At 69.0% G+C, this 57,671-nt stretch carries 43 protein-coding genes and 7 pseudogenes (1 of these 50 running past the window's edge); 26 read left to right on the top strand and 24 right to left on the bottom strand.

From position 1 onward, the window contains the following. On the bottom strand, positions 1-367 hold the 5' end (the start) of the coding sequence (locus ACFU9P_RS00250) for an SDR family oxidoreductase (protein WP_384076526.1). 497 nt of this gene lie to the left of the window's left edge; the window shows 367 of its 864 coding nt (coding positions 1-367); the start codon lies at positions 365-367; its stop codon lies beyond the left edge, outside the window. Between the two features lie 677 nt (positions 368-1,044). Between ACFU9P_RS00250 and ACFU9P_RS00245 the strand changes: the two genes are divergently transcribed. After that, complete coding sequence (locus ACFU9P_RS00245; RefSeq protein WP_384076524.1) at positions 1,045-1,209, top strand: hypothetical protein; 165 nt, start codon at positions 1,045-1,047, stop codon at positions 1,207-1,209. 906 nt (positions 1,210-2,115) lie between these two features. Here ACFU9P_RS00245 and ACFU9P_RS00240 read toward each other — a convergent pair. The 4 genes from ACFU9P_RS00240 to ACFU9P_RS00225 all read right to left on the bottom strand — a co-directional run bounded on the left by ACFU9P_RS00240 (position 2,116) and on the right by ACFU9P_RS00225 (position 5,301). Next, complete coding sequence (locus ACFU9P_RS00240) at positions 2,116-2,343, bottom strand: hypothetical protein (protein ID WP_384076521.1); 228 nt, start codon at positions 2,341-2,343, stop codon at positions 2,116-2,118. Between the two features lie 8 nt (positions 2,344-2,351). Next, the gene (locus tag ACFU9P_RS00235; protein ID WP_384076519.1) at positions 2,352-2,582 is read right to left on the bottom strand and encodes a hypothetical protein; all 231 of its coding nucleotides are present in this window, start codon (positions 2,580-2,582) and stop codon (positions 2,352-2,354) included. 1,067 nt (positions 2,583-3,649) lie between these two features. Then, entirely contained in the window at positions 3,650-3,934 is a 285-nt protein-coding gene (locus tag ACFU9P_RS00230; protein WP_384076516.1) for a hypothetical protein, read from the bottom strand. An 893-nt stretch (positions 3,935-4,827) separates the two neighbouring features. Further along, complete coding sequence (locus tag ACFU9P_RS00225; RefSeq protein WP_384076514.1) at positions 4,828-5,301, bottom strand: hypothetical protein; 474 nt, start codon at positions 5,299-5,301, stop codon at positions 4,828-4,830. Positions 5,302-6,330: 1,029 nt separating this feature from the next. Between ACFU9P_RS00225 and ACFU9P_RS00220 the strand changes: the two genes are divergently transcribed. Beyond that, positions 6,331-6,564, top strand: a complete 234-nt coding sequence (locus ACFU9P_RS00220; RefSeq protein WP_384076511.1) for a hypothetical protein — start codon at positions 6,331-6,333, stop codon at positions 6,562-6,564. 787 nt (positions 6,565-7,351) lie between these two features. On the opposite strand, the gene ACFU9P_RS00215 is transcribed toward ACFU9P_RS00220, so the two are convergent. Next, the gene (locus tag ACFU9P_RS00215) at positions 7,352-8,239 is read right to left on the bottom strand and encodes a septum formation family protein (RefSeq protein WP_384076508.1); all 888 of its coding nucleotides are present in this window, start codon (positions 8,237-8,239) and stop codon (positions 7,352-7,354) included. Between the two features lie 861 nt (positions 8,240-9,100). Between ACFU9P_RS00215 and ACFU9P_RS00210 the strand changes: the two genes are divergently transcribed. The 3 genes from ACFU9P_RS00210 to ACFU9P_RS00200 all read left to right on the top strand — a co-directional run bounded on the left by ACFU9P_RS00210 (position 9,101) and on the right by ACFU9P_RS00200 (position 10,310). After that, a complete protein-coding gene (locus tag ACFU9P_RS00210; protein ID WP_384076505.1) occupies positions 9,101-9,415 on the top strand; it encodes a hypothetical protein in 315 nt (104 codons plus the stop codon). 38 nt (positions 9,416-9,453) lie between these two features. Beyond that, positions 9,454-9,864: a hypothetical protein gene (locus ACFU9P_RS00205; protein WP_384076503.1), complete on the top strand. Its 411-nt coding sequence runs from the start codon at positions 9,454-9,456 to the stop codon at positions 9,862-9,864. Positions 9,865-9,971: 107 nt separating this feature from the next. Further along, positions 9,972-10,310: a hypothetical protein gene (locus ACFU9P_RS00200; protein ID WP_384076501.1), complete on the top strand. Its 339-nt coding sequence runs from the start codon at positions 9,972-9,974 to the stop codon at positions 10,308-10,310. Here the strand turns inward: ACFU9P_RS00200 and ACFU9P_RS00195 are convergent. The 3 genes from ACFU9P_RS00195 to ACFU9P_RS00185 all read right to left on the bottom strand — a co-directional run bounded on the left by ACFU9P_RS00195 (position 10,301) and on the right by ACFU9P_RS00185 (position 12,432). Next, the gene (locus tag ACFU9P_RS00195; RefSeq protein ID WP_384076497.1) at positions 10,301-10,825 is read right to left on the bottom strand and encodes a hypothetical protein; all 525 of its coding nucleotides are present in this window, start codon (positions 10,823-10,825) and stop codon (positions 10,301-10,303) included. The genes ACFU9P_RS00200 and ACFU9P_RS00195 overlap by 10 nt on opposite strands. Before the next feature lie 258 nt (positions 10,826-11,083). Next, positions 11,084-11,578: a hypothetical protein gene (locus tag ACFU9P_RS00190; RefSeq protein WP_384076494.1), complete on the bottom strand. Its 495-nt coding sequence runs from the start codon at positions 11,576-11,578 to the stop codon at positions 11,084-11,086. A 434-nt stretch (positions 11,579-12,012) separates the two neighbouring features. Further along, entirely contained in the window at positions 12,013-12,432 is a 420-nt protein-coding gene (locus tag ACFU9P_RS00185; protein ID WP_384076492.1) for a DUF6193 family natural product biosynthesis protein, read from the bottom strand. A gap of 4 nt (positions 12,433-12,436) precedes the next feature. Here ACFU9P_RS00185 and ACFU9P_RS00180 point away from each other — a divergent pair, with 4 nt between their 5' ends. Then, complete coding sequence (locus ACFU9P_RS00180) at positions 12,437-13,531, top strand: hypothetical protein (RefSeq protein ID WP_384076489.1); 1,095 nt, start codon at positions 12,437-12,439, stop codon at positions 13,529-13,531. 567 nt (positions 13,532-14,098) lie between these two features. Here ACFU9P_RS00180 and ACFU9P_RS00175 read toward each other — a convergent pair. Next, positions 14,099-17,458 (bottom strand): ALF repeat-containing protein, encoded by a 3,360-nt coding sequence (locus ACFU9P_RS00175; protein ID WP_384076486.1) that lies wholly within the window; start codon positions 17,456-17,458, stop codon positions 14,099-14,101. Positions 17,459-18,029: 571 nt separating this feature from the next. Between ACFU9P_RS00175 and ACFU9P_RS00170 the strand changes: the two genes are divergently transcribed. The 7 genes from ACFU9P_RS00170 (at position 18,030) to ACFU9P_RS00140 (ending at position 26,510) form a co-directional block, all read left to right on the top strand. Continuing rightward, positions 18,030-18,575, top strand: coding sequence for a hypothetical protein (locus ACFU9P_RS00170; RefSeq protein WP_376380903.1), 546 nt, complete (start codon positions 18,030-18,032; stop codon positions 18,573-18,575). A 48-nt stretch (positions 18,576-18,623) separates the two neighbouring features. Next, positions 18,624-20,822 carry a trypsin-like serine protease gene (locus ACFU9P_RS00165; RefSeq protein ID WP_384076484.1) on the top strand — a complete coding sequence of 733 codons (2,199 nt, stop codon included), beginning with the start codon at positions 18,624-18,626 and terminating at the stop codon, positions 20,820-20,822. Between the two features lie 773 nt (positions 20,823-21,595). After that, a complete protein-coding gene (locus tag ACFU9P_RS00160; protein WP_384076481.1) occupies positions 21,596-23,146 on the top strand; it encodes a DNA/RNA non-specific endonuclease in 1,551 nt (516 codons plus the stop codon). A 31-nt stretch (positions 23,147-23,177) separates the two neighbouring features. After that, positions 23,178-24,224: a hypothetical protein gene (locus ACFU9P_RS00155; RefSeq protein ID WP_384076477.1), complete on the top strand. Its 1,047-nt coding sequence runs from the start codon at positions 23,178-23,180 to the stop codon at positions 24,222-24,224. 171 nt (positions 24,225-24,395) lie between these two features. Beyond that, positions 24,396-24,758: a transposase gene (locus ACFU9P_RS00150; protein ID WP_384076474.1), complete on the top strand. Its 363-nt coding sequence runs from the start codon at positions 24,396-24,398 to the stop codon at positions 24,756-24,758. Further along, complete coding sequence (locus tag ACFU9P_RS00145) at positions 24,694-24,831, top strand: hypothetical protein (RefSeq protein WP_384077932.1); 138 nt, start codon at positions 24,694-24,696, stop codon at positions 24,829-24,831. Before ACFU9P_RS00150 ends, ACFU9P_RS00145 begins: the two co-directional genes overlap by 65 nt. A 683-nt stretch (positions 24,832-25,514) precedes the next feature. Next, positions 25,515-26,510: a hypothetical protein gene (locus ACFU9P_RS00140; RefSeq protein ID WP_376380888.1), complete on the top strand. Its 996-nt coding sequence runs from the start codon at positions 25,515-25,517 to the stop codon at positions 26,508-26,510. A gap of 69 nt (positions 26,511-26,579) precedes the next feature. Here the strand turns inward: ACFU9P_RS00140 and ACFU9P_RS00135 are convergent. Next, positions 26,580-27,211, bottom strand: a pseudogene (locus ACFU9P_RS00135) (chitinase); the annotation flags it as partial. On the opposite strand from ACFU9P_RS00135, the pseudogene ACFU9P_RS00130 reads away from it, so the two are divergent. Continuing rightward, positions 27,131-27,707: pseudogene (locus ACFU9P_RS00130) on the top strand (IS5 family transposase); the annotation flags it as partial. The pseudogenes ACFU9P_RS00135 and ACFU9P_RS00130 overlap by 81 nt on opposite strands. Before the next feature lie 26 nt (positions 27,708-27,733). On the opposite strand, the gene ACFU9P_RS00125 reads toward ACFU9P_RS00130, so the two are convergent. From ACFU9P_RS00125 to ACFU9P_RS00115, 3 genes and pseudogenes are all read right to left on the bottom strand, one after another. After that, on the bottom strand, positions 27,734-27,955 hold the full coding sequence (locus tag ACFU9P_RS00125) for a hypothetical protein (RefSeq protein WP_384076471.1): 222 nt from the start codon (positions 27,953-27,955) through the stop codon (positions 27,734-27,736). A 67-nt stretch (positions 27,956-28,022) separates the two neighbouring features. Then, positions 28,023-28,601: pseudogene (locus ACFU9P_RS00120) on the bottom strand (transposase family protein). A 12-nt stretch (positions 28,602-28,613) separates the two neighbouring features. Continuing rightward, entirely contained in the window at positions 28,614-29,069 is a 456-nt protein-coding gene (locus ACFU9P_RS00115) for an SUKH-3 domain-containing protein (protein WP_384076468.1), read from the bottom strand. A gap of 174 nt (positions 29,070-29,243) precedes the next feature. On the opposite strand from ACFU9P_RS00115, the pseudogene ACFU9P_RS00110 reads away from it, so the two are divergent. From ACFU9P_RS00110 to ACFU9P_RS00100, 3 genes and pseudogenes are all read left to right on the top strand, one after another. Next, positions 29,244-29,792: pseudogene (locus ACFU9P_RS00110) on the top strand (DUF317 domain-containing protein); the annotation flags it as partial. A 44-nt stretch (positions 29,793-29,836) separates the two neighbouring features. After that, positions 29,837-30,067 (top strand): hypothetical protein, encoded by a 231-nt coding sequence (locus ACFU9P_RS00105; protein ID WP_384076466.1) that lies wholly within the window; start codon positions 29,837-29,839, stop codon positions 30,065-30,067. A 292-nt stretch (positions 30,068-30,359) separates the two neighbouring features. Next, positions 30,360-34,178, top strand: a complete 3,819-nt coding sequence (locus ACFU9P_RS00100) for a DNRLRE domain-containing protein (RefSeq protein ID WP_384076463.1) — start codon at positions 30,360-30,362, stop codon at positions 34,176-34,178. A gap of 57 nt (positions 34,179-34,235) precedes the next feature. On the opposite strand, the gene ACFU9P_RS00095 is transcribed toward ACFU9P_RS00100, so the two are convergent. From ACFU9P_RS00095 to ACFU9P_RS00080, 4 genes and pseudogenes are all read right to left on the bottom strand, one after another. Continuing rightward, positions 34,236-34,865: a hypothetical protein gene (locus tag ACFU9P_RS00095; RefSeq protein WP_384076460.1), complete on the bottom strand. Its 630-nt coding sequence runs from the start codon at positions 34,863-34,865 to the stop codon at positions 34,236-34,238. Between the two features lie 270 nt (positions 34,866-35,135). After that, a pseudogene (locus ACFU9P_RS00090) lies at positions 35,136-35,521 on the bottom strand (DNA alkylation repair protein); the annotation flags it as partial. After that, a pseudogene (locus ACFU9P_RS00085) lies at positions 35,497-35,613 on the bottom strand (IS5/IS1182 family transposase); the annotation flags it as partial. The pseudogenes ACFU9P_RS00085 and ACFU9P_RS00090, both read right to left, overlap by 25 nt. Before the next feature lie 411 nt (positions 35,614-36,024). Beyond that, the gene (locus tag ACFU9P_RS00080) at positions 36,025-38,196 is read right to left on the bottom strand and encodes a tetratricopeptide repeat protein (protein WP_384076458.1); all 2,172 of its coding nucleotides are present in this window, start codon (positions 38,194-38,196) and stop codon (positions 36,025-36,027) included. 792 nt (positions 38,197-38,988) lie between these two features. Between ACFU9P_RS00080 and ACFU9P_RS00075 the strand changes: the two genes are divergently transcribed. The 4 genes and pseudogenes from ACFU9P_RS00075 to ACFU9P_RS00060 all read left to right on the top strand — a co-directional run. After that, entirely contained in the window at positions 38,989-41,148 is a 2,160-nt protein-coding gene (locus ACFU9P_RS00075; RefSeq protein WP_384076455.1) for a trypsin-like peptidase domain-containing protein, read from the top strand. Next, positions 41,148-42,098 carry an AAA family ATPase gene (locus ACFU9P_RS00070; RefSeq protein ID WP_376380873.1) on the top strand — a complete coding sequence of 317 codons (951 nt, stop codon included), beginning with the start codon at positions 41,148-41,150 and terminating at the stop codon, positions 42,096-42,098. The genes ACFU9P_RS00075 and ACFU9P_RS00070 overlap by 1 nt, the downstream gene beginning before the upstream one ends. Before the next feature lie 2 nt (positions 42,099-42,100). Beyond that, a complete protein-coding gene (locus tag ACFU9P_RS00065) occupies positions 42,101-45,523 on the top strand; it encodes an SAV_2336 N-terminal domain-related protein (protein WP_384076452.1) in 3,423 nt (1,140 codons plus the stop codon). Positions 45,524-45,561: 38 nt separating this feature from the next. Next, positions 45,562-45,666, top strand: a pseudogene (locus ACFU9P_RS00060) (IS630 family transposase); the annotation flags it as partial. 235 nt (positions 45,667-45,901) lie between these two features. On the opposite strand, the gene ACFU9P_RS00055 reads toward ACFU9P_RS00060, so the two are convergent. Continuing rightward, positions 45,902-46,846, bottom strand: coding sequence for an aldo/keto reductase (locus tag ACFU9P_RS00055; RefSeq protein WP_384076449.1), 945 nt, complete (start codon positions 46,844-46,846; stop codon positions 45,902-45,904). A gap of 77 nt (positions 46,847-46,923) precedes the next feature. On the opposite strand from ACFU9P_RS00055, the gene ACFU9P_RS00050 reads away from it, so the two are divergent. Then, positions 46,924-47,544, top strand: coding sequence for a TetR/AcrR family transcriptional regulator (locus tag ACFU9P_RS00050; protein WP_384076447.1), 621 nt, complete (start codon positions 46,924-46,926; stop codon positions 47,542-47,544). A 131-nt stretch (positions 47,545-47,675) separates the two neighbouring features. Here ACFU9P_RS00050 and ACFU9P_RS00045 read toward each other — a convergent pair whose 3' ends face one another. Beyond that, positions 47,676-48,128, bottom strand: coding sequence for a hypothetical protein (locus tag ACFU9P_RS00045; protein WP_384076444.1), 453 nt, complete (start codon positions 48,126-48,128; stop codon positions 47,676-47,678). A 617-nt stretch (positions 48,129-48,745) separates the two neighbouring features. Between ACFU9P_RS00045 and ACFU9P_RS00040 the strand changes: the two genes are divergently transcribed. After that, positions 48,746-48,886, top strand: coding sequence for a hypothetical protein (locus ACFU9P_RS00040; protein WP_384076441.1), 141 nt, complete (start codon positions 48,746-48,748; stop codon positions 48,884-48,886). 367 nt (positions 48,887-49,253) lie between these two features. On the opposite strand, the gene ACFU9P_RS00035 is transcribed toward ACFU9P_RS00040, so the two are convergent. After that, entirely contained in the window at positions 49,254-49,772 is a 519-nt protein-coding gene (locus ACFU9P_RS00035) for a hypothetical protein (protein ID WP_384076438.1), read from the bottom strand. A gap of 425 nt (positions 49,773-50,197) precedes the next feature. On the opposite strand from ACFU9P_RS00035, the gene ACFU9P_RS00030 reads away from it, so the two are divergent. Then, complete coding sequence (locus tag ACFU9P_RS00030) at positions 50,198-50,692, top strand: MarR family winged helix-turn-helix transcriptional regulator (protein ID WP_384076435.1); 495 nt, start codon at positions 50,198-50,200, stop codon at positions 50,690-50,692. Beyond that, positions 50,689-51,222 (top strand): MarR family transcriptional regulator, encoded by a 534-nt coding sequence (locus tag ACFU9P_RS00025; RefSeq protein WP_384076432.1) that lies wholly within the window; start codon positions 50,689-50,691, stop codon positions 51,220-51,222. Before ACFU9P_RS00030 ends, ACFU9P_RS00025 begins: the two co-directional genes overlap by 4 nt. 631 nt (positions 51,223-51,853) lie before the next feature. Here ACFU9P_RS00025 and ACFU9P_RS00020 read toward each other — a convergent pair. Next, positions 51,854-52,066, bottom strand: a complete 213-nt coding sequence (locus ACFU9P_RS00020; protein WP_384076430.1) for a hypothetical protein — start codon at positions 52,064-52,066, stop codon at positions 51,854-51,856. A 562-nt stretch (positions 52,067-52,628) separates the two neighbouring features. Between ACFU9P_RS00020 and ACFU9P_RS00015 the strand changes: the two genes are divergently transcribed. Continuing rightward, positions 52,629-53,216 carry a hypothetical protein gene (locus tag ACFU9P_RS00015; RefSeq protein WP_384076427.1) on the top strand — a complete coding sequence of 196 codons (588 nt, stop codon included), beginning with the start codon at positions 52,629-52,631 and terminating at the stop codon, positions 53,214-53,216. 573 nt (positions 53,217-53,789) lie between these two features. On the opposite strand, the gene ACFU9P_RS00010 is transcribed toward ACFU9P_RS00015, so the two are convergent. Together ACFU9P_RS00010 and ACFU9P_RS00005 are read right to left on the bottom strand one after the other, a co-directional pair. Continuing rightward, complete coding sequence (locus tag ACFU9P_RS00010; protein ID WP_384076424.1) at positions 53,790-54,023, bottom strand: hypothetical protein; 234 nt, start codon at positions 54,021-54,023, stop codon at positions 53,790-53,792. A gap of 33 nt (positions 54,024-54,056) precedes the next feature. Further along, positions 54,057-56,579, bottom strand: coding sequence for a Helicase associated domain protein (locus ACFU9P_RS00005; RefSeq protein WP_384076421.1), 2,523 nt, complete (start codon positions 56,577-56,579; stop codon positions 54,057-54,059). Positions 56,580-57,671: the final 1,092 nt, after the last annotated feature.

Here is a 57,671-nt window from a genome sequence, read left to right as displayed (position 1 = left end):
TCTGCTTGGTGATCCCCTGAGTGAGGAGCAGCGGTCCGGTGACGTTGACCTCGAACTGGTGCCGGATGTTCGGTGCGGGAATGTCAATTACTGAACCACCTTCGCCGACTCCTGCGTTGTTCACGAGGATCTCCACACCCCAGTTGAGAGCTTTGCGACGATCACCCTCGTTGGTGACATCGAGCTTCTCGACCTGCAGGCTCACCCCTCGCTCGGCCGCCTGCCGCTTCAGCATCTGGACCTGGGCGTAGATCTCCACCGCGGCGATCACGGCGAAACCCTTTTCCGCCAAGCGCATGGCGGCTTCATACCCGAAGCCAGTACCCGCTCCTGTGATGAGGACCTTCTTGAGTACCGGTCTCGTCATGTTGATGCGCTTCCCTTCGTGTTGCTGGTTCCAACGGTCATAGAGGCCCTGGCCGCCGAGTGAGCTCGACGTGGAACAGACTGTGGCATGCCAGCATGCTGTCCGTCATATGTGAGCACGCCTTCTCTGAAAGGCCGCACGCTGGGCCGCTGAACTCGAAGATGCTGAGACCACGACCGATTCTCGGCGTCGCGCAGCACCGTGATATTCCAATTCCCGATTGCCATCGAGGTGGGCGTCGCAAAAAAATGGGTGATGCTCCGTGATCGTTGGCCAGTGCCATCGGTCATGGTCTAATGGCGGTCGCTTTCTGTGAAGTCCAGCAGTTAACCTGAATTCTCACGGCGCTCCCTGTCCCAGAGTCAATCCGGGAGCTTCTTTCTGCACCTCTGTTGCGTCCAACTGAGTATTCCGCGGCGGCGTCGCGGAGAGCGCTGTGATGATGGAGTCCGTGTTCCAGGAGGCCCCTACCGTGCTCTGCACCGGGTCTGTGCCGCTCGCCCACCTCTCCCTCGAACTGGGCCGTCTCTACGTGGAAGACTTCGAGGCGGGCCCCGAACGACTCCGCGAGCACTTCGCCGAGGTACGCGCCTGGGCTGACGCGGCGAACGTCTGCGCCGCCCGGCGGGCCGCCGCGTATCAGCACCTGCTTCCTCGTCGACGACTACCTCACCCGCTTGTCCACCCCGGCCGAACTCGTCCCCCTTGTCCTCGACGAGACCCGGCGCGCGAGCCTGACCATCGACTACCTTGTCCGGGAGTCGGCCTGCGCGGCCACTCGCCGCCCGGCCTGCGAGGGCGGTCCTGTACCGCCTCGTCGAGTCACTGCCACCCAGCAGTGACGGCCGCCGCCAGCCCGTCCACCGCACGGGCTGGCTCGCCAACGGCCTGCGCAGCCCGGACCGGCACAGCGCCATGGCCGATCCCGTCGGCTGGCAGCTGCCCGAGGAGACCGCAGCGCCGCGGCCACTCAATTCTTCCTGGACGTTGAACTGTTCAGCGACAACCGGGACGGACGTCGCACCTGGTCCTGTGCCTTCCTCGCCGCTGTCTGGCAACTTGCCGGCCTCGGAGTGCTGCGCCACCTCGGCGGCCCCATGCCTGCCCCGTGCCTGTGGGACGGCGGCGCCCTGCCGTCCGACTGGGAGCGCATGTCCGCCCTGCTCCGGCTCCGGCAGCTTCTCCGCGAACGCGGCGGCCTCCTGCATCACGGCGCATCCCTGGACCACTTCCGCTGTGGCGCGCCTGCGGCATCTGAGCGTGATGTACGGATGCCGTCGGGGTCCGGCCCGCACACCACAGCTGCTCGGCCGGCCAGGCCGGGGCCCGGCCGGTGGGCGCCTTCTCGTTCCATCCACTGCGTGAGGGCTGTCAGGCCGTGTTGGAAGCGCCTGCCGCGGCTTCCGCGGTTCGGGAGGCGGCAGTCTTCGTTGCCACCAGCTTCCGCTTCGTCCATGGGATGCGGTGCGGGTCGGACCGTTGCCGCATCCCATGGACGCCTGGTCAGTCGAAGAGTCCTTCGACGACCTCTTCGGCGGCCTCGCCGCCGATCTCTTCGGCCGTCTCTTCCGCGATCTCCTCGATGATTTCCCCGAAGATGTCGTCCATATGTTGAATCCTCTCTTGTCGGCGTGGCTGACCCCGCGGCACGCGTGAGGTGGCTGCGGGGTCATGGGCATCCGTTCAACGTGCTGTTCCTGGAAGCGAGTTCCCAAAAGATCTTCCTTGTTCGGCGGCAATCGTCAGCTTCAGCTCGCCGTCGGCTTCGACAGGTGCCACACGCCTGTGTACTGACTACCGTCCGTACGCAGATCCACGCCGGCGAGGGCTGCCGGTGGAGAGCCGGGAAGGGGAAAGGCGGCGACCACCTGCGGCCATGTGACGGTGACGTCTTCCGTGTTGGTGAGGTAGGCGACGGGGCCGCCGGACCGGTCCACGGCCCAGAACCGTCCGCGCCGGTCGGTGCTGGCGCCCACCCGGTCTTTCAGCGGGGCCAGTTCGCTGGTGCCCCCGCGGTCGGCGGGACCGCGCCGGGGAAGTAGGTGATCTCCAGTTTGGCGGCTGTCTCGTTCTGGCTGACGAGGTAGTCGTCGGCGAGTTCCGCGTAGCCGGAGGGCACTGTGATCATGTGTTGTGTGGTGCGGTCGTGGACGCCGGCCTTGGCGCCGGGTTTCCCGGTGGGGCCGCAGGACCAGTAGATCCAGCGATCCACCACCTGGATCTCCTTGGGTATGCAAGGGGCGCCCACGGACACCGCGGGGCCGATTTCCTTCCTCGACGGGACAGTGTGGGTACCCAGTGGTTCTTGGGAAACCGGACGACGTCGCCTTCTCCGGTGCTGACCAGCCGCAGGTACTCCCCGGTGCACTGCAAATCCTCCAAGGCGTTTCCGTCCGCCGGGTGCCACCCGAGGTCGCCGACGTTCTGCGGGGGCGTGGCGTTCAGTGTGCCCCTTGCGGTCAGCGACAGGGCGAAGCCGGAAAGGTAGGTGGTGGCGCGGGAGACACCGAGCGGTACGTGCAGTGTGCCGACGAGCAGGTGTCCCTGGTCGACCGCGACACCGCCGACGTCGTACACCGTCTGCCGGGGCAGGGGTACGTGTACGGCGACGGCCGGGGTCGCGTCGGTGCCGAGCGTAATGCGCCGGACCGCCCAGTCGTCGGGGTCCGAGCCGCCCGCGACGCAGACGGCGCCGTCCGCACCTGTGATGAGCTTGTCGGATTTCGGCAGCAGGGTGCGGGCCGCGCCGCCGGCGGCAGGCTGGGCCAGGATCTCGCCGTCGCCACCGGGATAGACCGCCCAGTCGCCCAGCAACGTCAAATTGGGGTTCGGGGCGCGTCCGGGTGGTCGCGGTCGACGAGGTAGCTGTGATCGTCGGCGGAGGAGTACAGAACCGTGGTGGCGCTGAGCGACTCCAGTTGCGTCGTGGAGGCGCCATGGTCGGGAAGTCCAGCAGTGCCTGGATGCCGTACGTGCCCCCGAAGTTGACGGCGGCTCCCCGGTGGGCCACCAGCGCGCTGGTCACGGTTCCCGGCAGGGTGCCCGGGACGCCGGACACCAGCCGGTCGACCTGCCGGCCGCCGGCTGTGGGGTCTCCAGCAGGTGCAGTGTCCATGTGCCGGCTGTTTTCCGCAGCGTCGTCAGGCGGTTCTCGGTGAACACCGTTGTGGCGGTGTCGCCGGCCGGCAGGTCGAACGGTACGGCTGTGCCGGTGTCGTAGTTCCGGATCCGGTAGGTGCGGGTGGTGCCGACCCGCTCCAGGCCGAGGCATCCGTTGACGCCCTACATGTCGTCGAGATGGAGGGGCTTGGGCAGGCCGTTCACGTACGTACCGTCGCGCCGCTCCCATGTGAATTGCGCCGGTGTGCCATTCCCGGTTCCGAAGGACAGAAAGCCGGAATCGTCGGCGCTGATCGGGGCCGCCGACTTCGTCAGCGGCCCCGAGTCTCCCTTGAGGGTGGCCGACGGCATTCCCGCGCTGTACGCGACCGCGGCCCCTGCCTCCGCCGACGGCACCAGCCTCGCCCCGACCGCCAGGACCGTCACGACCGAGGCCGCCCCTGACATGGTCCTTCGCCATCCACGCTGACGTCTTTCGCGCGTCATGGGCCCCGCCCCTGATCCGTTGATCCCTTGAACACGACGTGTGTTCGCTGAACACCGTGGATGGCGTTCAGCGGCTCTGCCGATCTGTCCGAGGCGTGATCCCGGCGGAACGCTGTACGGGGACGGCGTGGCGTCCTGACCGTCCGACGGTCCCGTCGGACCGCACCAACGCACCATGCACCGCATCTCGCTGATGATGGGATTCCGCGGAGAGAGCGATGGGATGAGGCCCGAGGAGTGGCCTTCTACCGGACGGGGGCGATCCGGCTCTGCGGCAAGGGCCGTGGGCAGATGGCCTGGTGGTGTTCTGGGGGCAGCGGCTGGGGGCATGCCGTCCTTGGACGCTGACGGCGAGCCCGTGCTCGACGCTGTCGCTTGGCTGCCCGTTGCACCCTGTCAGCCTTGTCCGTCACCACCAACGAGATCGCCGAGCTGCCTTTGGCTCCGAGCTGTCGTTGACTCTGGTCGGTTTGCCCTTCGCTGCTACGCCGTCCCGGGGTTCTCGTGCTGTCGAAGTCATGCTGTCGGCTGAAGGCGCGCGGAGTTTCCCGCATCCACCTCACATCGTCGGCGCAGACCATTCCGTCCGGCAGCGCCGACGTCCGATCGAGTCCTGGCCGCCCTCTCGGCTGCCGCCGACTCGCGCCGCGGCCACGTCTCTTTGCGCACGTCCTCGTCGACGCCGGGCCACACCGGCATCTGCTTGACCAGCCCGCGCAGGCACGTGCCGGGCGTCCCGCCGCTGCCGGGCAAGACGTGATTGTGGAAGGCGGCGCACGCCGGCCTTCCTGGTCCACACAGGCGAGGCGGTTGCCGCGCCGGCCCCGCGTGCGGCCGGGATCTGACGGCTCGTCTTAGGGGGCCGGGTCAGTACGCGCGGGCGGAGGCGCGAGCACCATGGGCCACTCCTCCTCGGACCTGAGCAGGTCGTCGACCGAGACGTCGGGGCCGGCGGTGAAGACGGCGGTCGGTTCGGCCAGGCGCGCGGACAGCGCGGGGTCGGCCGCGGTCCGGGCGGACAGGACCATCACGGCCTGCGGATCGACGGCCGACCGGTCGGGGAAGCCGGCGGGGTCCACGCTCACCTGCCGCAACGGGACGGGGTAGACGGCGATGGAGACGGTCAGCAGCCCGGCGTCGAGCGACCGTTCGGCCCAGCCGTCGGTGCGGACGAGATAGAACGCCCCGTCGCCTTCGTAGCAGTACGCGCCGAGTCCGGCGACGGCACGCTCTGCGGGCGTGCCGTCGGGATCGACGACGAGGACGGCGAACACCGTGTCCGGCGCGTCGGGATCGAGGCCGGAACGGACGTACAGGCGGGCGGTCATGGGGCAATGCCTCCGGAGCGGATCGGTACGGGCAGGGCTTCGCTACAGCATGCCCTGCGACCGCTCCGACGGCGGGTCCGCCCCGGTGCGGCGTCAGCGCGGGCCGATCGCAGCCCCGGCCACCGACCCGCTGCCTGGCCCACCTCACGTACGCCCGTCGGAACACCCACACGCACTGGCCGATAAAGTGCGTCATCGGGCCCCAGGCGCCGCGCGGTCCCTTGCAGTCCGCCGTCCAGCCCCGACCGCTCTGCAGGCCGCGGCTGGACGGCGGACTACGCATCGCCTCGGTGAGCACGTCGACCATGATGTTTCGCTCGCTGCTACAGCTGCGCAGCAGGCGCATGTCGTCCTCGTGGACGAAGAACTTCCCGCCCCGGCTTCTTGCTCTGCTTCTGAGCGGGCCGGGGAAGCGTGCCCCTTGCGGAGCATGCCGAGCAGGATCGGCTCGGCCTTCCGGCACAGCTCGAATTCGAACATCTCGCACGAAAGCCCCTCGAACCCGCTGCAGGCCAGCGCGTCGATCCGCGCGGCGTCACGCTCGATCCGCGCCCTGCGTTCCCCGCCCAGCACCGCGTCAACGGTCTCGACGATCTTTGCTTGCATGCTCATGACATAAGCCTCCTCGTCATTGTCGGCCCCCGACCTCCAACGACTGTGCAGTCGCGCGCGAGAGGTTGTGGAGCAGACCGCTTGTTGTACGAGACTCGTGTGCAAGGGAAGTTGGCGAACGTGACACACCAGCTCAAAGATCTTTTCGCGAGGCCCAAAAACAATCTGCCGGTCCGCGATTGCTCCAGGACCCGCAGCCGAAAATGCGCACTCGGCAATTGACTGGGCGAGCGCAGGCCCTCACCCTCAAACAAGGAGCCGTGCACCGGCGACCAGCAGGCCGCTCACGCCCAGTCCATGCCCAGCTTCCGTAGTGCGTCCAACTGCCCTGTCGCGCGAGCGGCGGTTGCCGGGGCGGGTGACAGAGTCTCAGCTGGCTGTACACCCGACGGGGCCGGGGCCGCCACCGGCGATCCCGTGCTGCCGCTGCTGACCGAACTCATCAAGCAGTTCATGCCGTCCGCCCTGCGGGCCGAGCAGGACGCGGCCCTCGCGCGCGCCGCCGCTCCGCAGGTGAACGCGGAGTGGGCGGCGTATTGCGCGGCCCGCCGGGAAGCCGCCACCCTCACGGCACAGATCGAGGCCCGACGGTACGCACGGACGAGGACTGCCTCCAGGCGCGCCGGGCCGGGATCTGCAATCCGCAGCTGATCGTGGATGCCTGCGAGGACGACATCGACGACGCGATCGACCTGTACGGCGTCGGTCTGGTCTCGAAGTTCTGGGGTCTGGCCGGGAACCGCAACATCCTCCTGGGGCCCGGTGGGCCGGTCACCCGAGCCCAGAGGCGTCCGCCTGGCACGCGTCACGCTGCGGGCCGCACGAGGAGCGTCGAAGCAGCAGCTGGCCGGCCCGAAGAAGACACAGCGGCGACGGGCCCCGCGGCGCGGGGGCGGCCGGGCTCCGGTCGCCTTCGGGGCTGCGCTGGAGCAGCCGGCGACGGGAACGGGCCTGGGATCTGCCCGCGGCCGCCAGGAGCCTGACCGACCGGTGGGACTCGATCCCGCCCGAGCTGGTCGGCTGGGTAGAGCCTGCCCTCTTCGACCCCGAGTCCGGCTCCTTCGAACTGCGTCCGGTCTCCCCGGCGGCGTACGCCACCCAGATCCGCCTCCACCAGACCGACCTGATCCGCAGGATCAACGCCGCCCTCGGCTCCAGCGCGGTCCGTACCCTCCGCGTTCCGCCCCCGGGACCGGCCACCCCGGCCGCCGCCGACAGCGGCACTCCGGTGCGGCCGGCGGCGCCCGGTGCCCAGGCGCCCGTACGTACCGGGAAACCGTGTCCCCCGGCTGCCTGCGTGCCCTCGAAGCCCACCAGGCAGTCCATACCAAGCGGCAGGTGGACCCCGCCATCGCGGCCGCGGCTGGACGATAAAGGTCAAGTTCAGGAAGCGGGGCCGGGTCCTTGACGGACATGGCCCCGCAAATCTGACGGGGCGTCAGCCCGCCCAGACCTGGGCGTCGTCGGCCGGGACGGTGGTGGCCAGGCCCAGTTCCTTGCGGGCGGCGACCGACTTGTTCGGGTCGATGCCGGTGAACGCCGGGTCGTAGGCGGTGTAGAACGCGTCGGCGTCGGCGGCGTTCGCGGCCTTCTTCCAGTTCCCCGCCGCCTTCGTCAGCGTCGCGCGAAGCTTGCCGACCTCGGTGCCCTCGATGCCGTCCAGGCCCTTGACATGTGCCTCAAGGGCAGCCGCGACGGTCTTGGCCTGCGCCTTGTAGCCGGCCAGGTCGTCCTCAACGGTGTCCTTCTCGGGCTGGGTCGCCCACAGGGCCTCGTAGACCGCGTTCGAACCCTTGAGATACGTGTTCTGCTCGGGCTTGAGGGACTTCGCGGTGTCCAGCGAGCCGCTGAACGTGCCCTTCTCCGCGGTGTAGGTGCAGCTCACCGCGCGGTCGCCCGTCGCCCAGCTCTCCTTGGTCGGGGTGTAGTAGAAGAGGGCGACGCCCTTTGGGAGCGCCCAGGTGTCCGGGGCGTACTTCTGCGCCTCGGCCGGGCAGCGGTTGTCCGCGATCGTCGAGATCCCGTCCTCGCCGGGGTACTCCTTGCCCTTGTCGATCGCGAACTCGGCGACGACCTGGCCCTCGTGTGCCTCGTCGCAGGGCACGATCTCGACGGTGTACGCCGTTCCCTCGGCCTTGCCGGTCGGGTTGTAGCAGTCGCCGGTGTCCAGCGAGAACACCGAGCGCTGGCGAGCCACCTTCTTCGCGCCGTCCTTGGCGCTGTCGACGGCGTCGGAGACGCCCGAGCATCCCACCGCGCCGATCGCGAGCAGGATGGCAACGCCGGATATGCCGCGAAGGGAACGGTACGGGGCACGGATTGTCATAACGTGTATATCCTCTTATCTGATCTTTATGAGGGTCGCGCGCATCGTATGCCGTTCCTGTGGCCCGGTTACGCGAAGGCCCTCACTTCATCGCGGCGTCTCTGACTCGCGACGGGCCGCGAAGGTTGTATCCGGGCTGCTCACAGGGGGAGTCGGCAGGGCCCCGTGACACCGCTGTGAACCCGGGCGCCGTTGAGCGTGGAGGGACATGAGCAAGGGCGGGCGTACCGCTAAGGACAGGCGGCCCTCCGAGCCAAATGCGGCACGCCCACCGTCAGATCGTGACCCCGACCACCTGCTGCGTGACCAACGTGAAGCTCGTACTGGGTCGCATGGAGGGGAAGTCGCCCGTCCAACTGGACAGGCAGTGCCCTTGGTACGGTGCCAGAAGCTGCTCGGACCCCAGGTCCAGGCAGTACCGCCAGTGGGTTTGTGCGGGTGTGTGCTTCAGAGTCTCACCGGGGACGTGTGGCGAAAGGGTGGGCGAGGTGATCTGGTGTGGCGGCGTGTCCTTCCTCAGTGGCGCCCGAGTCGGCCGGATGAGCGCGTTGAGGGCGGCAGTGGGCGTCATGCTGTCCCGCTGCCATCCCTTCGGTGCAGTGGGTTTCAACCGCGGTGCGTCCTCGGGAGCAAGAACCTGGCTCCGGCAATCAATGACCGGGATGAGCCCGAGATCGCAGCCCTCGCCAGTCAGAGCCGGCAAGCTCTGCACGAGACGGAGCGCTGCTCAGCGCGAACACCCCATGAAATGGACGGCCTTCGGTCAGAAGGTCGCCACAGCCACCCAGGATGCCCTTTCGGAGAACATGACGCGGCCAGCGTCCATGACCTTCTGAAACCCGAAGCCCTCATCATGGGCCAGTGACCACATGGATGCGCTGCCACTGGGGCGAGGAAGACGTCTGGTTCTACTTCGAGGCCGACGCCGAAGGCTGGGTGACCCGGCAGGTCGAACTCCAAGGGCCAGAGCTGACACCGATCGCAGCCGCCTCCCTCGACGAATGGCGGCAGGCCCACGAAGCAGGTCGCCTCGACGAATACGACAGCAGGTTCGGGATCACAGCCGAGCTGCCTGTCTCAGAATGGGAAGGCCACACCCCCGAGCAACTGACCTCCGAGGCGTTCGAGGAGGTCTGGGGGCCTGCCCGTCGGCATATCGCATCTCGGACCCGCTGACCTCTCGGCCTGCGGAGGCTTCTTGGCATCATCTCGACATGACCCCGACCCTTCCCCGCACCGTCCGAGCCGTCGACACCGCTCAGCTCCTGGATCTGACCCAGGAGGCCGCCATGCACGGCTTCAGCCAGCGGCTCCCGGTCGAGTGGCTCCAAGATCACCTCGCCGCCGAGGCGACGCACTACCTGCTCCCCACGCTCGTGCAGCGGCTGAGGCACCGTCCCGAGGTGCCGCTGCAGTGGAGGTGCCAGCTGCTGACCGTCAGGACCGGCGAACAGATCTGGGGCCTGCTCGACATCCTTCCCGACACCTTCGACAGGATCCCGGAGACCTTGGACACGGCGTCCAAGAACGACATCGTCAGCCGAATAGAGCATGCCGTGACCGTGCGCGAGTGGGTGGAGCAGACGGCTGCTGATACCGGTCCTGAAGAAATGCCACGGCCCTGAGATATGGGGCACCCGGACCTGGGCTGAGACAGCGAGGCCGCCGCACCCAGGAATACCTGCGGGACAGGCCGGTTTGCAGGGCGCTACAGTCCGACCGAAGAGAGGGAATGATGGCACTGAACAAGAAGGGGTCGCGGCGCATAGCTATTGACGGGACCGAGTACCGCTGGCGGATCCGGAGGAAGCCCTCCTACGCGCAGGGACTCTGCTGGACACCGATGACCTACGCGGTCGAGGCGGCCAACGGCAGCCAGCCGGGGACGACCTTGATCATCATCAGCGGCCAGGCCCATCCCAGTAACTGGGTGGGCGTCGAGGTACAGCCCGTTCTTCCGGCTCACGTTGTTGCCGGCATTCGAGAAGCCCGGGAGCAGGGCTGGGATCCAACTCGGGTTGGTTCTCCTTTTCGGCTCGACCGATCCGCGGGATTCATCGCTCAGCCATGAGACAAATCGGAGAAGCACGGCGGGTTTCCGTCGAGCTGCCGCAGGGACTCCAGGCGTGGTTCGCCGAGCACGAGGAACGCTTGCGGCTTTGCGGGATCACAGGTGACCTCCAGCAGTCGCCCGCGGATGGCCGAACCAAGACCAGAACCTGGATGACGCTCGAAAGGGATGACCACATCGCCGTGCTCATCGTCTGGAGCAGCGGTGAGGCCCAACTTGAGTACGGGGACGTCGCAACTGGCCAGGTCCGACAAGAGCATTGAGCCTCTTCCGGCCTGACGGGTGGTTGGGTCGGCGCCCCGGTGGCGGGCATGAGGAAAACTCCTGGTAGACGGGTTCGCGACCAAGATCACCAGTCCGCCATGAGCTCTCGTGCTTGTCACCCGTCTGCCATCGATCTGTCCAGCCGCACCCTGCAGCGTCTGGCCGGTCTGCTCGCGCTTCATCGGCGCCGGATCGGCTACCGCTGGCGCCTCCTCAGCTGTGGCAGACAGGCCCTGCTCGTCCTCGCGCACCTGCGCGGCGTATCAGGGTGCGAGCGCCGCCATCCGCGTTCCGTTTCGGGTCAGGAACCTGCGCGGCCGGCGTCGGTGTCACAACCGGGATCATGCCAAGATCCGCAGCCTCGGCGAACGCGCCATAGTGCCCCGAAGAACTGGCGGGTCCTGCGGAAGTTCCGTTGCAGCACCACCCGGATCACCACGGTCGTACGAGCCGTCGTCACCCTCGAACTCGCCATCTGATCAGAATGAAGAGCGCTCAAACCGGTGAGGTCAGGTCACCGAGATTCGCCACTTGCCGTGTTCGGACACGGTGACGTATCCGTGCCGCGGAAGGCGCAGGGTGCCCTTCTGGCTGACAGCGGAGGTGAAGCGGATCAGCTGCTTCCCGCCGTTGGCCGGCGTGTAGATGATGGTGCCGGGGGAGTCGATGAAGTCGTAATGCACAACCGGCGCGTATTCGAAGTACGGCTTGGGGCTGAAGTAGCCGAAGGTCTGGGTTCCCTTTCCCTGGGCTGTTTTGGTCGGGAGCTGAGGCAACGCGTCGCTGTCCACGATGCGCACCTTCCAGCGGCCCAGGCCACTGGCGGCATCGCTGCCCACCATGACTCGCCGGATGGCGAGGGCGTCGCAGTCGGCCGGCAGGACGATGTACGACGGCCCGGTCCGGCCGATGGTGACGAGCGTGTCATGGGCCCGCTGATGACAGGGGCCCTTGCGCACGGTCGACAGGCTGAAGCTCGTGGTGAAGCCGGCGCGGAACTCCAAGAGGACCGGCTTTCCGTCCCCCGCACCCGGTATCTCGACGATTCGGCTGCGTCAGCCGGACCATCTGGCGGACGTGGTGCTGCCCACGTTCCCTCCCCTGTTCCGGTCGCAAAACGCTCGGGAGTCATGGTCGCACGCAGGCCCGGGCTCCGGCTCCGCTCCAGCCCGACGCGGGCCAACTGCCGCTCAGGAGAAGAACCTGGCATTGCCGACGCCGGGGCGGCCTCCGCCTTTGGAAGACCGGCGTTCGTGCGGGACGGGTTACCGACCGAGAAGGCCAAGGGGCTTCGCATCCTCGTCCCTGTTGAACCATCCGTCAGGTTGGAAGAGGCTCATTGCGATCTCCACAGCTTCCAGGATCTCCTCGGCGCCATCGAGAGCATCCACGAATGGATTCAGACAAAGGGCGGGTGGTTCCCGGACGGGTGATCCGATCAGCCCAGCTGCTGATTGCGTAGTTCATCGGCTGTGCCGGCGACAGCCGGACCGCAGTCGGCCGGCAGACCGTCCTTCACCAAGGCGATCGCGTGCCCAGCCGTGTCTACCTCGCCAATCACTGTCCCCCGGGAGGGACCGCAGACGCGATAGCGTCCGTCGCTCAGTGGATCGACGAACGGCACGTCCCATGAGTACGGGAACCCGGTGCAGGTCGTGAAGTGAAGTGACCAGTGGCTGGTGAACGGATACAACTGTCTCAGCCCCGGTTCGGCCGACGCTATCTCGGCAAGCGCCAGCGTTTGGCGGGCGAGGTTGAGCTGATGCGCTTCCTGGCGCAAATTCTCCAAGAGAAGTCGCCACTGCACGGTGACTGCCTCGGCCTGACCGCGTTCATGCGCTTCGGCCAGCTCGCTCACCTCAATGAAGGGGGCATCATCCTGGAGGCGGACGTACGACCCCGTCCTCCACCTGTTCGTCCCGAAACGCCGACGCTGGAGCGCCGAGCGCGCAGGCCACTGGCTCGGCTACCTCGCCACGCACCTGAGGAAGCAGAAGACGGACGCGCAGAAGCCTGACGCACACGTCATCGGCGCACAGGACATCGAGTGGTGGCAGCTGGGCACGACCATGAGCCTGCCCGCGCGCATGGTCGTCTCCGGGGCCCTGTGCGGGCTCGTGTTGGGGACGGCGGTCGCACTCGTCCAACTCCTCGTGGGCGACCCGGCGGTGGCGCTCCTCAGCACGGTCCTGAACGTGCCAGGAATCGGCCTGACCTTCGGGCTCATGCACGGATTCGCGTCGAAAATCGAGGCCAGCGGCGCGTTCAGGCCGTCCCGCATGCAGATCGCGGTACGCGGCGAGTCAAGGGGGGCGAGGTCGAGGAGAGTACGGGAGAGGCTCCTCCCCAGAGTCGGCGGCGGGCTGGCCGGCGGACTGGTCTTCGGGGTCATCTTCGGTGGCGGATCGGCGGTTTACTCAATGCTCCTGTCCTACCCCTGGCCCTTGGCCGCCCTGGTCTTCGGGGAGTGGCTCGTGGTCGGGCCCCTGCTCGGACTGGCGGCCGGGATCGTCCTCGCGCTGGCGGTCTGGCTCGAGACGGACGCCAAGCCGCAGGAATCAGTCAGCGCGACGGACCTGTTGCGCACGAACCGCACCATCGTGCTCGTCCAATCGGCCGCGGTGGGGCTTGTCCTCGGGCTCGGATACGGAACCGTCGTCACGCATTTCAACGGCTTCACCCTCGGCCTTTCGGCCGGGATCGGGGCCGGACTCGCGGCCGCGGCCGGGGTTGGCACACTGACCGCGTGGGGCCGCTGGGTGGTCCTGGTCCGCCTCTGGCTGCCCCTGTCGCGACGCCTCCCCTGGAGGGTGAACGCCTTCCTGGACGACGCCCGCGTTCGAGGCGTACTGCGCCAGGCCGGCGCGGTCTACCAGTTCCGCCACGCGAGGCTGCGGGACAACCTCGCCGAGGTCCACCCGCAACACGAACAGCCGACGGAAGGCGGAAGCCCGTGAGCGCCGGGCGCGGCACGGCCCGCGGCGGCAAGCGGACGTGCGGCACCTGAGCGGCGGCCCTGGGCGTCACCGGAGCGATGACGGCCACGCCGGGCATCGTGGCAACATAGGGCACCCTGCCCGCCTTCGCCAGTGACCACACCGCCCCGTCAGCACCACATGCCCGCAACCTCGTCACCAAGCAACCCACTTGCGCAAACCGGCCCCGGTCGGGTGCGGGAGCGTACGCGGCCCCGCACCCGCCGTACTGCCTCACCGCAGCGGCGCGCTCGAGCGCGATCGAGAGAGCGAATCAACGCGTGAGAGACCTGGCAGGCTGGACCTGTGCCCCGACTCCTGGCCTACGCCACCCAACTCCGCCTCATCATCGCGCGGATCGTCGGATACGGACGACCGCTCCGGAGACGAACCACTGGAGGAGGGCGGCGGCGAGGTGGACTCCGGACCTCGCAGCTTCCAGGGATTCGGGAACTGTGCCGGCTGGCAGGAGGCCCTGTTGCCGCGGTTCCATGCGGCCCCGGCGCACCGGGCCGGGGCCGCAGTCACCAGGTCGGCCCGGGGCGGTGGTCAGAAGATGGATGACAGGCCGCTGGTGATCGAGGACACGAGTTCCTTGCCTTCCTCTGCGACCTTGTTGACCACGGGGGCAACCTTCCTGGCGACCGGGGTCACCCACCGGGACTGGCCGAGTGTGACCAGGCTGAGGGCGGGGCCGATGGCGGAGTCGATGAACGCGCCGCTGGTGAAGCCGTGTTCGATGCCGGTGAACAGGGCGCTCAGCGCGCCGGAGCCCAACGACACGGCGCCGAAGAACGCGGCGACCGGGGCCAGTGGGGGGAAGACGAGGCTGGCGAGACCGAGGCCGGCGGCGAGGAATCCCGATCCGATGCTGACGTAGTTGAAGGCGTCGGCCCACCAGCCGGCATCCGACCACCAGTCTTCCTGCCCGGCGTTGCTGCCGTTCTGGTTGACGTCGTCGTGGGTTTCGCTGTCGGCCGGGTTGGTCCCGTTGCTCCGGTCCTGCTTCGCCTTCTCGGCTGCCGCGCGGGCGGCTTCCGCTATCTCGGCCCGACGCTTCTGGGTGGCGATGGCGCGGGCCTGGCTGGCCGCCGCCGCCGCTGTCTGCGCGTCCTGGCCGGCCTCCAGGGCGGATGCACGGGCGCTGGCGGCGGAAGCCTGGGCACTGTAGGAGGAGTTGAGGGCCGAGCGGGCAGAGTCGATGGCCTTGTTCGCCGAGTAGTTCGCCGAGCGTGCGGCGCCGCGTGCGGTCGCCGCCGCCGTCTTGGCCTGGTTCGCTGACGCCTGTGCGGCTGTGGCGGACGCGTCCGCGGCATCGGCGTTCTGCTTCGCTTGCGCGGAGTAGTCGTCGGCCTTCTGCGCCGAGGCCAGTGCCTTGTCCGCCCACTGCTGCGCCTCCACCGCGGCCTGGCGTGCCTCGGCCCCCGCCTTCGAGGCCAGTGCGGCGCTCTCCTGCGCCTTCTGGGCGATCTTGGCCGCTGCCGCGATCGCTCCACGGATCGCCGCAATGTGGGTGGCGGAGTCGTGGTCGAGCTGGGCGGACGCGTGCTGCACGACTTGGACGAAGTTCCTGCGCATCCACGTCGGGCCCTCCAGGGCCACCTCCGCGTACGCCTTGGTGTACTCGCCTCCGGTGGTCACCAGCTCCGCGGTGGTGACGGCGTCGTCCTCCCGTACGGCGGCGGGGTAGGTACGGTCGAAGAAGTCCTGCAACGCCTCGGGGGTGTTCGCGTCGAGAGCGTCGTTGGCCGCCTTGGTGACGGCCCTGCCGGGCTTCTGGCCGAGGATGCGGGCTATCTGTACCTTGTTGTCGTCCTGCGAGGCCCGGATCACGCCTGAGGTGATGAAGTCGCCGACCGCCGTTGCACTGGAGCTCTCCAGAGCGGCCTGTGCGGCCTCCGCGATGGTGGGGCTGGATATCTGGGCGATGTAGAGAACGGTCTCACGGTCGTCCTGGTGCTGGGCGATGGCCCGGTCGAGGTCGACCCAGGAGAGCAGGTCGTCGTCGCTGCCGGCCAGTGCGAACTGGGCGGCTTCCCGCGTCCACGCGCCCTTGGCGGCGAGCAGACCGGTGGCGGCCCTGCGGCCCAGCGTGGCGGCCAGCGGCAGGTCGCCGGCCTCCCACAGAGCTTGCTCGGCCGCGGTGATCAGATCCTTGACGGCCTGCTGGGTCTGCGCTTCCTGGGCGCGCTTGTTCTCGTACTCGGCCTTGTCCTCCGTCTCGATCTGGGCCAGCAGCCGGGCCTCGTCCAGGCCCTGCAGCTTCTCCTGCTGCAGGCGCGCCAGTTCCGCGTCCCGTGCAGCCTGTTCCACCGTGAGGGCGTTCTCCACGGCCTTGGTGGCGGTGTTGGCCGCCTTCACCGACTCGGCGGCGTGGGCGGTCGACCTGTTCGCGTAGTCGATGGCCTGGCCCGCGTACTTCACGGCCTCGTCGGCGGCGTCGGCCGCCTTCTCCGCGTGGTCGGCGGCGGAGTTGGCGGCGTCGCGTGCGGTGCGCGCGGCGGTGGCCGCCGTGTTCGCCAGGGCCTGGGCGGTGGAGGCGGCGTTGGTGGCGCGGTTGGCGGCGGTGGTCGCGATGTCGGCCTGGCGCTTGGCCTCCGCGGCCTGCGCCTGGGCGATTCCGGCCGAGGCCGCGGCCTGCGCGGAGGCGCTGGCGGCGGCAGCGGCGTTGCGGGCGGCGGCAGCGGCCGAGGAGCCGGCACTGGCGGCCTGTGCGGAGGCGGTCGCCGCGTAGTCGGCGGCCTTGGCAGCCGACCGGGCCTTCGCCGCGGCGTTGCGAGCGGCGACCGCGGCGTTCTTGGCGGCCTCGGTCTTGGACGCGTCCTTGGAGGCGGCGATGGCGGCGTTGTAGGCGCGTGACGCGGCGCCTCCGGCGTTCGAGGCGGCCTGGGAGGCGGCGGTGGCCGCCCAGGACGCGCGGCGGGAGGCGGACACCGCGGCGTTGGAGGCGTTGATGGCGGTGCGTGCCGCGTTTGCCGCGCCCTTCGCGGCGTCGGCGGCCTTGCGGGCGGCCGCCCCGGACTTCTGTACGTCGTCCTTGGCGGCCTCCGCCTCGGCTGCGGCCTTCTGCGCCGCTTCCTTGGCCTTCGTCGCGGCGGTCTGGGCCCGCTCGGACGCCTCGACGGCCAGGTCGGTCTCGGCCTGGGCGCGATTGCCCTCCCGCTCGACGACCGCGACGAGTTCCTCGATCGTCGCCGACTCCTGGTCACGGGCGCGTGCGATGTGCTGGCCGGTGTCGAGGAACCACTGGACGCCCGACGCCGTGCCGCTCAGAGCGCGGTCCGCGTACTTCCGCACCTCGGGCCCGGCCTTGAACAGCATGGTGGCGATCTGGACCCTCGCATCCTCCAGGCGGGCGGTGAACTGACCCTCTGTGAGAAAGTTTTCCAGCGCCTTCTGCGTGCCCGCGTCCAGGGCGGCGGAGGCCTCCCGCTGGACCGCCTTGCCGCCGGTGGCCGAGACGGTGGCGCTCGCCACACGCAGGTCTTCCAGGAGAGCGGACTTGAAGCCGTCCTTGAGGAAGGCGGCGATGGTGCTGTCGCCGTTGTCGAGAGCGGCGACGGCCTCGCGGCGCAGGCCCTTGCCCGAGCGGGCGAGGTAGCTGACGATCGCGACGCGGTTGTCCTCCACGGTCGCCTTCGGCAGCGTCCCGGTGAGGAAGGCCTGAATGTCGGCATCGGTGCCGAAGAGCACGTCGGCGGCTGCTGCTTTGGTGGCCTTGCCACCCGTCATCCATGCCTTGACCACCTTCGCCCGGTCGGTGTCCGGCAGCGCGAGCGGATCGGTCGCCGTGGCCTTCGCGGTGGCCGCACGGGACACGGGCGCCAAGGCCAGGGGCGAGGCGGCGGCGGCCGTGACTGCCGCGAGTGAGCCGAGGAGCCGTCTCCGACTCCAGAACATTGTCTGCATAGGGATGTTGTCCTCGTGGTCTCTGGTGATGAGGAAGATCAGCGATCACTGACGCGGCAGGCTCCCCGCGCGCCCGGGCCGTCGTGTGCGGCGCCGGCGAAGCGCGACCGCAGCCTGCGCAATGAACGTAACCATAACAACGCACCTTCATGCGGAAATCAATTGAACGCAGTGGAAAGAAACCCGGAGCGGGTTGCGCTTGCAGTGGTTCGCGCAATTGTCAACAGAATTAATCCGAGGCTTCGTTATCGTTTCTTTATAATGGCCGTGCAACCTTTCGGGGACGTGATGAGCGTCACGTCCGGTTGTCGACTGCCGTCCTTTTTATGGGTGTTGGAGGAGTGGACAGAACCGGAAGATCAAGGTGACATGACAATGACGGAGCGGGTTCCCCGCCTTGAGGAGGGTCTTTTTATCCGCAGGGTGGGGAAGCGAAAAACGTGGGAGGGTGGAAGTCGTTGGCCCCTCATCAAAAGGGCCGGAGAGTACCGTCCTTGGTTTCTGACGCCCTCATTCCGGTCTTGAACCACGTTACGGACATAGATTCAGAAGCAACGAATTTAGGAATGCGATGAAGGCACACACCACAATCGCGGCGAAGCCGCGGCGGAAGAGCTTCCTGGCCCGCACGCTGGGCGCGGCGGTCGTCGGCGTCCTGGCGTGGGCCGCGGTGGCTGCCGGCGCTGCCGGCGGGTCCCATCCCGGGGCCGGTACGACGGTGAGCGTCGCGGATGACGCTCCTGCCTACGCGGTCGAGGACTTCAACTACCCGGAGGCCGACGAGATCCTGGCGGAGCAGGGCCTTGTCCTCAAGCGCGGCGACGGTCACATCACGCTGGCCGACTGCGCGGGCGGCACCGGCCTCATCCAGATCATGGCCCGCAAGGAGGCGGAGATCATCTGCTTCCGGGTCGTCGGCAACTCGGGCTGGCTGACCATGGAGATCCCCGCCGTCTTCACCGTCAAGGGCAACGACTACGACACCGAGATCGACATGACCGTCGGCACCGAGAAGAAGTCCTTCGACATCCTCAAGAACACCTGGACCGCGGTGGGCGAGAGCGCGGAGGAGCAGGGCCGCGACCACATGCTCGTGGAGATCAGGACCGCCAAGTAGCGCCGAGCAAAGACCGTTTGCCCGATCTGCCATCAAGGAAACTCACCCATGCCACACGCCAGACCCGCACGCCTCACCGCGCTAGCCGCATCCCTGATCGCGGCATCCGCCATGCTCACCACCACCCCGCCCGCCGCCGCCGTGACCGGCCCCGCCGCCGCTGACACCACCTACGCCTACACCGCCCAGCTCATCGTCGGGGACCACGACCGGGGCTGCTCCGGCGTTCTCGTCGACAGGGAATGGCTGCTCACCGCGGCCAGTTGCTTCGCCGCCAACCCCGCCGCCAGCCTCGACGTTCCTGCGGGCAAGCCGCAGAAGAAGACCACCGCCACCATCGGCCGCAGCGACCTGACCAGCAACGCAGGCGCGGTCCGCGACATCGTGGAACTCGTACCCCGCACCGACCGCGACTTGGTCCTCGCCCGGCTGAACCGACCGGTCACCAACGTCACTCCCATCACCCTGGCCACCACCGCGCCCACTACGGGCGAGGAACTGAAGCTCGCCGGGTTCGGCCGCACCAAGACCGAGTGGGCGCCACTGAACCTGCACACTGGCGCGTTCTCGGTGGACGCGTCGACCGCCACCAGCGCCACGCTCACCGGCAAGGACGGCGTGGCAGCGTGCCAGGGCGACACCGGCGGCCCGCTGGTGCGCGTGACCGGTGGTACGCCTCAACTGGCCGCCCTGAGCAGCCAGTCGTACCAGGGCGGCTGCTTCGGCACGGACGCCACCGAGACCCGCACCGGAGGCATCGTCACCCGTGTCGACGGCCTGGGCGACTGGGTAGCGGCCAGGACCAGCGCGACCCGTCTCACCGACTTCAACTGCGACGGCGCCGAGGACGTCGCAGCAGGCGATCCCAAGGCGTCCGTGGCCCAGTTGTCGGAAGCAGGCCTGGTCAAGGTCGTCTACGGCGCCGGCAAAGGCTCCGTGACGCTCCACCAGGACCTCAGTTATGTGCCGGGTGAAGCAGAGGCGGATGACGAGTTCGGCTCGGCTCTGGCCGTGGTCGACCACGACGAGGACGGTTGCACCGACCTCGTGGTCGGCACCCCCCTGGAAGACGTCGGCACGACGGTGGACGCCGGCTGGGTGACCGTCCTCTACGGTTCCCCGGACGGACTGGGCCTGGGCAAGGCCGCGCTCAACCTGGAGCAGGGCACCGGCACCGGTGCCATCCTCGAACGGCCGTCCCAGGCCGACGACCGGATGGGCGCCGCGCTGGCCGCCGGCCGGACCGCGACCGGCGAGCCGTACCTGCTGATCGGCGCGCCCGGCAAGAACCTCAAGGGATTCGTGGACGCCGGCCTCGCCTACTACCTGCGCGGATCCGTCAGTGTCTCGATCCATCAGGATTCTCCGGGCGTGGTGGGCGTCATCGGCGCCGACGACGAGTTCGGAGCCTCCGTGGCGGGCTCGCCGAACCACATCGCGATCGGCTCCCCCGGCGAGACGGTCGGCACCAGCGCCGACGCCGGCGCGGTGACGATTCTCAAGCACGAGGTGAACGCGGACGGCATCCCCGCCCCGGTGGCGACCGTCGATCAGGACTCCGATGGCATCAGCGACGCGGGCGAGCCGGGCGACCGGTTCGGTGAGTCGCTGTCGATGGTGGCGTACCGCCCCGCCGGTGCCACCGCCGCATCCGACTCGATCCTCGCCGTCGGCACCCCCGGCGAGACTCTCTGGGTCGGCACCAACTCCTTCCCGCAGGCGGGCCAGGTGAGCACGCTGCGGGTGACCGCGGCCGGCACCGTCAGCGAGCAGGCCACCATCCACCAGGGCGTCGAAGGCGTGAACGGTGCCTCCGCGGCCGGGGACGGCTTCGGCACACAGGTGGCCGCCGCGAACACCGCGCCGAACGCGACGGGCACGGCCTCGACCATGCTGCTGGCGGTCGGCGTACCCGGCAAGGAGGTCGGCACGGCCACCGATGCCGGCGTCGTCCAGACCTTCTCGCTCCTGGGCGCTCCGGGTGACTCCGACCACTGGATCGAAGCGGGCAACGAACGCGGCCTGCCCGGCACCCCCGGCGCCTCGCAGCTCGTGGGCAAGTACATGAACGCCACCGGCACCCACCTGTGGATCGGTATGCCGCACGGCCCCGCCGAGCGCGGCGCCGTCCACGGCCTGCCGTGGGCGAACGCCATGGGCGGCACGGGCGCCACGGTGATCACGTACCAGCCCGGTCTGAACGGCCTGCCCCTTACCGGCAAGGCGTTCGGTATGGTGATCCGCTGATCAGTCGGCCGTAGGGTCCCCGGGAGGAAACGTTCCTTCCGGGGACCACTCCTGCCGATCGCCACCCCGCCGGAGCCCCACCCTCTTTCCAAGCTCCTGACGTGGCTGCGGGTAACAGGCGTCAGGACCAGTAGGCGCATCCTCATCGATACCGGTGACGTCGGCGCCTTCGCCGCCTCCGGCCATCTCGCCGCCTACGCCGGCCCGGCCCCCGACCGCCGCATTTCCCGCCTCTCCGCCCGCGGCGAAGAACGACACATCCATCCCGGACTGAACGCTGATTGATGCTTCGCGCGGGCCGGGGATCGAGCCAATCCGTGATGTGCACTCATGAAAGGATTTCGATGAGATCAGCCATGCGAGCCGGGCGTACTCGCCGAATCGTTTTGTCGCTGTTGACTGTCGTGGCACTGGGAATTGCCACGACCGGTATGAGTTCGGCAGATCAAGCGCAGAAAGCGTCTCTTCGCCAGACAGTCAGGCTCGACACGGCCGGCTCGTCCAGTGGTCCTGCTGAGTCCTCGCCCCTTTCGAAGGCTTCAGGGGAGCGCTGCGAGCACACGCGCGTGGGCTCGAAAGAACGCAGGGCAGGCGCCACCGAATCCTGTGTCAGAGTGAGTTCTGTTCCCATGAAGTCAGTCGGCGGTCAAGCGCTTACCGAAAACGGGCGCATATCACGGTCAGACCTCGCTGACGAAGGCGACGCAGGCAGCTGCGACATAACCAACCCCGGCGCCTACACCTATAAGCGCTTCGAGTATTGCGTGACGGGGGTGAACGTCCTCTACATCCTGCGTGACAGCAACGGCAAGGAGATGGGACGGGGCACCCTGGAGGTCTCGGCCAGTGCGACCCTTCCGGCGAAGGGCACAGGCTGGAACGAGCAGATCACCGTGAAGATGACGAGTGCGAGCGGCGGTGTCACCGCCCTCAACGCCAAGTTCCGCGCCTCCTGCACGGCCGGCTGCACAACGACGAAGACCGCGCCCTGGTACGGCGGTGACCTGACCACGGGCCAGTCCGTCAGCGGCTCCGTCATCTACTCCTCGACCCCCGCCGCCAACACCGGTGTGGAGTTCACCACCTCGTACAAGATGTACGTGACCTCCCCGGGTGCCACGGCCGTCGATCCGAACGCCTCGTGGGACAACCCCCGCAAGATCCGATGCGACGACGCCGTCCGAGACACCACCAGCACAGGCACTCCGTCGCCGGGCTGCGTCATCCCCACGGTCATGGCCGTCGTGCCGATGGACACGCAGGGCTCGGACCCGGGTGGCGCGGTGGCCGCCTATCAGTGGGCGCAGCAGAACCTCACCGACAGCTGGGGGCGGAACAAGCCGCTGACCAGGGAGAAGAGCGGAACGGCCGACCGTACGGGACGCACCTGCGGAAGCGGCGGTTCGGAGCCTTTCGAGGCACTGACGGAACTCGTCGAGACCGACACCTGTGGTGAGTTCCCCTTCGCCGAGGCCCGGGAAGGAGGAACCGACGGCGCTCGGTGCGTCGAGGTGATCCCCAATGCCAGCAGTGGTGGATGGGACACCTACATCCTTGGCGACAGTCGGGATCTGGATCCCGCCGCGCCCTGTGTGCGTGCCCATGTCCCGGCCGCCGACAAGCAGTTCGCCGACGAGAAGCTCACCGAGGGCTTCGAGAACCAGCGGGTGATCGACGCCGAGCAGTTCAAGGTGGAGTTCACGACGCCGGCCGCTGTCCCGCAGGCCTCCTGCCTGGCGAGCCCGCCGGCCGGTGCGCTTCCCTCCGGCGACGGGTGGATCAAGAACACCACCGAACCGGTCGCCCACGTCAACAAGACCACCAACCCGCTCGGCCCGGCCGGCACCCGGCCGACCATGGCGCAGGCCTGCCTGGGGAAGACGCTCGGCAAGGGCAAAGAAGCCACGGGAGACATCACCGGCTGGCGGGACGCGCAGTTGTTCGCCCAAGCGAACCCGCCCATAGTCGGGCAGGCCCGGTGTCACCTGATCGCGAACATCCTCGGCGGACCGGGCAGGATTCGGGACGGCGGACAGAACAACCTCGTCCCCTGCTGGCAGGTGGGGATGAACACCGGTACGCCCAGCATGCGGACCTACGAGTTCGAGGCTCAGAGGACGGTGGCACTGGACTCCTTCGGGCCGAACGACGCGATCTTCTACCAGGTGACGCCCGTCTTCCGGGATGCCACCAGCACGATTCCGGTGGGAGTCACGATGAGCGCTAGCATCGAACGGGCGAACGGAACGACGGAGCAGCTGTTCCCCAACGTCTACGTACCCAACACCCAGGAAAACACTGGGCTGCTCAACCTCGGAAACTGATCTCAGCCAGTTCGTGCCCACGGGAGCCAGAATGAGTCGCACCACCCCGCCGCGGCCGTTCGACGTCACCGCGCTCTTCCCTCAACTGGCCCCCCTGGCACGCACGGCGACCCGGCTGCATCCCCGCCCCGGGTCGCTGTCACCGCACGACAGCTCCGTCGGTGGGCCGCTGCTGTGGCCCGCCGACGAGCCGTGGCCGCACTGCGAAGGACCACACGTGTGGGACGGGGTGAACGTGGCCCTTTCGCCGGAGGACGTACGGCTGTGGCGTCGTAACCGGGCGGAATCGGAAAGTCGGCGGCGCCGCGATCCTCAGGGGCCCTGGGCCACGCCCGAGGAGCTGGCGACCGAGAAGCGGATCATGGCCGGCCGCCCGTGGCCCGAGGGCCCGATCGCCATGCTGCCCGTCGCCCAGCTGTACGCACGTGATATCCCCCTGCTGCGCCCGCCCGGCCAGTCCGAAGCCGATCTGCTTCAGGTGCTCTGGTGCCCCTTCGACCACCCGGCGCACCCAAGGACCGCACTGTTCTGGCGGTCCGCCGCGACCGTAACGGACGTACTCGACGCACCGCCCGAGCCGCCCGCGATCCAGTTCCCCACCTATCTGCCGGAGCCGTGTCCGCTCACACCGGAGCAGGCCACCGAGTACCCCAGCTATCTGGAGCTGAGCAAGGAGCTGCAGGAGCAACTGGGCGACTGGAGCAGGTGGCAGGCGGCCGGATCTGCGCTGGACAGCTCCTATGAGGTCGCCCCGGAGGAGCTCTACATGGACATGTTGTCCATTTCCCCCGGCTGGAAGGCCGGTGGCTGGAGCCGTTGGGGCCTCACCGATCCCATGCCCCGGATCTGCTCCGCATGCAGCACCGAGGCGGTCCCGCTGCTGACGATCGCCACCACCGAATGGGATGACGCCACCGAGAGCTGGGTCCCCGAAGAGGACCAGGCGAACCCCACGCCGCTCCTCCCCGGTACTCCTCCGGCGAACTTCACCATGATCGACCTCGCCCGAGGCTATGACCTGCAACTCCACATCTGCCCGGCGTCCCCGGATCATCCGCACATCGAGCTGATCCAGTGAGGATGCGTCATCTTGAAAGTCGCCGGTCAGCGTCTGTCCGGTGAGGTTCGGTCGGGGTGTTCTCGCTGGTCGGGGGCGGCAGTCTGAGCTGAGAGGGCTTCTCGAAACCGAGTGTGGGGCCGGGGGTTCCGTATGGGTGTGCTGTTCAGGTGATTGTGGCCGGGCAGGGGCATGAAGGCAGGGCCTTTCGGTAGCGCAGAGGGACAATCCGCCCGGAGGGCACTGCAATCCGACCGACATGACAGGCGCGGAGCGGGCCGCCGTCCGCGAGATGATCCCGAAGCCGGCGTGGGGGAGGGCCGGGGTGGCCGGCCGGAGGAGTACTGCCACCGGGACATGCTCGACACGATCCCGTACATGGTGGACAACGGTGTGAAGTGGCCTGCGCCGCCTGCGGATTACCCGCCATGGAAGACGGTGCACGGCATCACCGGCTCAGGCGCGTGCGGGCGACAGCGGATACACCGGCATGCTGCTGGGCCGGTGCGTGACCGCCATGAGCCTGATGCTGACAGTCATCCGCCGCAGCGATAGCCAGAAAGACTTCGTCGTCCTGCCCGAGCGGTGGATCGTCGGGTGGACCTTCGCCTGGCTCACCCGCTCCTGACCTTGCCCGCGACTACGAGCGACTGCCGGCAAGTTCGGAGGCGGTGATCCTGTGGTCGATACACGCCCTGGTACCGCAATTGCGGTACCAGTCCCGGACCGTGCCGTCGGCGAGCACAGGCGGCGACTCCGGGGTGCCGACGGCGGCCAGCTCGAAGAACGCGGGTTCGATGCCGCCCTGCCGGCCCGTACTGAAGCGAGCCTGGATGCCAGAGGGGCGGAGGACACCGGCGGGTGATTCTCCGAGCAGGGCCGTAACGGCGTCTGATCCGGGTGGTGTTGGGCGGGCAAGAGGAACTGATCTGTGCGGCCGCCGTAGCGGTCCTTCAGGCTGTGGCGGTCTCTCCGGCGCAGGCGGATACGACGGTGAAGCAAGGGTCGATGGGGCTGAGCGTGAAGGGAAAGGGGCCGACGGAGACCGGCGCTGGCGGGTACATGGACGGGCATGGCACCGGGGCCCGCGGCCGTCTGTACGCGATCGCTCCGAGCGCGGCGCGTCAGGTGCGCCGTGCGCGCGGATCCACCGATAGACGACGTGGGGCACCGCCTGGCGTACGACGAGTATTTCGTTTGCGGGGACGGCAACGAGCGATCGTAGCTCTGCGCGGGCGAGCCGTCGGGAATACGGAGGAGAACGAGGCAATCCGTTCGCCTGGTGTCGTTCCTGCCGCGTACGGTCTGCGCATGACCAGGACCACGCCGGCCAGACCAGTGTCCGTGGAAGCCGTTTTCCCGGAGCTGGCCGCTCACCGGGGCCGGACGACCCGGCTGCACCCCAGGCCGGGGCGGCCCGGTATGCGCGACAGCCATGTCGGCGGGCCGATGCTGTGGCCGGACGGCGAGCCGTGGCCGGTCTGCCACGAGCCTCACCGGCGCGAGACCGAGGGGTATGTGCCGGACGAGATCCGCGGGGCCCGGGCTGCGGGCGAACGGCCGCGGAGCCGGCCGTGGCCCAGCACCGGAACGCCTGGGGAGGACGGACCGGTACCGTTCGTGGGGCTCGCCCAGTTCTTCCGCCGGGACATCCCGGGCCTGGCTGCCGGGCCCGACGGTGCGGACCTGGTTCAGTTCTTCCGCTGCCCGTTCACCCACGGCCCGTACCTGGAGCGCCGCTACCGCCTGCGGTGGAGAAAGGCCGCGGAGACCGAGTGCGCGGAACGTTTTGTCGCCGCCCCGCCCGAGGTGCCGCTGCTGCGATGGGAGGATGAACTTCCCGAGCCCTGTGTCCTGCATCCCGAAGAAGTGGATACGTATCCCTGGGCGGAGGGCGACACCCTGCCCGGTCCGCTGATCGCGCTCATCGATGCCTGGGACGACGCCCGGGCGGCGGAACACGGCCCCGGCGCCCTCAGCTACCAGGCCGACCTTTCGATTCCGCCCGGATGGCGGGTGGGTGGCTTCCCCAGTTGGGCGTCGACCGGCCCGATGGCCATCGACTGCGCGTCCTGCGCGGTCCCGATGCGGCTGCTGCTGACGGCCGAGGGCTACGAGACGGACGCCGACTCGCACAGCTGGGTGCCGCTGGAGGACCGCAACCCGTCCTTGCGGGGGAAAGCATCGATCCAGGGCGGTCCGTCCGTTGCCCGGCCCACTCGGCTCAGCTTCGGCCGGGACCGGGACCTGCACGTTTTCACCTGCCCAGCCAACCCCGCACACCCGCCGCAATGGGTGCTCTCCTAGGATGCTCCACGATACGGAAGGAGTGGGAAGCCGGTGCGCTCGGCTTCGCACCGCGCGCCGGTCAGCTTCTCAGCAGGAGATATTGCCGCCGCCGACGTCGGTGCCGAGGACGCCGACGAACTTCTTGTACAGGTTGATCCGGTCGTCGCGCTCGCCAGGGTTCCTACCGCCGCACTCCAGGGCTCCGTTGATGCTGCGGATGGTCTCGCCGAAGCTTTTGTCGTTGACCATGGCGTCGTGCGGGGGCGTCCTTCCGGCGCCGACTGGGTGTTCAGAACCAGAGCCCGGTCTTCCAGGCGGTGACCGGGTTCTTCTCCGCCTGTCAGGGGTCGTGCAGCGGGTCGATGCCGAGGGCGTCGCCGGCGGCCTTGTAGTTGAAGTTCCAGCTCAGTTGCAGCGGTCCGCGCCCGTAGTACGCGGACTGTCCGGCCGGGCAGCCGTAGGGCTGCGAAGAGTCGCAGTAGTACGGGTAGTTGCTGGTGTTCTGCTCGACGATGTTCCTGAGCCCGACCGTCTCATGGGCTGACGTTGGCGAGGAAAGCTGCCGCTTCGCGCTTGTGGGTGGTGTGGTCACCGCTGGCGGCAAACTTCGGGTACGCACCCAGGGCGTCGCTCAGACCGCGGTAGGTGTAGAAGGAGTTCCGGTTCGGGCACATCGTCCTGAACGCGGCCGGGCCCGCAAAAAAGGGGCCCCGCCCGCCGAGCCCAGTCACCATGCGATCGGACGCTCCCGCGGCGGGCTGACCACGAAGATTCGCCTTGCCGCGGACAGCCATTGCGGACCGCTGTGCTCTTGCCTCACGCCCGGCCAGGCGAATGATGCACCCGCGTTCGAGCACGTCATGGCCGCTCTGCGCATACCCAGGGCGGTTGGTCGGCCGCGAACCCGGCCTCTCGTTGTCCTGGCGGACCGGGCCTTACCCATCCCGGGCTATCCGTGAACACCTGTGCGGGCGGGGGATCTGGGCGGTGATTCCACAGCGCGCCGATCAGGTCGCCAACCGCAGGCACAAGGGCTGCCGAGGCGGACGTCCACCGGCGTTCGACCGCGAGGCATACATGCGACGCAACACCGTCGAACGCTGCATCAACCGCCTGAAGAATTGGCGCGGCCTGGCAACCCGCTACGAGAAGACCGCCACCGTCTTCCGAGCCGGACTCCACATCGCAGGCATTTTCATCTGGTCCGCCCACTGATCCGAGGGGGCACCACCCAGCGGGCGTCAATTCCACGGTTCCTGGTGCGGGTCTTCACCCAGCACCTTCGCCGCGGCTACACAGAGGTCTGCGCCGAAGAGCTGGTTGCTGCCCCACCCGGAGCCCCACAGGTCGGACGCGGCTTGAGCCACAGCACGCCAGGAGAACTCCTCGTCGACTCGCCACGTGCGAATCTGAACAGCCATCTCCGGAGTGATCGTCGCTGGATCCACAGTGTTGTCCGTCATGCCACCGACCCTAAGGGCTGTCCCGTAAATGATCTACGACGTGCTCGTTGACCTGCCCGTTTCTTCGTCACCCTGCGAGGGTGAGGTTGTGCGGGCGGGCGGGCGATGCCGAGCATGGTGTGGTGGACTCCGTGGCCGTTGAGGCGGCAGTCGCGGAGGATCCTCCAGGTCTTCATGCGGGCGAAGGCGTGCTCGACGCGGGCGCGGATCGTGCGGTGGAAAGTGCTGTGCTCTTCTTTCCAGGCCGATCTGGTGGTCAGTGGAGTACCGGTAGTTCTTCGACTGCTCGGCGACCTGGTAGTCGCGGATGGGGACCAGGGTGCCGTCGACAATCAGCACGGTGTCCTTGCGGAACCGCTTTCCTTGCTGGAGGGCAAGCGAGGGTTCCGAGGAGGCCGATGATGCGGTCGGCCGTAGACTTGGACACCCCGGACAGCGGCGCCAGTTGGCGCACAGTCAGATTCGTCCGCCAGTAGACGGCGACCAGTAGCACTCGGTCCTCCAGCAGGCCCCACGGTCGGCCCTTGCGTACCGGATCCGCACCCTCGCACCGCAGCGCAGTGACCAGCTTCCTCAACTGACGCGGGCTCAGCCCGGTGAACAGGGCTGTCCAAGACAGCTTCGACGCCGTGATCACACCAGCCATCGCGAGACCGTCTCACCCGCCGGAGCGGCAGTTGGCAAGCCAGTCTGCTTGTTCTGCGCGATTGACGCCGCCGTTGCCGTCCACCACGTAGGCCAACGCCTCCAAGAAGGTTGAACCCAGGTGCCAGAGGACGTTCGGCCCCACGGCGACGACGCGCCCGCTTGCCCCGATATACGACCTGAACTGGACCGACCACATACCCAGAGGGCTGTAGTTCTCCGCGTATCGACGCCCCAGCGTGGATGCTTCCTCGGCGGTGTCGATGCAGGCGTCCACGGGGTCTATGTGCAGTGACGAGCCGGGGACCCGGACCGGGGAACTCTTGATGGTCAGCTCGCCGAACTCGGCCCAGATCCCGAGCGCCATGTCGTTGAGCTCGAACCCCGTGCCTGTCAGCTGCTGTGTCCAGCCCGCGGTGGCGATCTTGCGACCTGCTGTCCACCCAGCAACGCCAAGCGCCTCCAGCACCGACGGACCGCAACACATCATCGACTCACTGCTGCGTTCTATGCGCCCTCCCCTTCTCCTCGACCGCGCATGCAGCTCTGAGTTTGCCGCACATCCCGACCAGCAGACAGGGCTACTGGTCACGGAAGGCGCGAGATCGTTTACGGGACGGCGCTTGGCCTTTGGGAGGCGCCCCTGTACTCCGAGTTTCCGCTCGACCCGTCCACTCCGCACGGTACCCAGTCCGCCTACCGGGTCGGTCCCCGGCACCTGGCCGGTGACGACGGACGCCTCTACGACGCAGTCGCCGACACGCTCGCCGGCCTTGGCTGGACGAGCCTGACGATCGTCCGTGGACGGCATGAGCCGGGCGAGGCGCCGGAGGACCGCCAGGTCCTGCGCAGTACTGTTCTGCACATCAGCCCTGACACTCTCCGCTGGGCCCAATGGGTTCTGGCGGACGAGCCGTTCCACCTGGGGGGAGCTGCCTATCGCCTGGCAGGTCTCCGCTCGCGCGGACACGAGCAGCCCCCTCGCGCAGTGGTCCGCTTACTTCACCCCCGATGTCCCGGGGAGGTCCTCGTCGACCTCCTCGTCATGCTCGACGCTCGCGATCAGCCGGGTGTCCCGCTCGGCGGCCCCGATCTGGTCCTCGACGCGGTGACCGCGCACGGCTGGTTCCGGGACATCGACCAGCTGCACGCGGAAGCGATGGACCCGACCTCCGCCTCGCACATCAGCCTCAGCAGTACTGACGAAGCGGGCCGGCGCTCTCGGCCGTGCCACTGGTGATGACCCAGGCTGCGGCGGCCCACGGCTCCGTTCTCTCCCGGATGCTCGCGTGGGGCGCCTGCCTGGTCCTGGTCGGCCTCCTGCTCACCGCGTCACTCCTCGGACCCGCCACGCGCGCCATGTCCACCATCACCGGCGAGTCCTGCCGGTCGCCAAGCGGGCTGGTGACGAGCACCCCCTCGTGGCTTGCTTCCAGCCACAACTCACCACTCGGCGCAACTACTTGAGATGCACAGGGGTTTGCCGTTGGTTCGTCGGACATTCACGGTTCACTCGGGGAATGTTCGCGAATCGGCGACCGGCGAGCGGCCGCTCACGTCCGTCGCCCTACGCCGAGGTGTGACCAATCCGAAGTTTGGGAGGCCGTACCTCCGCAGGATCAACGCCATCGCGGCCTTCGCAGTCCGAAGCCTCCGCACGACCAGAAATGCACTACTGCGAACCAATTGACGCGCATATCGTCCTTCAACTGTGCAACCAGCACACATGTTTGAATTCCCAAGAGGAAGGCAACACTTCGTGTCTCCTGACACACAGTTCTCCGGGGCGGGACGGCGCAGACGGATGTCCCGTACGGCGGCCGCGGCAGCGCTGCTGTTGTTCGCCGAGGCCGTCTTCGTCGCCGGCGGCACGGCCGTGGCGGCGACTCCCCAGCCCGAGGAAGCCCTGCTCCAGAGCTACCAGCCGTCCGAGGAGGAGATCTTCGCCTCCGACATGGCCTGGGCCGCCCGGCACGCCGAGGGATCCAAGGCGTGGGCGATCCTTGAAGCGGAGAAGACCGGCAAGAAGGTCGTCGTCACCGACGAGACGACTGAGACGACGTACACCGTCGCCAACCCCGACGGCACGCTGACCACGGAGCTCACCTCCGGCCCCGAACGTGTCTGGCGCGGCGGGAAATGGCAGAAGGTCGATGTCACCCTCGCCCGCGGCGCGGACGGCAGCGTCCAGGCGAAGAACCACCCCAAGGGCCTGCGCCTCGGCGGCAAGGGCGGCACGAAGGCTCAGTCACTGCTCGCCGCGAAGGACGCCACCCCGCGCGACCTCGTCACTCTCGGCCAGGGCGACGAGAGCGTGACCCTGCAGTGGAAGGGCGGACTGCCCGCCCCCGCCATCGACGGCACGACGGCCCGCTACCGCGAGGCCGTCCCCGGCGCGGATGTCATCGTCGAGGCGACCCGCACCGGCTTCGAGCAGTTCGTCGAGGTACGCGAACGGCCCGCCGCCGACGGCTACTCGTACACCCTCCCGGTCAAGGCCAAGGGCCTCAAGGCCAGGGCCAACAAGGACGGTTCGGTAACCTTCGCCGATGCGAGGACCGGCGACGCACGGGCCACCATGCCCGCCCCGGTGATGTGGGACGCGTCGGTCGACAAGCTGTCCGGGAAACACGAGAACCGGGCCCGGGTCGGGATGAAGGTCGTCGACAAGGGCCAGGGCCTGATCGAACTCGTCGTCACCCCGGACGCGGCGTTCCTCGCCGACCCGAAGACCGTCTACCCGGTCACCGTCGACCCCTCGACCTCAGCGCTGGCGAACACCTTCGACACCTACGTCCAGCAAGGCGAGACCGTCGACTGGTCGGCCGACACCGAACTCGACTTCGGCAACCCCGGCACCAAGAACGCCGACGGCACCTTCCGCACAGCCCGTTCCTTCATCACCTGGAACACCACGCCGATCCAGGAAGCGCTGATCGTCGACACCAACCTGGCCCTGTGGAACTTCCACTCCGGCAACACCGACTGCACCAACCAGTCCTGGACCGTCTGGGACACCAGCGCCCCCTCCACCGCCTCACGCTGGACCTCCCAGCCCACCTGGAACCAGCAGTACCACTCCTCCACCGAGACCAAGGGCAATCCCGACTGCGCCGCCACCCAGCCCGACGGCTGGATCAACGCCGACGTCGACACCCTCGTCCAGACCTGGGCGTCCGCCAAGGCCACCCGCGGCCACATGGGCCTGCGCGCCGCCACCGATGACGTCAAGGCGTGGAAGCGGGTCAACTCCGCGAACAACACGGCCAACCAGCCCAAGCTGTCCGTCACCTACAACTACCGCCCCTCCGACGGCACGAACCGGCAGGCCGGTGCGCCGTTCCGGCAGTACGCGGGCGTCTGGGCGGTCAACACCACCACCCCGATCCTGCGGGACACCTTCACCGACCCTGACGGCGACAAGATCAACGGAACCTTCCAGGTCTACGACGCCGCCACCAACACCCCCATCACCACCCCGGCCGGTGAGGGCCTGATCGTGTCGGACTTCGTCGACTCCGGGAAGCCCGCCTCCGTCACCGTGCCGGCCGGACAACTCCGGGACGGCAGGACCTACAAGTTCCGCACCAATGCCTACGACGGCACCCACTACAACCTCAGCTGGTCCCCATGGACCCAGTTCGTCGTCGACACCACCGCGCCGGCGGAGCCGACGTCCATCACGTCAAGCACCTACCCGGAGAACTGGGGCGGCGGTGGCGCCGGAATCGAGGGCCGGTTCGACGTCACGACCGGCGACGCCTCCCCGTACGAGGTGCAGTACCGCTTCGACCCGTACGAGGACGACGCCGAGGACAACGGCTGGGCATCGGTACGCACCACCACGCCGACGGCCAAGGCCGCAGCGCCTGAAGCCTCCTACACCGCGACCCCGGCCGCCGACGGCAACCACGTGACGCAGACGCGTACCGTGGACCGGGCAGGCAACGTGGGCCCGATCAAGGACTACGGGTTCACCGCTGGGAACCGGGATTACAACCGCGCCCAGAAGATCGACATCAAGCTGCCGCAGCCGGACCTGAACTCCGACGTCGCCGCGTACCTCAACGCCCCGCAGCGCATCGCCGACTGGAAGCAGGGCAGCTCGTCGCGCACCGTGAGCAAGGGCGGTGAGACGATCACCATCACTCCGAAGGACGAGCGGTCGCTCGAAGGAACCCGTAAGGCCGCGAAGGAACTGGCCGAGCAGAACAAGATGATGGCCCCGTCCTACCCCGATCCGATCGTCACCGGCTCCTGGTGCCAGCCGTCGCTGTACGGGGAGGCGCAGAAGTCACTGATCACCCGTAACGAAGCCTGCGTCTTCTATGACCTGAACTACATGAAGGAGTACTACCTCAACGGCGTCAAGATCGAAGAACGCCATGCCAGGTTCGAGATCGCCTTCCAGGTCAAGACCGACCGGCACGACGGGACGATCAAGACGTGGATCCAGCTGAACCCGGTCTACAACGACTTCCCCGGGCACGACAGATCCGTACTGTTCGGCGACGGCAACCCCATCGCCCACATCGACTCGATGTGCTTCAGCGGTGCGTGCGAAGGCGCCACTGACAGCAGGGATGTGCGGAACTTCGACTTCTACGGCGACCTCAGTTGGAAGGGCGGCGGCGAAAGCACACCGGTCGACTCCCACATGGCCACCGGTACCGCCTCGCACAAGTGGGACGGCTCCACCGACGGCGTCGGCCCCTCCGACGCCGGCTTGTCCAGGAAACTGCCGGTCTGGTTCATCTTCAACCCGGAGAGCGAATACGTGCCGCTCGAAGGCAAGGACGACGAAATCGACGGCGGCAGCAGCCGCTCGCCCGGTATCGACGTGCGCTGCGACAAGGTCGATTCCTACGGCGCGCCGGGATGTGTGCTGACGCAGTACGTTCCCGAGTACCAGATGGATGCTGCCCGCTACCCGGCAGCCGCGGCTCACCTGTGGATGGTTCAGAACAAGTCCGGGGTCAAGGACCTGGGGACCATCGCCAAGCCGATGCACTACCGCCCCGACGCGGACAACGGCCGGGTGAACTCCACCTGGACGAAGAAGAAGATCCGCAGCCGGGTCTGCGGCTACTACGGGGGCAACCGAACCGACGGGTACGTTCCGACCAAGGGATTCGTGCCTCATCCCAAGACATTCCTGCACCCGGAGTTCCGCCCGCAGATCCCTCTGCCGAGTCCGGACAAGGTGAACTGTGACGAGGTGCCGTTCGCCTCGGCATACGAGACCGTCGGCCTGCCCGCTTCCGCCGGCGGGAAGAACCCGGCCGGCACGGCTGGGGGTGGCGAGTGCATCCAGACCGTAGCGGCGAAGGCCGACGACGGCAGTGAACACCTCCTGGACGACACCCGCTACGACGCACCGACATTCAGCGAGAAGTGCGGCCGTTCTTCGATGTCCGGGTACGTCAACCAAGGCGCGATGAACAAATACGGCAACGAGTTCCTGGCGCAGATGCGGGTCATCGACGGCGACGCGTTCGCCGTCAATCCCGGTCAGCTGTGGTTCAAGGACTGCAACACCGGTACGGCGAACCTCATCTGCGAGATGAAGAAGCCGTAGCCGCTGCGCCTCTGCCCGGGGCCCGTCAGCCAGGCGGGCCCCGGGCGTGGGCACGGGTCAGTGGACGGGGCGCCAGTGCTCCAGCGCATCGTCCAGCAGAGGCGCCTCGGGGTCGTCCCAGATCAGGCAGCCCCACACCAGGCCGGGCACATCCGGGCCCATGGCATCGGCCGGCCCTTCGGTGAGCGTGCGGTGCACAGCTTCGAGATAGGCGGAGATCGACGGATAGCCGGGCTTGTCGCAGGCCAGGTTGTCCGGCAGCGACCAGTGGCCGACGCCGTCCGCGCCCACATAGTGCCCGGACTCGGGGCCCGCTTCGTCGCCGGTCAGCCACGGAACCACTGAGGCGCCCCACCCGTCGCCACGGCCGATCTCGGGCAGCCGCGGCCTGAGCGCATCCGCCGGGCCGAGCAGGATTCCGCCGGGCAGGAACGCCCCCGAGCCGACCTCGCCCTCTTCCTCATTGGCCTCGATGTACTGGTGTTCCACGCCGCCGCACAGCCGCCAGAGTTCGGCCAGTTCGGCGGGAAGACCGAAGTTGAGGTGATGCCTCAGCTGGGCGTCGGCAGCCTCAATGGCCTGCTCCGGGGCGGGCGGCAGCAGGGAGGCGTAGGAGACTGGGGCATTCGCCTTCAGCCAGTCGGTGAGGCGGCGCCAGGCCGTCTCCACATTCCATTGATCGCTCATTCCGCCAACCTACTGAGTCGTTCGGACTGGGGTGCCGATCGAGGTGAACCTGGGGACCCTGCTCCAGGTACCGGTCCAGCGTGCTCAGTTCCAACGCGGCCTCAGCCTCGGCGATCACCACCACCTCGACGGGGTTCCCGGACCGCCGATAGGCACGGACCTGCTCCGGGCTTGTCGACTCGGGCAGGCCCGGCGTGCTCTCCACCGGTGGCCGAGTGGGACCCCGTACGGCTGGTTCGTATCGGGTGCCGCGTACTGAGGGAGTAGTGGCACGAGCGCGGGCGCGAACGGAGAGGTGCGGCGCTCACTGATGGCGATTGCAAGGGCGCGGTGCTCGGCGTCCTCGATCCCGATCTGGACCAGGCAGTGGTTCATCGCCCACGGCGGGCGATCCGGGGCATCTTTCATCTCCGCCTCGATGACGTCGAGCAGTCCCGCGAGGTCGAGGCCCTCAGGCTTTTTCGCCACGCGTTCGGTGGTTGGCGCCCAGCCGGCACTCGCGACCACTGGGGCCGGATCGGCGGACCAGACCCGGCGCAGCTCGTCGGAGTGAGGGTTCTCTTCACCACGCAGTTCACGAGCCAGTCGTGCACCTTGGGGGAGCGTGCCTCGCGCAACATGACGTCCAGTTCGTCACCTGCGAACGCCTTCGGCCGGGCTTCTGCAGCGCGAACGACGGCCCGAGGCGGCGGACGATGCGGTCAGCCGTGGACTTCGAGATGCCGAACAGGGGGGTGAGCTGCCGTAACTTCCCAGGGCGGCTCCGGCGCAGTGATCACACCAGCCACGCGAAGATCAGCGCAGGGTGGTTAGGGCGCCTTTGTCGAGCCGATGGACTGGAGACCAATGATGGAGCAGGACGAAGCCCTGCAGCTCGCGGTGGCGTTTCTCGCGAGCAGCCGGCGCGATGACGAGCCGTCTCTTGCCATCGACACGGAGCGAGTCCGTGAGAGCAACGGGCTGCTGATCGCGCCTTACAACTCTGTGCGGTACCTCGCCTCGCGTGATGTGAGAGAGCACCTGTTGGACTGCTGGTCCGTTCTCGTCGACCTTGGACGCGGCGACGTGCGGTTCGGGACCCTGGACGACCGGCATCGTGGAAGAACCCGAACACATGACGAGGCTGTGGCTGTCCGCAACCACAGATGCGGGACAGCCCTTAGCGCTGCTGCCGCCGTCCGGTCTCGGACCGGCAGAGAGCCAGTTGCGAGCGGGTGTTCGGGGAGTCCGGGTGATCGGCGCCCAGGACGCGCACGCGACCGGCGAGGGTCTGCTCCAGTAACTCGGCGGCGTCAGCATGTCTTCCCAGCCGGTGCAGGTCGTCCGCGAGATTGCTCCCGCTGGTCAAGGTGTGCGGATGGTCCGGGCCGAGGATGCGGGTGCGAGCTGCGAGCACTGCCCGGTGCAGCTCTGCGGCGCGGGTCGGATCGCCGCGATGGTTGACCGTGACGGCGAGGTTGTCGCGGCTGGTGAGGGTGAGGCGGTGATCGGGGCCCAGTACGCGGGTGCATTCGGCGATGTTCTGGGTGTGGAGCGTGGCCGCCGCGGTGTGGTCACCGAGTTGGTCGAATGACTTGGCCAGATTGTCGCGGCTGGCCAGGGTCAGGAGGTGATCGACGCCCAGGAGTCTGGTGCGGTCTGCGAGTACCTGGGCGTGCAGGGTGGCGGCCTCGGCGTACTGACCGCGGAGTTGCAGGACGTATGCGACATTGTTGCGGCTCGTGAGCGTATCGGGATGATCCGCTCCCAGCACCCGCATCCGATCGGCGAGATTCTGCCGGTGGATCCCTTCGGACCGTTCATACCCGCCAAGGCAGTGGAGGCTGTTGGCGAAGTGGTTGCGGGCGGTGAAGGTGTCTGGATGATGGTCGCCGAGCAACTCGACGCGGTGGTCGAGTACGGCCTGCCGCAGACTGAGCTGGAGGGCATAGCTTCCCGCGTCGCCCAGCACATCCGCCAGTGTGTTGAGGGCGGCGCAGGCGTCCTCGGACGGGACGAGACCCGGGTGGTTGAGCAGAAGAGGTACGTGCGGGGCGAGCAACCGTGCGGCGGTCCAGCCCGCCATTCCGACGGTCCGGAGAGTCGTCACCTCACCGCGCAGGGCGTTGACCGTTGCTTGCTCGTAGTCGTGGAGACGGTCCGGTTCATCGGTGGTCAGAGTCAGTGCGGTGATCTCGCGGACCAGCGGGTGGAGGGTGACACTGCCCCCTGCGCGAGGCCCGGTTCCGGGCACGTGCGGTTGTTCCGCCGGTACGCCGAGCAAGCCGTAGCGTTCGAGGCCGGCCAGGGCCTGGTCCAGGGCGGCCTGGCCGACGGGCCGACGGACTGCCGTCGTCAGCAGTTCCGGTGTGATGACGGCCAGGGGCACTGGTGCCTCTGCGAACAACGCCAGTTGGCGTAGCAGCGGACGGGCCAGTGGTACGCCTTCGCGGTCGAGTTGATCGAGTGAGACCTCCCAGGTGCGCCGGACGGTGGACCTGGCCACGTTCGGATCCGCGGAACGCGGGTCGTCAGCTCCTACCAACGCGGTCAACTCCTCTTCCAGCGCGATTTGATACGCGGCGAAGTCACGGTGTCTGCTGGTGGATCCCGTCATATAGCGTCCGGCTGCCTGCAAGGCGAGGGGCAGCCCACCGAGCCGGGAAGCCAGAGCTTCAGCCTCAACCGGTGTGCCGCCATCGGGTGCACTGTCCAGCAGGACTCTGCCGCCCGCCGCCGCTCGAAGCGGCTCAAGCCGTATCAGTTCCGCGGCGGGTCCCCAGGTGGCGGACGACGTGTCCCGGCTGGTGACCACGAACAGGCCGCGCCCGTAGGGACGGATCCAGCCGCGGTAGTCGGCGACACGCTCGCCCTCCGGGCTGAATTGTTCGGCTTCATCGGCGTTGTCAACAACCAGCAACCATTTCTTCGTTCTGGCGAGTTGCCGCCACACGGCATCGGGCAGGTTGTCGCTGCCGGATTGCGCGGCGCTGACCGCGCTGCGCAACAGGCCGCAGCCGACGGCCGTCTGGACGAAGTCGTCCGAGAGGGTTTCCGGGCCGCGCCAGCGAATCCAGAACACCGCGTATCCGTCGCGGCGGGCGTACTCGGCAAGTGCTGCCGCGAGCGTTGTCTTGCCCATGCCTCCCGCCGCGCACACCACAGCGAACCGGCCGTCGGGCTTTTTGAGCAGAGCCATGAGGCGGGCGAGTTCCCGGTCGCGGCCGCGCACTCGGTCAAGGACCACGTGCGGCGGGTGCAGCGAACCGGGCCGGGCACCGGATACCAGGCTGCCGCCGTCCTCGGCCGGTCCGTCCAGCCGGCGGCTCGCGGTGGCCAGACCCGCACTCAAGACGCTGAGTACACCGAACACTGTCCAGACCACCCAGGGCCGGTCGGCCCATTCCGGTGCCACCGCACCCGCGCGCTCGGCAACGGTCCCCAGCAACACCGCGACCAAAGCCCCCAGTCCGGCAATGGCGGCACCCGCTCCGGCACGTGTCCGCACCGCTTGACTGCGCCGCACGCCTGACCCCCTGGGAGCACTGCCTGTCCCGACGACTCAGCGCATCCGTAGAGCGAACGGTTCCACGGCCCCGCCGACCTGTCGAGGCCCCAATGAGCGGGTGGCTCCAGGACTCATCGTGTCAGCGAACTCGAGGTCGCTGAAGGCGATGTGCAGGCCGCGGGCGCGACGCCCCCCGTCGCGGAAGCAGGGCGTGCCCCGGCGCGAGGGCGAGGATCACGATCTGCTCCTGCACGCCTGCACCGGCATCCTGGGCAGCGGACAACGGCATCGGTGGCCTCTCCTGGATCGACGGCCGTCCCGACGGCAAGCCTGGCGGCTCGTGGCCCGTTCGGGGCGGGAGGTTCGGGACGAAGTGTTCTGTTGGGGTTCCTGGCGCGGTGGGGACCGTCGTGGTTGGAGCACAGTCCTGGGTGAGTTGGACGTTCAGGAGGTATGGGGACGGGGCCGGGCGGGAAAGCGGAACGGAGGCTGCGGCTTGGGGTGGATTCGGTGCAACCGTACCCGCGCGGTGCGGTGATCGGCACAATGGTGGGGGTGTCCACCTATCAGGGGCTGACTGTTCCCGCCCTGCCTCCGGCCGTCTTCGCCGCCGAGCCTGCCCGTAGGGACTGACGCGTGAGCTGGTTCCGCAGTGCGGCGCCGTCGGCTACCGCTGATCCCCGGTACTGCGTGGTCTCCGTGCTGCGCTCCCGTGGCGGGAAGGCCGCGGGAGCGGGAGTACTGCTCGCCCCCGGCACGCTGCTGACCTGCGCTCATGTGGTCAACGATGCCCTGGGCCGAGGCCCTTTCGACAGTCGGGCGCCGGGCCGCGCGACCGTGTCCATAGCCGTCCACGACCCCGTGGGCACCAGCGGGTACGAGGGCCGGACCGTGTACTGGGTGCCGCCCCGCCGCCTCGACGGATCCCCCGGCGTACGCGAAGGGGTGGACCAGGAGTGGCTCGGTGACCTTGCCGTCGTCCGCTTCGACCCGGAGCCCGGCGGAAGTCCCGAGCCGCCGCAGTGGCGGCCCATGGCCGAGGGACAGTCGCTCCGGGCCTGGCACAGCACGGGTCTGCGTAGCTCGTTCGCCGATGTCACCGTCGGGTCCTGCGACGAGGTGTTCGGATACGTCGACGGGCTCCCCACCGGGATGGCCATCGGCCCCGCGTACAGCGGCGGCCCGTTGTGGGCGGCTGCCCACAACGCTGTCGTCGGTATCGTCGCCGCGCACATCATGCCGCCCGCCGATCCTGTCACCGGGCGTCCCCGGCCGTACTCCTCGCAGCATCTTGCGCGCCGGAGCTGGTGCATTCCCTGGCAGCGTGTCGAGAGCGAACTGCGCGCGGTCGGTGCGGGCCGGCTGTTCGACGGGGCCGGGGCCGCCACCGACGATCCCGCGCTGCCGCTGCTGACCGAACTCATCGAGCAGTTCATGCCGTCCACCCTGCGGGCCGAGCGCGCCGTATCGTTGGCCCGCCTGTGCGGACTCGGGTACCGGGACGACGGGTCCGCGCCCGGCCCGGAGGAGTTCGCGCGCCTCCTCGTGACCGAACCGCGCGCTCTGGCCACACTCACCGAGGCATTGCGGCACGAAGCCCGTGCGGTCCGTCAGTTGCTCGCGGCCGGCCGGCTGTCCTCCGTACCGCATCTCCTGTCGCATCGTGAGCACCGCAACCTGCACTCCCTGCTCGGCGCGGTCCCGGGGCCGCTGATGGCGCGGCTGCCCGAAGCCGTCCGGGCCGCGCTGCCGCTGGCCGCGGCCTTCCCGGCGGAGGCCGATCCCGACACCGGGGGCGGCGGGCTTCTCGATCATCTGGAGCGGCTGCCAGGTGACAGCCGTACCGAGCAGACGGGACCGCGTGTACCTGGATTGCTGCGCGTCGTGGAGTATCTGGCCGCGCTGTGCTCGCCGGCGCAGCGGGCCGGACTGCGGCTGTGGAGTGACGGGGTCGCCCAGAGGCTGGGTATTCCTCGGTCCGCGCTCCGTGAACGGCGTTCGGATGCCGAGGAATGGATACAGACTCTGACGGAACGGAGTGCTCCGCCGCGTGTTCTGGTCCATGTGACGCGGGGTGCGGGGAACCGTTTCCGGCTGCGGGTGTGGTGTGACGAGGGTGCCGGGCCGCGTCAGGTCTCGACGGACGGCGACGTCACGTACAGCGGTTCGGAGGCGGCGCAGGAACTGCTGCGGGTGCTGGAGTCGTTCTACCGGGCCGCTCCCGACGACCGAAGACCCCTGGTGGAGGCGCTGGTAGACCGCGCCGGGCTGAACCTGCCGATCGACGAGTGGGAGAGCTTCGGACCTGAGGACGTGGTTCCGGGGGTGATCGGGGCCGAGTATCCGTTGGTGGTGAACTGTCCGGAGCTTCTGCGTCGCAATGAGCGTTTCCTGCCCGACTGGCGCCGCCGGTGGCGCCAGCTCGATACAGGCATGTCCTTGCGGTTCTCCGACGAGGCCGCGGGGCCCCGCGAGATCTACGGCGCGCTGATGGACCGGATGGACGCCGTCCGTGTCGCTGTGGATGTTCCCCCTCGCCTCCGGGACGAGATCGTGCAGGTGTGTCTGGCGGTGGGGGTGCCGGTGGTGGTCTGGGACCGGGGGGCGGGACCGCGTTCCCACGCCGTCGACCACATATCGGAGGTGACGACTCGTCAACTACCCGAAGGCGTCCGGTCGTACCGTGCCAAGACACTGCGGCGCCCCGCCGACTATCCCGGCCGCCCCGTGCTGGCATGGGCGGACGCGGACCGTACCGTGCCCCAACTGCTGCTGTCCGAGCCCCGGGAGAACTGATGAGCACCGCACAGGACGACGGCTGGCGGATCTTCCGCGGCGACGGCATCCGGCGTACGGTCACGATGCCGCCGGCCCCGCCGTGGCGGCGGTTCAAGACGGCCGGGGCGGCGCCCGAGCCGCTGCCGTATCTCATCTCCGGGCAGCACGCCGACGTTGTCAATGCCGCGCTCCATCTGCGCAGGCCGCTGCTGGTGACCGGGCCCGCAGGGACCGGAAAGTCGTCACTGGCGAGGGCCGTCGCTCATGAACTGAACCTGGGCATGCTGCTGCGCTGGCCCGTCAACAGCCGCTCGGGCGTGCAGGACGCGCTCTACCAGTACGACGCCATCGGCCGGCTGCGCGAGACGACCCTCAGCAGGGACCGCGGCGAGAGCGAGCCCTCGATCGGCAGTTTTATCCGCCTGGGCCCGCTCGGTACGGCGCTGGTGCCGCGCGGCACACCCCGGGCGCTGCTCGTCGACGAGATGGACAAGGGCGATGTGGATCTGCCCAACGATCTGCTGACGGTGTTCGAGGAGGGGGTCTTCGAGATTCCCGAACTCATTCGGCTGCCGCAGGAGATGTCCGTCGTCGAGGTTCTCACCGCCGACGGCGACACGCCCGTACCGGTGGAGCGGGGGCGGGTCCACTGCACCGAGTTCCCGGTCGTCGTCATCACCAGCAATGGCGAGCGGGATTTCCCGCCCGCCTTTCTGCGGCGCTGCATCAGACTGGATCTTCCGGTGCCCGACGAGGCCCAGCTCCGCGCGATCGTCACCGCGCATCTCGGGGAGGGTGCGCTCCTGGAGGTGGACGATCTGATGCAGGCCTTCCTGCGCCGCCGGGCGCCGGGCGAACTCGCGACGGACCAGCTCCTGAACGCCGTGTTCCTGCGGGCGGGAGGCGTCGACCTGGACGCCGACGGCCTGCTGAACGCGGTGCTGCACCAGCTGACCGGGACCGTCTGACCGTGTCCGGGGCGGAGGAACGGCTCGGCAAGGTCCTGCGGGTCCTGGCCGGCGCGGGCCTGGACCACGACGCGGGCGAGCTGCTCGACGTGCTGTGGCTGGCCGGACGGCTGCCCGCCGGTGCCCCGCATCTGCCCCTCGCGCGGGCCAGGACCGATGGAGCGCCGCAGGTTCAGGACCGGGTGACGGAGCCCGCCCCGCCGGACGAGACCGGTACGGACGCGCCGGACGCCCCGCCGCCACGGGAGTCGGAGCAGGCCGACCGCGCGGCCCCCGAGCTGTACGCGGCGGCCCGGCCCGCCCCCGCGCCGGGCCGGGGGCCGGTGCCGCAGCCGGCGCCGGGGCGGCGCGACACCTCGGCTCTGCCGCTGCGCGTACCGGAGATCAAGGCGTTCACCGACGAGCTGTCGGTGGGCCGGGCCCTGCGCCCGCTGAAACAGAAACGGCCCAGCCGCTGGCGGCAGGAACTCGACGAGGAGGCGACCGCGTCGGTCCTCGCCGAGACCGGCCTGCCGGACGTCGTGATGCGGCCCCGGCGCGAGCGCTGGCTCAATCTGGTGATCCTGGTGGACGACGGCCTGTCCATGCTGCTGCACCATCGGCTCGCCGCCGAACTGCGCACGATGATGCAGCGGCTCGGCGCCTTCCGATCCATCCACTTCTTCGGTCTGGACACCCGAAGCGCCGACGCGCCCCTGTTCGGGGGCCGACCGTTCGCCGGCGGCGGGGCCCGGATGACACCGTCGGTCCTTACCGATCCGTCCGGCCAGACCCTGATCCTGGTTCTCAGCGACGGTATGGGCACCGCCTGGCGCAATGGCGCCATGCACGACACCCTGCTCGGCTGGGCGGCCACCGGCCCGGTGGCCGTCGTGCACGCCCTGCCGCCCTCGCTCTGGGACGGCTCCGGCATCCAGGCCGACCGCTGGCGGGCCACCACCCGCAGGCCGGGCGCAGCCAACACCTCGTGGGAGATCACCGACCCGGTACTGCCCGCGCCGGTGGTCGAGTTCACCGGCATACCGGTCCCGGTGCTGGAGCCCACCGCCTACGCGGTGGAGGACTGGGCTCGGCTCATCGCCTCACCTGGCGCGACAGTGGAGCTGCCGCTGCTGGCCCGCCCCCGGCGCCACGCGCCCGTCACCGCCTCCGGCCAGACCGGAAGCCTCCAGCACTTCAGGGACGCCGCGTCCCCCGAGGCGTACCGGCTCGCCGCCCATCTCGCCGCCGTCTCGCCCGCCTCCGTACCGGTCATGCGGCTCGTACAGTCGGCCGTACCGTGGCAGGCGAGGACCGCGCAGCTCGCGGAGGTCTTCCTCGGCGGACTGATCAGCCCGGTGCCCGCGCCCGTCCCGGGCCCGCTGCCGGTCCAGCACCGGATCTTCGACTTCTCCGAAGAGACCAAGAACGCACTGCTGGACGCCGTGCCCGTGTCCGAACTGATACGGACGAGCCGCAGCATCGGCCACAGGCTGGAGCAACTCGCGGGCCGCTCACCGGACTTCCCGGCTTGGCTCAGCCATCCGGACGGCGCGGACACCCTGCCCGCCGCCTTTCGCTCCTTCACCGCTGTCGAGCGGCGGCTGATGGCCCGGTTCGGGGTGTCGGACGACGGGCTCGGGTCCGTACCGCAGCAGGAGGAGCCGCAGCGGGACGAGCCCCGGCCCGCCGAGAGCTGGAGCCCGCTGACCCGGCAGGATCCGGTACGGCTGGGACAGTACGAGCTGCGCGGGCGGCGCGTCGGGCGGCGGACCATCGTCTACCGGGGCCGGGCCGCCGACGGCACGCCGGCGGCGGTGCGAGTGGTACGCCCCGAACTGCCGCCCTCCACTGATCAGTTGCTCGCCACCGAGGCCGAGGCCCTGCGGCGGATGGACGGCCGGTATGCGCCGGCGCTGCTGGAGACCGGGCTGGGGGAGCGGCCTCCGTGGATTGCGATGCAGCTCGTGTCGGTCGGCTGGGACGGCCGGGGGGACGTGGCCGACGCCCCCAGGCTCAGTGATGTACTTGCCGCGACCACCGTCGACCGGCCCATGGCGATGGATGTACTGACCAGCCTGACGCTCGGCTGGCACCTGGCCGGCGCGCTCAGCCTCTGCCATCTTCAGGGGCTGGTGCCTGCGGAGATCCCGTCCGACTCGGTGATCATCCTGGGGCGTTCGGTGCTGTTGGGCGGGCTGTCGGACTGCGCGGTGGACGGTGAGTACGGGGGCGCGGGCCCGGCGCCGACCCCGGCGGACAGTGTGAAGGCGCTGGGGGAGCTGCTGCGTGCGATCAGCAGCAGCCAGCGGCCTGTGCTGCCGGGGCAGGCGGGGGGCATGCAGCTGTGGCGGGGCGACATGTGGAAGCCGCTGCGGGAACTCGTACTGCGGTGTGTGGACCCGGATCCCGAGCGGCGGCCGCATGCCAGCGAGGTGACGGGTGTGCTGGCGCGCTATGTGTCGATTGCGGCGGCGATGGCGGGCCAGGACGGGAAGGCGGCCGGCGGGAGGGGCGGCGGGGCCGAGGGGCCTGCGGAGCGGCTGCCCCTGGTGCCCCGGGAGCCGGTTTCCGATGCCTCCCCGGAGTCCGTCACGCGCCCGGCGTTCTCGGCGGAGCGGCTCGGGGGTTGGGCTTTCCTGCGGGGCTCCGGGCGAGCCGAGCACAGTCTCCGGCTCACCCGGCTGCGCGAGCCCCTGACGTTCAGCCGCCGCATCACCGTGGTCGGGGCGGGGCCCAGCTGCGGACGGGGCACGACCACGTTCACCCTCGGCTCGGTGCTGGCCGCGGTCAGGGGGGAGCCCGTCCTGGCGCTGGACGGGGCCCCGGCCAGGGGTACGCTTCAGGACCGGCTCCGGCGCCGGAACCCGGCCACGCTGCGCGACCTCACCACCCTCCCGGTGGACTCGGCGTACGACGAGATCCGGCGCTTCACCACCGCGGTGGCGTCGGGCCTCGAACTCCTCACGCACAGTGCCACGCACCGGGCGGCGAGTCCCGCGTACGCCGACGAGTACCGCCGGGTCCTCACCATGGCCGGGCGGCACTACCCTTTCGTACTCACGGACTGGGCCGCGCCACGGGTGGACGAGTCGGCCGACACGGTGCTGCGCTCGGCCGACCGGCTGGTCGTCTGCTGTACGACCTCGACCCGCACGGTCGACGAGGCGCGCTCCCTGCTCGGCCGCCTGCGTGACCGGGGCTTCCAAGGCCTCGCCGACCGCGCCGTGATCGTGGTGACCCGCCTGGGCGGTGAGCTGTCGGAGCGCGGGGTCCGCGAGCTGCTGCGTGGTCACGGGGGCGGCATCGTGTTTGTACCGTACGACCTCGAACTGGCCGGCCGCCAACACACCGGCCTCAAACTCCTCCGCACCCGCACGGTGAGGGCGTTCCTGCGCCTCGGCCTGCTGATCACCGACGACATGGGCCCAGAGGAGAGCCGCTAGAGTGCTGTCACGGTGCTCCGCGAGATCGACACGAGCGGCCTGACCGGACCTTCGCCTTCGACGAGTTCGGCCCGCTGGGCGTTCGTCCGACTGCTGGCTTGTGCCGGGCCAGACAGGGCAAGCCTGACCGGCTGCCGGCGACCTGCCCGTGTCCAGCGCGTGGTGGCTGAGCCACTCGGACCACCAGGGGCCGTCGTTTCCGGCCTTGTCCAGCTGGTCGTGCGCGGTGTTGCGGGCGCGGCGCAGGTTTTCGATGTCGCCTGTCGTAGCGGGGTGCCCGGAGTCTGTTCTTCACCCCGGGTGGCCGTCCGGGGCCGGGCCGAAGCGCGTCGCGCTACGGTCGGCGTGTCTTTGCGGGTTTGGCTCCTGGGTCTGGGCTCAGCCGAATGACATGTCGATGGAGCGCGACTGGACGGCGTCCAGAGCGGCCATGGCGGTGTCGTCCAGGGCGATCGTTCCGGCAGCGACGTTGGCCTCGAGGTGTTCGGTGTTCGCGGTGCCGGCGATGAGCAGCACGTTCTGTGCGTGGTGCAGAAGCCAGGCGAGGCCGATTTGTGCGGGGGTACGGCCGAGGGACCGCGCGGTGGTGCTGACGGCCGGTTCGTCGGTCACCTTCGGCATGCCGGGGAAAGCGCCGCCGAGCGGGAAGAACGGTACCCAGGCGATCTGCTCGTCGACGCAGAGCCGGAGCATGTCCTCGTCGCCGCGTGCCACCAGGCTGTAGGCATTCTGGACGCAGGCGATGCCCGCGGGAAGGGCCTGGCGCAGTCCGTCGAGGGTGACGCTGCTCAGGCCGATCGCGCCGATCCTGCCCTCGTCCCGTAGGGAGGTCATCACCGCGAGCTGGTCGTCGAGATCGACCACTTGGTCTCCCTCGGCCCGCAGACCTGGCCCGGTGTCCAGGCGGCGCAGGTTCACCACCGGGATCTGGTCGAGGCCGAGCGTTTTGAGGTTGTCCTCGACGCTCGCCCTCAGCTGCTCGGGGCGCTGGGCGGGACGCAGCGGAATGGCGCCGCCCGGGTTGGGGTCGGCGCCGACCTTACTGACGATCACGACGCCGTCCTCGGGGCGGAACGCGTCGCGGATGAGCCCGTTGACGAAGCCGTCGCCGTAGAAGTGGGCGGTGTCGACGTGGTCGACGCCGAGTTCCAGCGCGCGGCGCAGGAGGCTGATCGCGGCCGCGCGGTCGGCGTGCAAGCGCTCCAACTGCATCGCGCCGAATCCGATGCGGGACACCGTGTGGTCGCCGAGCGTCCCGGCCTTGCCGGCACGTGGAGCACCGGAGGGCGTCAGTTGCGGGGAGTGAGCGGTGTTTGCGGTCATGGGCGACCCTTCCGCGTAAGCTAGGTGAAGCGGAGGAACCTCCGCTTCTCCATCACTGTACCGGAGGTTCCTCCGCATTGAGTACCGGCGACCCCGTACCCCCCGGAACCGACATCGGGAACCGGCCTCGTGGCGCCCGCGCCCCCCGGGCCGACGCGCAGCGCAACCGCGACAAGCTCATCCGGGTCGCCAGGGCCGCCTTCACGGCTGCCGAGGGCACCGTCCCGCTCGAAGCCATCGCCCGCGACGCCGGCGTCGGCATCGGCACGCTGTACCGCCACTTCCCGACCAGGGAGGCTCTGGTGGAGGCCGTGTACGCCGCCGAACTCGACGATGTCACCGGCAGCGTTCCAGCGCTGCTCCGGCAACTCCCGCCGGACGCGGCGCTGCGCGCATGGATGGAGCGCTACGCCGCCTTCGTCGCCACGAAACGGGCGATGGCCGAGACGCTCCGAGCCGGCTGGGCCTCAGGGCGGATCGCCACACCGGCCACCCGGGAACGCATCACCGCTGCCATCGCCACGATCCTGGCCGGCGGGGCCGAAGCCGGCACGCTGCGCACCGACGTCGACCCGCAGGACATCACCGTGATGCTGATGGGGACCCTCCTCGCCACCACGGGCGGTGACTCCCCTGGGCAGGCCGGACGGCTGCTCGACCTGGTCATGGACGCACTACGACCGAAAACGGCTCACTGACCCGCGCCCCGCCCGAAACGGTTGGTCAGGTGGGGGCTTGCGCCGGCTCCGGGAGTCCCGGGCCCAGATCCCTGTGGGTTCAAAGGAACCGAAAGTCCTTCGGCCTGAACCCACGGGTCTACCGGTCTGCTTCAGGCCGGTGCACGTGTAGGTTCGGTTGGGACACGACGATGCTGTGCAAGCCGAAGAGCTTCGGCCGTGACATCGGCGTCGACCTGTGTCGGTGTTCTGTCGCCGTATTCGAGGACGTCGTAGTCGTCGTCCAGTTCGGCGAGTCGCTCGGCCAGGGGCAGTTCGTGCCCGAAGCGCTGGTGGATCCGGAAGGCCAGCTCGCGTGGGGTCAGCTCGCCGGCCGGCATCCGGGTGGCAAGTGCTCGTGCGGCGGTTTCCTGTCCGGCAACGCTGCCCACTGGGTGCAAGGTGAGGCCCAGTTCGTCGAGTACTGGGGGAAGAAGGTCGGAGACGTCGTAATCCGCCTCCGCTTCTGTGCACGCGGCCGAAATCCGCAGAGCAGGACTGTCGAGGCCGGCAATGAGTGCATCACAGGCAGCAGTGACGACGTCGGTTGCGCGGATTTCGCCCATGCTCCAGAGAGCGGCGCAGTCCTGAAGCTCGCGGGCTGCTGGTTCGGTCGACGGCGTCTGTGCGTGGTCTCGTCAGTGGGTTGAACTGGTCGAGTGGATTTCACTGTGATGCCTGCTCGGCAGATCCGCTCGACCGTGTCGGTGGCCTGTCAGTGCCAGGAGCCCGGGGTGTTCCCGACCGCGCGGGGCGTATGTGGTGTCTGTGTTGTTCGTTGGTGTGGTCCGGGTGGGTGGGTGGGTGGAGGGGGTCGCAGTCGGTGTGGCCGGTGTGCTTCCGGGTGGTGTTGGTGAGTCGGTCGGGGTCGGGGTGGATGTCGGGGGTGTGGGCCGGATCCTGGTGCAGGTATCTGGCTGGCAGTGTCCGTTCCGGCCAGCAGGGGCTGTGGCCGGGCTGCCCGCCGGGCTTGTGCGCTGGGTGCTGGCTGGTACCGGTGTGGACGAGGGGGACGAGGTGTTCTTCGGGTGTCTGGCCTGCGGTGAGGGCATCGGCGTCGCCCGTTCCGGCGGCTGCGGCTCGGTGGTGGTGTGGGCCGCTACCGCCTCCCGTTACGTGCCGCCCGCCGGCCGGGCCCGTGCCGTCGTGGACACCTTGCTGCGCGCCGGCTTGGACGCCGTGGATGCGACGTGTCATCGACGGCCCGTACGGCGCCGGTTCCTCGCCGATCGGCAGGGACAAGGACCGGCGCCAGACGGTCGTCGCCGACGTCGCCGACGTCGCCGACGTTGTGATCCGCTGCTGTGTCAGCGAGATGTCCTGATAGGTCACTGTGGCCCGCGCCGTCTGCATCTGAGACCCCTGCACGGATTCCTTGAGGTTGGGGGGGTGGGGTCAGGCCGTCGGCGGCTGGTCGGCGGGAGGGGCGTGGCCGGCGGGCTGGTCCAGCTGCTGCCGGCGCCACCCGCCAGGGCTGATCGTCCACCGAATGTGTGACATCCCGCGAGTTCCCTCGAGTACGGAAGCCCCATGCCTCTGTGGCCAGGGGCTTCTGCCTCTTTCCGGCGTCTTGTCGTCCGGTGACGTGACTTCGGGATTTTTGAGGCGTCCTCGCTGTGTCCGGCCGGTGTGCCGTCAGGCTGGAGGCGGGGAGGCTCGGTTGGCGTTGGTGGTGCTGGTGGTCGGTGTGGTCAGTGGTAGTCGTCGGGGTGGTCCTGCATCCAGGTGTTGATCCGGCCGCGGACGCTGATCAGTTGTGTGCGGTGTGTCTCCAGGTTCTGCGTGGAGGTGTCGCCGTTGAGTGTCGTGCGGAGGTCGGCGATCCACGCGATGGGCTCGGGGAAGTGGCCTGGGCCTTTCGGGTCCGCCTTCATCGCCGTATCGAGGCCTGTCAGTTCTTCGTGGACTCTGCCCAGGTAGTACGCGCAGTCTCCTGAGCCTGGTGTGCAGGTGTCGTTGAGGGTGGCCTGGAGGCCGGCGAAGGCGTCGCGGACCAGTTCCGGCCTCGGGGCGGCCGCGGGGGCCGGATCGACGGCGGTGTTCTCCTGCACCGTGGCGTCCGCCGGTGCCGGGGCGGACCCCACGGTGCGGGAGGTGTCCCTCGTCCCGGCGCCTGCGGAGGTGTGGTCCGTGCCCGCGGAACAGGACAGCAGACAGGCCGCGGTTATCGCGGTGAAGATTCCCGTACGCCCGACACGCCGGATCCGCATGAAGCCCCCTTGTAGTGATCACGGCCCTCGTGGTGATCACAGCGACTCTACTGCGGGCTGGGAGGGCCAGGTCTTGCGGGTGGTCCGATACGTCGGCCGCAGTGTCAGCGCGTAAGTACGACATCCTCGGACACAGCGCCGGAACACCAGTAAGGGCGGCGCTGATGGTGCCCCCGAGGCGCTTCGACACGCTCACCACCTCGTGTTCCACCCGAACCCGCGCGCTGAAGAGCCTTCAGTTTCCGCGAACCCCCGGGGCTCACAGGGTGCCGGTAGGAATCCGGTCATCGGCAGGTCCAGGAGCAGGGCGTTACGGGACCGGGCTTCGATACGGCTCGTGGGTGTTGTTGGTCTGTTCGGGGTGCGCCGTCGCGTCTACGGGAAAATAGTAGCCATGGACATAGTATCCATGTACTCTATTCGCTATGGGTAAGGCTTCGCCGGGTCCCACGCCCGGCTTTCTGGTGTGGCGGCTCGCCGGCAAGTGGCGCGTCGCGGTCGATCGTGCGGTGGCTCCGTTGGGTCTCACCCACGCGCAGTACGTACTGGTCGCGTCGCTGCACGGTATGCAGTGCAGCGGCGAGCGGCCCAGCCAGCGCCGGCTCGCGGACCGCACCGGCCTGGAGGCGCTGTACGTCTCGAAGCTGGCGCGCGCCCTGGAGACGACCGGTCAGATCGAACGCACCCGGGACCCCCGCGATCCGCGCGCCGTACAGCTCGCCCTCACCGAGCAGGGCGAGGCCGTCGCGCGGCAGGCCATCGCGGCGGTCCAGCAGCTGCTTCAGCAGTTGCTGGAGCCGCTCGGCGGCCTCGACGCCCCGCGCACGCGCGCGTTCGCCGACGAGCTGACGACCCTGCTCGACGTACCTCTCACTCCATCCGTGCCGAACGACGAGAGCACTCAGGGGACAACACCATGACCACCACCGAACCCGCCACCACCGAACCCGCCACCACCGAACCCGCCACCACCGAACCCGCCACCACCGAACCCGCCACCACCGAACCCGCCACCACCGGGCCCGTCGCCGATGCCCGCGCCCTGGCGCTGGCCCACTACGCCGCCCGCGGCGTTCTGGAGCATTTCCTGGCGCGGCACGGCATCACGTTTCAGCAGCAGATCGCCCTGCGCGCCGCCCTCACCGCCGACGCCCCGCGGACGCCCGACGATCTCGTCACCCAGGTCCAGGGCTACCTCAAGGCCGATCCGGCCGGCATCCGCGCCACTCTCGACGAGCTGCTGGCCAAGCGGCTGCTCGTCGCGGATGGTGCGCACCTTCGCCCCACGGAGGCAGGGCGCGAGCTGACGGCCGCCGTCGGCGCGGAGACGGCCCCCGTCAGCGCCCGCATTTGGGGCGGGATACCCGCCGCGGACCTGGCCGCCGCCGGCCGCGTCCTCGCCCTGGTCACCGAGCGCGCCAACGCGGAGCTCGCGGCACTGACCACCTGACCACCTGACCGCCGGCCGGGCCGATCAGTACAAACGCGCAGGCTGCCCACGCCTCCGCGCGGAAACGCGGGAACGCGGGCCGACGGTCACCGAGGTGATCACCGACGAGTACGGCCAGCCCGACCCGGGCCGCCGCCCAGGGCGGCAGCGGATCCGGGAACTGGCCGTCGCCGGCGCCGTCGCCACGGTACTCGTACGCCGACCGGCCGCCATCGCCCCGGAGCCGGCGTACGAGTTCCGCCACCGCGGGACCCGCTGTGTCTCCGGGAGCACGGCGTGCGCGTGCGCTGCACCTGGCCCCCGCCGGCCACGACGGGCGGTCAGGCCCCGTGAGCCCGCTCCACCGCGGTCACCCCTGGACCGGCCGGGACGTCAAGGACACCGCGACCGGCCGGCGCGGAACCCTGCGTGCCATCGCCCCCGACAGTGACGAACGAGCCCTGCCCGGTGGCATGGCTCCTGCAGCCCGGCAGAGGTGTGGAACGGACCGCCGGCCCGAAGGCCCTCGCCGACCCCGCCCCACTCACACCGGACACCACGCCCTCCTGAGCGGCCTTCGCGGGGGCCGTCACCGCGCACTGCCCTGGTGGCGGCCCCGGCCCCTCGGCAGCGCGCTTGCCGGGCCGGCCTGTCAGGTCTCGGAGGCGTCGCTGCCGGTTCGCCGGCCCAGGGAACGGATCAGCAGCTCAGCACGGACCAGCACGGTAAGGAAGGCGACCGTGCCGATGAGCACGATCGACCAGGCAACCGCCCGCCCGACGGACTCGGTACGCAACACATACGGCGTGAACACCGCCATCACAACGGCGAGTACACCAAGTGCGCCCGGCCGGACGAACCTCATCGCCATCTCCCTCGGGCGTCGTCAGGACGGCCTCGTCGGCACCGGCTTGCGGGCCGACCCCGCCTACGGCGACCCGGGCGGGCGTACGGTCGTGCTGCCCCGGCCCCGAGGATCCGCACCGCCGAACCGCGCGAGGACCGCGCCGGGTCCCGGAAGCGCTGTACGCCTTGCTGTGCAGCCGGGGGGTACGTTCGACCGGGCTCTTGAGGGCCTGGTGGCGGTTGGTGCGCTGACGCTGGGGGAGGGGCTGAGTCCGGGCATCCCTGGGCCCGCCCGGGCGCCCGGCCCCTGCCGGACATGGTGGCCGTCCCGGGGAGCAGCGCGGAGGTCGGACCGGCCACGGTCTGCTGTACGGCCCTGGGAACGCCCAGTCCGCTCAGTTCCGCGTCACGGCCGCGGAACCCGGCACAACCCGGCACACACCGGCTCCGGTTCACTTTTCTGCACCACGACACCGGCATCGCCCCGCACCAGGTGGAGACAGACCTGAACATCGCGGCTGTCGGTCCCCCGAGGGCGGCGCGGAGACGCAGGCGGCCTCACAAGGGGGAGGCCCTGACCGGTGCCGCGCCCGTTGACCTCGCACGTCGTCCAGGACCCCGGCGACGGCTTCCGCTTCCTGCCACATCTGGAGCCGGAGCCGCCCGGTCTCCGCATCAGTTGCGATGTCCCCGGCGGCGGCCGGGTCCGGGCGCGTATGACGGTCCGTATGACGGGCACGTCCGTTCCCGCGCTCATGGGCACCGAGCACAAGGCCGATCTGAGAGTCCGGCCCGAAGAGGTCCATGGCGCGTCGGCCCGACTCTGCGCTTGTTGGAAGGAGCGGTTCGTCGACTTCCAGCCGGTCGACGGCCGAGGCCGGGCCCTGAGGGACCGGCGGCGCCCGTACGCGGTGGCTCCAGATCCCAGCGGCGAATCGGAGGACGGGCTGCGCACGGTGGTGGCCGAGCCGGCCCGCGGTGGTGAGCCCGTGCTGTCCGACACTCTGCTGCGAGGAGACGATGTACAGATCGAGACGTTCCGCACCTGTCTCCGCACGGCCTTGTCCGCACAGGAGCTACGGGTACGGTCCGACTCCGGGAGCAGCCGCATGTCGACGACATGCCTTTCGTGCTGGCCGCGCCGTCCTTCCACAGCCCCAGCGCCCTGATCCACACCAGCAGCTCCCCGGCTACCCACCTTTATGGGATCCGGGACATCGCCACCCGCGACAGTCACGCCTCGCCCGTGCTGAACCCCCAGGTCGTCACAGAACACCGGCACAAGCACAAGACGATCCCGAGCAGCCTGTTCGCCCAGTCGGAAGCCGAGCACCCAGGGCCTCTCGTGTGGATCTCGCTGGGCTCGCGTGCCCGCAGTGACATCGGCCGCTGCCGCGGCGGGCCGCGCCTTGCGGCGTTGTCGTGGTCGCCTGCTCCCTCACAGCCTTAAGGGCGTGGGAGGGACCCCCTCCGCGTGGGCTGCTTCCTCCGCCTTGCGATCCACGGCACCAACGCCGGCATCAGCCGCTCCCGCGGCGGGCGCTCCCTGATCCAGCCAGACCCAAACGAAAGACCCCAGCCGCCGTGATCTTCACCAACAGCGCCACCCGTGTCGAAGTTCGCCCGCACGGAACCGAACGCGGCTACAGGCCGGGAGACATAGCCATGACCCGCCTCGGCCTCATGTACGACCCCGACCCGGACGCGGCCCTGCCCATGCCACTCGGCTACGTCGCCGGTAACTACGGACCGGAGAAAAACGAAACCTTCAGCAAGGCTTCCAAGTGCTGCACAATCCGCGGGCCCGCACGCCCGTCGCCACCGGCGCCCCGGACGGCTTCACCGAGCACCGCCTCCAGCCGGACGGCAGACTGCTCACCACCCCACCACCAGCCCGACCACTTCGTCTCCCGCACCCTGAATTTTTCCAAGGCAGCAACGCGCTGCATACGGCCCGCCACCACGCACAGCAGCACCTGGCCGGTATGACAGCATCCGTAGAGGCAGGCCTACACCCAGCGCATGCCGATCGCGGACAGCAGCTCCACGCGCTCCGGCGCCAGCATCGCAGCCCTGCTGCGCTGGTTGCCGATCCAGGCGCCCAGCTTGAACTCCCGCTCCTCCTGGTCCCCGTCGCCGCCGACCACGATCGTCTCCACGTGTTTCCGGGGCACCCGCAGGTGCCCCTCACGCTCGTAAAACTGCCGGGCGGCGGCAAGGTGGGCGGCCCACTTGTCGGCCTGCGTGCGGCGCGCGGGCGGCTTCTCGTCCTCGGCCGCGGGTGTGATCCCGAGGACCTGCTCGCACAACCACTGCTGCACGGTGGTGAGCTTGTCCCAGCCCAGCCGCTGTACCCGCACCCACCGCCCGAGGTCCTCGCCCTGGCGCACCACGTCCCCCGACCCGGTAGGCAGGGCACCGCCCTCGTCCAGGTACAGCCGGGTGAGGTGGAACGCCCGCTGCCACTCCACCGGCCAGACCGGGCACCACGACGGATCGATCTCCCCCAACTGCTCGCGCCGGTCCTCCGACAGCGCCCCGGCCGACGAACCGACCGGGAGCCCCTCGGCACGCCGCCGCTCAATCCCAGCAGCCTTCCGCGCGGCGGCCCGAGCGTTCTTGAGCCAGATACCCACCTTCGCACCCTGGTAGGTGGCATCCAGCGGAGCCAGGAGGTGCCCGTTCTCGGCAGCCCACCCGCGGGCGGCGGCCAGACCCTCCTCCCACGCGACATCGAAGTGCGACCACACCATGCCCAATTTCTCCAACTGCTCGACACGGTCCTCGTCCATGTCCCCGCGGGCGTAGAAGCGGCGGGCGTCGGCGATCCATTGCCCCAGTGGGAAGTTGGCCAGCGAGGCCGGCCACCCCGCCCCTACCGCCTCGGGACCCTTCGGCACCCGGTACGTGAACGGCACCCTCAGATCGCCGACCTCACGCGCGTACAACACAGCGGCCTCCACGCCCCGACGCCAGTGCTCGTGCTCGGGGTTGAGGACCCGCAGCTTGATGAACGCAGCCAGCGCGGCCGGGTCACGCGGCGTGGAAAACTTCAACAACGCCTTTGCCGATACGGACGGACCGCCAGCCCAACCCCCACTACCGCCCTCGCCCTTGGCGCCCCTCTGGACGGGCTTGGAACGGCTCGGGGCCTGCTGCTGCGCCAACTGCTCCACGATACGGGTGTCGTGTGCCCTGAGCGCCTCCAGCAGCTTCGCCAGCCCACCGAACGCCCGGCTTGTGAGCATGTTGTCCGCCGTCTCCCCGGGAGCCAGGAGCACCGGCACCACGAGAGAGGCCATCTTGCCCTCACCGGGCTGCATCCGCAGCGCACGGCCCACGGCCTGGACCAGGTCGGGCATCGAGCCGCGCACGTCGGCGAAGAACACGGAGTCGCAGTCGCGGATGTCGACGCCCTCGCCCAACACCTTCACGGAGCTGAGGAATGCCTTCTCCACCACCGTGCCGTCGGCGGCGATCAGGGAGGAGAACTCCCCGAGCACGCGCCGACGGCGGAGCGGCTTGTGATCGCCGCACAGCCAGTCCGCCCACACCGTCGCCGGATACAGCTCCCGATCAGCGGCGTGCAACTGCGCCGCAACACCCCGAACCCCGGAAGAGAAAGCCTCAGCCTCCTTCACGACGTGGTGGAACACCAGCGTGCGCTTGAAGGCCTCCTCAGCTGACGCCTTCACCAACGCCGTCTGCAAGGCACCGAGACGTGCCCCACGCATCTCGTCCGACCGGCCCTCGGCACCGAGCAACAGCGCGGCCTGAAACTCCGTATCGGTGATGTCCACACACACCACCTGGTACGGCGCACAGATACCCCGGTCGATCGCCTCCGACAGCGTCAGGGTCAAACACCGGCTGCCGAACGGCCCGTCAGGGTCGTCCTCCATGCTCGCTACCAACTCACCCGGCGCGCCCCGCTGCTCCTGGTCCTCGTCCAGCTGCCACAACCGGGGCGTGGCCGTCATGTACAGACGCCGCAGCGACGGGATCCGCCGGTTGTCGTGTACGACCGCCCACGGCTTCCCGATCCGGCCGGACGTACGGTGCGCCTCGTCCACGACGATCAGGTCCCAGGCCGAAAGGCCGGCGGCGTGCGCCCGCTCCAGTGTGCCCAGACCGAGGCTGGCGTACGTGGCGTACACGGTGACCTTGTCCAGGCCCCTCGTCCACTCCACCAGCTCGTCCACGTCCGTGGTGTTGGGGAAGGACACCTCCCCACCCCGCAGGGAAGAGACCCCGATCATTGGGCCACGGCGGCCTCCCTCACGCCACGCGGTCTCGGTTTGGGTGAGCAGGTCCAGTGAGGGCACGAGGACCAGCACACGGCCCGCGTGGAGCTCTTCCGCGCTGCGGACCGCCACCCGGGTCTTCCCGGACCCGGTCGCCATGATCACCTGAGTCCGCAGCCCCTGCTCGGGCACAAGTGATCTTGCAGGCAATTCGAGGGCACGCAGGACCGCGTCAATAGCTTCTCGCTGGGCTGCCTCGCGCTGATCGGCGCGGCTTGTGGTCGACATATCCATCTGCTTTCTCCCGGGTGCCGTCCGGGTCGATTCGAGCGACGGGAAACGAGAGACCTGCATGTAAGAGAGCCGTAGGGGTTACGGTGGAAGTGGCGCTGTTGTTGGCTGACTTGATCCAGTCGGGGCGCTAGCGGGGCAGGTAAATGGAACTCAATAAAGCTCCGAAGTACTCCGGAGTGGTGTGGTCTAGGTCCAGAGTCTATCTCATCATTCAAAATGAAGCACAGGAATGGAGATATTCCCCGCCCCGGCGTCACCGCAAACCCGATGGGGATCCTGACGGTCACTCAAATCGCGTCCTTGTCCGGATGTCGCCCTCAGGTGAGTGCGTTCCCGGCTTGAGTGTCATGAGTGCGCGTACTCATGTGTGCGGACCTCCCCTTGCGTCACGCTGTCTTTTCATGACAAGTCGTCGGGAGGGGCAGGCGTGATGCGTGCGAGGAAGATTGCAACTGTGTTGATAGTGGCGGCGTTTGGCCTGGCAGGGGCGATGCCTGCCGCGGCGGCTGGAGGTCTTCTTCCTCACCCAGGGCCAGAGGGCTTGGTGTGGGTGGAGGAGATGACCGGAGGCGGTGGAGTCGCCTCGGGAGGTGCGTGGGAGGGGCTGCCGACCGTACTCACCGTGGCCTGTGAGGGCGGCGGCAGCGTGTTGGTGACGATGGACTCACAGCAGGTGCGGGTGGCCGAGTTCGCGGTGGACTGTCCTGCCGGCAGTGCGGGTGTGGGCTCGGTGACCATGGATGCGGGTGTCGTGCGGCGGGGGTCTTTCACGGTGGGGATTGACGCTTCGCAGGACAGTATCCGGTGGGCCCTGACGGTGACACAGCCCGAGTAGAAGCCCGTTGATGCCCACCGCTTCACTGCCACGGTGGGCATCAACCCCACCCTCCTGCTGCGCTTTTTGGTGGCTGGAGCGCAGCGGAGGTCACCAGTCCGGGCTTCGCCCGGACTCTGAGCCGCAACGCGGCTCGGTTTCCCCGCTACTGGGCTTCGGAGCGGAGCGGAGGAGCCCAGTAGCGGGTTTCACTGGCTTCGGTGAGCGGAGCGAGCCGTTGGTGCTCTCGCGGAGCGAGAGCACCACACCCC

The sequence above is a fragment of the Streptomyces sp. NPDC057617 genome (assembly GCF_042800555.1).
In the GTDB taxonomy this organism is placed as follows: domain Bacteria; phylum Actinomycetota; class Actinomycetes; order Streptomycetales; family Streptomycetaceae; genus Streptomyces.
This window is presented reverse-complemented; position numbering and strand designations above follow the sequence as displayed.

Coding starts and splice junctions, on each gene's coding strand:
- ACFU9P_RS00170 (WP_376380903.1), top strand. CDS start 18,030: ATGAAGGCACACACCACAATCGCGGCGAAGCCGCGGCGGAAGAGCTTC.
- ACFU9P_RS00005 (WP_384076421.1), bottom strand. CDS start 56,579: ATGTCGACCACAAGCCGCGCCGATCAGCGCGAGGCAGCCCAGCGAGAA.
- ACFU9P_RS00095 (WP_384076460.1), bottom strand. CDS start 34,865: ATGAGCGATCAATGGAATGTGGAGACGGCCTGGCGCCGCCTCACCGAC.
- ACFU9P_RS00035 (WP_384076438.1), bottom strand. CDS start 49,772: ATGCGGATCCGGCGTGTCGGGCGTACGGGAATCTTCACCGCGATAACC.
- ACFU9P_RS00175 (WP_384076486.1), bottom strand. CDS start 17,458: ATGCAGACAATGTTCTGGAGTCGGAGACGGCTCCTCGGCTCACTCGCG.
- ACFU9P_RS00030 (WP_384076435.1), top strand. CDS start 50,198: ATGGGTAAGGCTTCGCCGGGTCCCACGCCCGGCTTTCTGGTGTGGCGG.
- ACFU9P_RS00040 (WP_384076441.1), top strand. CDS start 48,746: ATGCGACGTGTCATCGACGGCCCGTACGGCGCCGGTTCCTCGCCGATC.
- ACFU9P_RS00070 (WP_376380873.1), top strand. CDS start 41,148: ATGAGCACCGCACAGGACGACGGCTGGCGGATCTTCCGCGGCGACGGC.
- ACFU9P_RS00055 (WP_384076449.1), bottom strand. CDS start 46,846: ATGACCGCAAACACCGCTCACTCCCCGCAACTGACGCCCTCCGGTGCT.
- ACFU9P_RS00155 (WP_384076477.1), top strand. CDS start 23,178: ATGAGTCGCACCACCCCGCCGCGGCCGTTCGACGTCACCGCGCTCTTC.
- ACFU9P_RS00125 (WP_384076471.1), bottom strand. CDS start 27,955: ATGACGGACAACACTGTGGATCCAGCGACGATCACTCCGGAGATGGCT.
- ACFU9P_RS00205 (WP_384076503.1), top strand. CDS start 9,454: ATGACCCCGACCCTTCCCCGCACCGTCCGAGCCGTCGACACCGCTCAG.
- ACFU9P_RS00180 (WP_384076489.1), top strand. CDS start 12,437: ATGAAGGGGGCATCATCCTGGAGGCGGACGTACGACCCCGTCCTCCAC.
- ACFU9P_RS00225 (WP_384076514.1), bottom strand. CDS start 5,301: ATGACCGCCCGCCTGTACGTCCGTTCCGGCCTCGATCCCGACGCGCCG.
- ACFU9P_RS00025 (WP_384076432.1), top strand. CDS start 50,689: ATGACCACCACCGAACCCGCCACCACCGAACCCGCCACCACCGAACCC.
- ACFU9P_RS00215 (WP_384076508.1), bottom strand. CDS start 8,239: ATGACAATCCGTGCCCCGTACCGTTCCCTTCGCGGCATATCCGGCGTT.
- ACFU9P_RS00145 (WP_384077932.1), top strand. CDS start 24,694: ATGCTGCTGGGCCGGTGCGTGACCGCCATGAGCCTGATGCTGACAGTC.
- ACFU9P_RS00230 (WP_384076516.1), bottom strand. CDS start 3,934: ATGTCAGGGGCGGCCTCGGTCGTGACGGTCCTGGCGGTCGGGGCGAGG.
- ACFU9P_RS00020 (WP_384076430.1), bottom strand. CDS start 52,066: ATGAGGTTCGTCCGGCCGGGCGCACTTGGTGTACTCGCCGTTGTGATG.
- ACFU9P_RS00045 (WP_384076444.1), bottom strand. CDS start 48,128: ATGGGCGAAATCCGCGCAACCGACGTCGTCACTGCTGCCTGTGATGCA.
- ACFU9P_RS00165 (WP_384076484.1), top strand. CDS start 18,624: ATGCCACACGCCAGACCCGCACGCCTCACCGCGCTAGCCGCATCCCTG.
- ACFU9P_RS00200 (WP_384076501.1), top strand. CDS start 9,972: ATGATGGCACTGAACAAGAAGGGGTCGCGGCGCATAGCTATTGACGGG.
- ACFU9P_RS00140 (WP_376380888.1), top strand. CDS start 25,515: ATGACCAGGACCACGCCGGCCAGACCAGTGTCCGTGGAAGCCGTTTTC.
- ACFU9P_RS00150 (WP_384076474.1), top strand. CDS start 24,396: ATGAAGGCAGGGCCTTTCGGTAGCGCAGAGGGACAATCCGCCCGGAGG.